We start from the raw sequence: 57,671 nt of genomic DNA on the forward strand, positions 1-57,671 counted from the left end.
GAAGCCGCGGATCCGCAGAAGCGACTGAACAGCGAGGAGCAGATCCTCGCCAGCCGCTTTGATGAAGCCGCGCAGATGCTGAAAAAAGCGCACTTCAGCAAGGCGGGCCAGGGCGCCCAGTGGACGCAGCGCTTCAGCACGCAATATCTCTATCAGCTGCCGTGGTACGTCATTATCGGCGCGCCGGGCTCCGGTAAAACCACGGCGCTGGTCAATTCCGGGCTGCAGTTCCCGCTGGCCGACCGTTTCGGTAAGACCGCGCTGCGGGGCATTGGCGGCACGCGTAACTGCGACTGGTGGTTCACCAATGAGGCGGTGCTGCTGGACACGGCGGGTCGCTATACCACCCAGGAAAGCGAGCAGGTGCAGGACGCCGGCGAATGGCTGGAGTTCATGGGGTTACTGCGTAAGTATCGCCGCCGCCAGCCGATCAACGGCGTCATCATCACCATCAGCATTTCTGACCTGCTCACCCAGTCCGCCGAGGCGTCCCGTCAGCAGGCGGTGAACCTGCGTCAGCGTCTGTCCGAGCTGCATGAACAGCTGGGTATCCGCTTCCCGGTGTACGTGATGGTGACCAAGGCCGACCTGCTTAAAGGCTTCCGCGCCTGGTTTGCCGACTACGACAAAGCGCAGCGCGAACAGATCTGGGGCTTTACCCTGCCGTGGGAGCAAACCAAACACGCCGATTACGACCTGATGGGCAACTTCCAGCAGGAGTTTTCTCTGCTCCAGCAGCGTCTCGATGCCGGGCTGCCGGAAACCATGCTGAAAGAGCATGACGCGAAAACCCGCGCGGAGGCGTATCTCTTCCCGCAGGAGTTCGCCGCGCTGCGTCCGCTGCTGGCGGACTACCTGAGCACGGTCTTTGCCCGCTCCAACTTCGAAACCGAGTTCTCTCCGCGCGGGATCTACTTCGCCAGCGGGACTCAGGAAGGCATGCCGTTCGACCGCGTGATGGGCGAACTGAACCGCGCGCTGTCGCTGCCGGAAGGGGGGGAGGCGGATAACTGGGATTCGGTCAGCAAAGAAGCGCCTATCCCGGGTGCTAAAGGTCAGAGTTTCTTCATTAAGAACCTGCTGCAAAACGTCATCTTCCAGGAAGCCGGGATCGCGGGCGAAAACCGCTGGTGGGAGCTGCGCAACCGGGCGGTGATCTGGTCCGGCTACGCGGCGCTGCTGGCCCTGCTGGCGATCCTCGGCGGTCTGTGGCTGACCAGCTATGCCAAAAACAAAACCTATCTGGCGGAGGTGGATGCGAAGGTGCCGCTGCTGGACCAGCAGAGCAAGGCGTTACAGAACCAGCCGCAGCGTGACCTGTTCGATCTGCTGCCGCTGCTGAATGGTCTGGTCGACCTGCCGAAAAGCGACGCGTTTGATGTCAACGATCCGCCAGTTTCCCGCCGTATGGGGCTCTATCGCGGGGATGACGTCAGCGATGCCGCGCAGTCTCTTTACCAGAAAGCGCTGGATCAGATGCTGTTGCCAGCCGTCGCCATGCACATCACTACTTGGCTTCGCAACGACAACGGCAGCGATGTGGAATACAGCTATGAAGCGCTGAAAGCCTATCAGATGCTGTATCAGCCGAAGCGCTATGATGGCAAATTCCTGCATTCGTGGGTGATGCTCAATCTGCAGCGAAATCTGCCGCAGAACGTCACGAAGGCGCAGCTGCAGCAGCTTGAATGGCACCTGACGCAGCTGCTGGAACCGAAAATTCAGGCCTCGCCGTACGCGCAGGATGAATCTCTGGTTGCCCGCGAAAGAGCGATGATCAATAAGCAGCCGCTCTCCACGCGCGTATACGGTCGTCTCAAACGCCTGCTGGAACATGATGACAACCTGAAGCCGGTCTCCCTTTCCGACCTTGGCGGACCGCAGAGCGAGCTGGTGTTTTCACGCAAAAGCGGCAAGCCGGTGAGCGAAGGCGTACCGGGTCTGTATACGCCGGACGGCTACTGGAAAAGCTTTAACGGCCAGATTGACAGCGTAACCACCGCCCTGCACGAGGACGACGCCTGGGTGCTGGGGGCCGCCACGGCGCAGGAGGATAAACAGCAGATCGATAACGCCGTGCGCCAGCTCTACATGCGCGACTTTATCGCTAACTGGGATCGCTTTCTCGCTGACATTCAGCTCAATAACAGCGCCGATCTTTCCCAGCGCATCAACACCGCGCGCCTGCTCTCCGGCGCAAACTCGCCGCTGCGCCGTCTGGTGCAGAACCTGAGCCAGGTCCTGACGCTGTCACGCAATGCGCCAGCGCCCGAAGATGCGGGTAAAGCGCAGGCGCAGAGCAACCGCGCCACCCGCACGCTGGAAGCCCTGTTCAGCAACAATGACGCTGCGCCGACCCAGGCCGCCGTGGTCACCCAGGCGCCGGAACAGCTGGTGACCGACCACTATGCGCCGATGATTGAGCTGGCGCAGCCGCTGGAGAAGGGCGGGAAAACCATCGTGTTTGATGATTTTCTCAAGCAGGTGGATGAGCTCTATCGCTACCTGACCGCCGTTCAGGACGCGGCCAACAGCGGTATGCCGGCACCGGGCGGCGAGGCGATCAGCCGTCTGCAGGCCAGCGCCGGTCGCCTGCCGGGCGGTCTGCAAACCATGTTCAGCAATATGGCGGTGGGCGCCAGCAGCGATACCCAGCGCCGTGACCTGGAAAACGTGCGTAAGCGGATTAACGTTGAGGTGGGTGGATTCTGCCGTCAGGCGATTGCCGGTCGCTACCCGCTGGTGCGCAGCGCCAGCACCGAGGTCACCCCTGACGATCTCGCGCGCATGTTTGCGCCGGGAACCGGGCTGATGGACGCTTTCTTCCGCGACAATCTGACCAATAAAGTGGATACCACGCAGGCAAACTGGCGCTTTATGCCGGGCATCGACGGTAAAACGCTGCCGGGAAGTGAAGGGCTGCTGAGGCCGTTCCAGCAGGCCCAGTCGATTCGCGACGCCTTCTTTGCTAATGGCGCCACGACGCCGTCCTTTAAAGTGACGGTTCGCACCGTGCGAATGGATAACACCATTCTGAACCTGACGCTGGACGTTGACGGCCAGCTGCTGCGCTACAGCCACGGTCCGCAGGCCGTGCAGATCATGAACTGGCCGGGGCCGGGCGGCACCAACCAGGTCCGCATGCAGCTGGGGCTGGCTAACGGCAGCACGGCGACGCTGGTCACCAACGGCGCCTGGGCGCTCAACCGCTTCTTCGATAAAGCGAGCACCAGCCCGGGCGCGGGTAGCCTGAGCCGTCAGGCCACCTTCAGCGTCGACGGACATCAGGTCACGCTGGAGTTTGCGCCTAACAGCATACGTAACCCGTTCCAGCTTCCCCGTTTCTCATGCCCATAACCGCAAGGACAGCCGTATGACGAATACCCCTGCGATGAACCGCTACAGCTGGTATGGCAAGTTACCCAGCGCCGGAGATTTTTTGCAGCGTCGCTTTCCTGACACTTTACAGCGCCAGTGGTCACACTGGTTCCAGGTCGGTCTGCTGGCCTGGCAGCAGGAAGAACAGCGCAGCGGCGAGCGCCAGTTCCAGAAAGCGCCAGTCTGGAATTATGTGGTACCGCCTATGCTGGGCAGCCAGATGATCCAGATGGGCTGTCTGCTGCCCGGCCGCGACAGCGTTGGCCGACAGTACCCGGTTTGCCTTCAGCAGAGCTTCGCTCCGTCAGAGTGGTCGACCAGCCTGCTCAGCCAGGCCGAAAGCTGGTACCAGCAGATTGGGCGCCTGGGGCTACACGCGGTGCGCAACAGTTTTTCCGCCTCGCAGCTGGATGAGATGCTGATGACCATTCCGGCACCGCAGCCCGTGGAGCCGCAAAAGCGTTCCGACATCCTTGATGTAATTGGCTATGACGAGGATGGCCAGAGCACGCTGGGCTGGCCTCAGGCGGCGGAGTGTTTTGATCCGCTCCGTCAGACCAGCTACTGGTGGACCAACCGCTGCGACGGTTACCCGCTCTACACCCACGTGCACAGCGGTAACTTTACCGGGCAGCTTTTCACCCTGCTGTTCGACCCGGCAGGGGGCGCCCGTCCGGGGCGTCACGGTCTTTATCCGCCCATGTTTGAATAAGCAGGGATCTTATGAATATCGAAGAATTTCTCGCGCCAATAAGCCCCGAAAAGCCCTGCGGCGAAAACCTGGAGTACGACGCCGACTTCCAGATCATGAATCAGGCAAGTCTTGGGAAAGCGGAACAGCAGTTTGGCGACACCATTATCCCGGCAGAGCCCGCTGACTGGAACACGGTAGAAAAATTCGCCACCAGCCTGCTGACCCGCACCAAAGATCTTCGCGTACTGCTGGCGTTAACCCATGCCTGGACGCGCCGCCGCGGGCTTGCGGGCTACGCGGACGGATTATTGCTGGTGCAGGAGGCGATCGCCCGTTACTGGGAGACGCTCTATCCGCTGCTGGAAGAGTATGGCGAAACCGATCCGTTCTATCGCATTAACGCCCTGGCAGGGCTGAGCGATAAATCCGACCTCACCGTCGCCGTGCGAAACGCCTCGCTTCTGCGTTCAAACGGCGATGAAATTTCGCTCCGGGATGCTCAGGCCCTGCTGGACGGCAGCAAGACGGAATGTCCGGACTATCCCGGCGGTCGTCCACGGCTGATTGACGAACTGGCCCGCGGCGACCAGCCGGGAACCGCCGCGGTTATCGTCATTAACGAACGTCTGCTGGCGATTCGCGAGCTGCTCACCGGGCATCTCGGTGAAAGCGGCGTGCCTGAGATGGAGCAGCTGCTGAAAACCGTCGGACTGGTCGCCAGCGCGTGTCAGGTGACCGACATCAGCAAGCTGCTGCCGAGCCGTGAGGCGCAGGCAGAACCACAGGCCGAGCAGCAGTCGGCGTCAGCGCAGCCCGCTCAGCCGGTCACCGACTGGCGCAGCGTGCAGGTCACCAGCCGCGCCGACGCGCAGCTGATGCTGGAAAAAGCGAAGCAGTATTTTGCGCAGTACGAACCGAGCCACCCCGCACCGCTGATGATTGAACGGGTGCAGCGGCTGTCAGAACTTAACTTTATGGACATTATTCGCGACCTGGCGCCAGACGGCGTTAACCAACTTGAAAACATCTTTGGGCGCCGCGAATAACGCGTCCAGGCATTATGACGACAGGCATGGAGCCTGCCGTTTCACCTTCACCGCGCATCTTTGATGGAGAACATCATGGCAATGAGTAACAGTGGGCAGAAATTCATCGCACGTAACCGTGCCCCCCGCGTGCAGATCGAGTACGACGTAGAGATCTACGGTGCAGAACGTAAGATTCAGCTGCCGTTTGTGATGGGCGTCATGGCCGATCTGGTCGGCAAACCGGTGGAAAATCTGCCGGCCGTCGACGAGCGTAAGTTCCTCGAAATCGACATCGACAACTTTGACGAACGCATGAAGGCGCTGAAGCCGCGCGTGGCGTTCCAGGTGGATAACACCCTGACCGGCGAAGGCAAGCTCAATGTTGATCTGACCTTCGACAGCATGGACGACTTCCTGCCGGATGCGGTGGCCCGCAAGGTTGAGCCGCTGAACAAGCTGCTGGAAGCACGTACCCAGCTCTCCAACCTGCTGACCTATATGGACGGCAAAAACGGTGCGGAAGAGCTGATCGCTAAAATTCTGCAGGATCCGACGCTGCTCAAATCCCTGAGCCAGTTGCCGAAAAATGACGAAAGCGCGAAAGGTAGCGAGGAATAATCGATGAGCAACCAGACTCAACAACATGAGCAGCAGGCGGGTCAGGCGTTCAGCCAGGATGAGTTCAGCGCGCTGCTGAACAAAGAGTTCCGCCCGAAAACCGATCAGGCCCGTTCAGCCGTAGAAAGCGCGGTCAAAACCCTGGCGCAGCAGGCGCTGGAAAATACCGTCACCTTCTCCAATGATACCTACCGCACCATTCAGAACCTGATTGCCGGTATCGACGAGCAGCTGTCGCAGCAGGTGAACCAGATCATTCACCACGACGAGTTTCAGAAGCTGGAGAGCGCCTGGCGCGGTCTGAGCTACCTGGTGAATAACACTGAAACCGACGAGATGCTGAAGATCCGCTTTATGAGCATCTCCAAGCAGGAGCTGGGCCGCACCCTGAAGCGGTTCAAGGGCGTGGGCTGGGACCAGAGCCCGATCTTCAAGAAAATCTACGAGCAGGAGTACGGTCAGTTCGGCGGCGAGCCGTTTGGCTGCATCGTGGGCGACTACTACTTCGACCACAGCCCGCAGGATGTTGAGCTGCTGGGCGAAATGGCGCGCATCGGCTCTGCGGCGCACTGTCCGTTTATCACCGGTACCGCACCGGGCGTGATGCAGATGGAGTCCTGGCAGGAGCTGGCTAACCCGCGCGACCTGACCAAGATCTTCCAGAACACCGAATACGCGGCCTGGCGTTCACTGCGTGAATCCGAAGATGCCCGCTATCTGGGCCTGGTGATGCCGCGCTTCCTGTCGCGCCTGCCGTACGGCATTCGCACCAACCCGGTCGACAGCTTTGATTTCGAAGAGCAGACCGACGGCGCGAACCACAACAGCTACTCCTGGGCGAACGCCGCGTACGCGATGGCCGCCAACATCAACCGCTCATTCAAAGAGTACGGCTGGTGCACCTCGATTCGCGGCGTGGAGTCCGGCGGGGCGGTGGAAAACCTGCCGTGCCACACCTTCCCGAGCGATGACGGCGGCGTGGACATGAAGTGCCCGACCGAGATCGCCATCAGCGACCGTCGTGAAGCCGAGCTGGCGAAAAACGGCTTTATGCCGCTGGTTCACCGCAAAAACTCCGACTTTGCCGCCTTCATCGGCGCGCAGTCGCTGCAGAAACCGGCTGAGTACCATGACCCGGATGCCACCGCTAACGCGCGTCTGGCCTCTCGTCTGCCGTACCTGTTCGCCTGCTGCCGCTTTGCCCACTACCTGAAGTGCATCGTGCGCGACAAAATCGGCTCCTTCCGCGAGCGCGAAGAGATGGAGCGCTGGCTGAACGACTGGGTAATGAACTACGTGGACGGTGACCCGGCGAACTCTTCTCAGGAGACCAAGTCCCGCAAACCGCTGGCGGCTGCGGAAGTGCAGGTGCAGGAAATTGAAGACAACCCGGGCTACTACGCCGCGAAGTTCTTCCTGCGTCCGCACTACCAGCTGGAAGGTCTGACCGTTTCCCTGCGTCTGGTTTCTAAACTGCCGTCGCTGAAGACGAAAGACGCGTAAAAGCGTCAGACTGCTGACAACGTGCGTTTAGTGAGTTTCGCCCGGCGGCGCTACGCTTGCACGGGCCTACGATGAAACGTGCAATCTATTGATATCGTTGCTCAATGTAGGCCGGGTAAGCACAGCGCCACCCGGCAAGAAAGACGGCTAAATTGTTAATGCTGTCCTTAACAGGTTCCAGAATAACGCACGGTAATAATGACTTCACATTCCTTCCGTTATTTCGAAGGAATGTAAGACTGTCAAATGACACGGGTCATTTGATGTGAGGCAGAGGTAAAATATGGACGGTTTTATTCAGCCCCATGCTTTCCTGTTTGCCATATAAGTGCTTTTTCGAAAGCAATATTGTTCATCCACGAAGAGTAGATATTATGGCTATTGATATGTTTCTGAAGGTCGAGGGTGTTACGGGCGAATCTAAAGATTCTAACCACACCGGCTGGACTGATATTACCTCCTTCTCCTGGGGCGCTTCCCAGCCAGGTAATATGAGCGTTGGCGGTGGCGGCGGTGCCGGTAAAGTTAACTTTAACGACCTGCACGTAAACGCGCTGATCGACAAATCCACCACAGCTGTCCTGAAACACTGCGCCAGCGGTAAACACCTGACTAAAGTTGAGCTGTCCGTCTGTAAAGCCGGCGGCCAGCAGGTGGAATACTCCCGCATTACGCTGGAAGATGTGCTGGTCACTTCTGTTCAGTACACCGGTGCAGACAACGGCGATACCGTTGGTGTGACCTATGCATTCCAGGCTGCGAAAGTGAAACAGCAGTACTGGGAGCAGACCACTTCTGGTGGTAAAGGTGCTGAAAGCAGCGCTGGCTGGAACATCAAAGAAAACAAAGAAGCATAATAATAGTGGGCCCGAAAGGGCTCACTTTATCCTGAGCTTCTTATCAAGGAGAAATGAGATGTCTCAAATGCGTCCTGCTTTTGGCGCCGCCTGGAACCGATTCAGAGAAGTGAACGTAAACGTAGAACAGGTTGGCAAGTTATTGGGTGGAAAAGTTCAGCATAATATCGACGCCGGTATTTTTAAAAATGCCTGCCCAATACGTATGAGCTACGTCTTGAATTATTGTGGCATTCCGATTCCTTCTAATAGCAAATATGCGACAGTGACCGGAAACGACAAAAAGCGCTATATGTTCCGCGTTAAAGATATGATTGCATTTCTACCCACGGTACTGGGCAATGCAGATATGTCAGTCTCTTCCCCAACGCCTGCCCAATTTGCTGGTAAGCAAGGTATTATCATCTTTACCGGTCACGGCTGGAGCGATGCAACCGGGCATGTAACACTCTGGAATGGAAATATTTGCTCTGATGACTGTCATTTCCTTGGTTCTCCAGGAAATGGTTCATTTATTCCTACCAACGCAACATTCTGGAGTCTGAAATGAAACGTCTACTGCTGCTCGTGTTGGCATTAAATGCCTCTGTTGCTTATGCCCAAACGCTGCCTGATATCAGCGCTTTTTCGCAGCAACAAATTTTTGAAAACTGGGTGCAAAACCGGTGTATCGGTAAGATTGCGGACAGCAAAGCCCTGAGAGCTGATGCAGAGGCCAGCGCCGCCGCCTGGCTCGAAGCAAGCGATTTGCCTGCTGAGAATTTTGAAAAAGCTGACAAGGTGATTGCTTCTCAACTGAAAGAGAAAGTGGGCGGTACTGAACCGGGTCATTATCAGGTTTTGAAGTGCAGCTTAATCGCCAATAGCGACGCGATTCGTCCGCTCAAAACGCCAGAATAGAACAGATGGAATCGGCCCCAAACGCCGCCGTTCTCGTCCCGAGAGCGGCAGCGTTTGAGCGCTAATCATACCAGCAGGAATACGCCATGCGATTCACGATTATTTCTACGAAACCCGGTCATCAGCCGCCGCAAAGCAGCTGTGATTTTTACGCCCCGGGCGGCACCATTGGGCGCGGTACGGATAACAATCTGGTGTTGCCGGACAATGACCGCACCATCTCTCGTCTGCAGGCGATTGTTCACGTGGACGCCCAGGGCGAATGCCGCGTGACCAACCGTGGTAGCGTCACCCGCGTGGTATTAAATGACATTCCGCTGGAGCGAGGGCGTCAGGTTGAACTGCAGGATGGCGACATTCTCGGTATTGATGACTACCGTATCGAAGTGACCGAACTGATCCACGATACCCAGCCCGTGAGCCGAATGGCGGCCAGCATGCATCAGCAGTCGCGTCCGACACCCGCACCCGCGACCGCTCCACAGCCGAAACCGGCGAGTGCCGCACCGCGCGGCAAGGCTGAGCCGACCGCCGTGCCAACGGAGATCTGGGATAGCCTGATGCAGGAGTTCTCCATCTCCGACAGCATCTCCAGCAACCGCACAAAACCGCAGCCTGCTGCATCGCACGATCCGTTCTCCCAGCCTGCGGCCCCGGAGCGTAACGCCGAAGATCCGCTGGCGATGTTCAACGACAGCGATCCAAAGCTCGAGCGTAAGAATGTCGACCCGGACACGCTGTTCAGCGACGAAGCGTTGTTCAAAAAAGAGAGTATTTTTGACGACGTCACCCCGTCAACGCTGGTGCCGCCGGGCGAGAATAGCCCCGTTAAGCCAGAAGAAGAGGCGACGGATGAGCTCGATCCGCTGGCCCTGTTTGGCGGTAAGGCCAGCGCGCCAGCCGCGCGTAATGACGACCCGCTCGGTCTGATGGGCGGGGCACCGTTAACCCATCCGGATGACATTGTTGACGAAAAGCCTGCGCCAGTGCCGGAACCTGCGCAGGAAGAGGACGTGCTGGCCGATTCTCCGCTGTTCGCCCCTGAGCCGCAGGAAGAACCGCGTGCTGAAGAAGAGCCCGCGCGACCGGATTACGCAGGATTCACCATGCCAACGCCACAGGCCGTTGCGCGCAGCAGCGCTCAGGCCCCGAAGGGACGCCTGCGCATAGACCCGGTCAATAACGCCGCCGCCCCAACCGCCACGGCGAACAGCGGTGAGAAGGGCGAAGTGCTGCAGGGCGAGCTGCTGGAGGCGCTGCTGGAAGGGATGGGGCTGAGCGAAATGCAGCCCGTCCCGCAGTTTGACCGTGAAAACATGCGTCAGCTGGGGCAGATCCTCGGCATGTTCTCTCAGGGAACCGTGGCGCTGCTTTCTTCGCGCTCCATTCTCAAGCGCGGCGTGAAAGCCGATATGACCATGGTGCTGGACGATGCCAACAACCCGTTCAAGCTGTTGCCGACCGGCAAAACCGTGCTGATCCAGATGTTCGGCACCCCGATGCCGGGCTTTATGCCGCCGACAAAATCCGTGCGCGACGCGCTGATCGATCTGCAGGCGCACCAGCTGGGCATGATCTCCGGTATCCGCGCCATTATTGCCGCGATGCTGCAGTCCTTTAACCCGGAACAGCTGGAAGAGCAGGCGAAGCAGAACGGGATGACCTCTCGTCTGGCGCTGCCGGGCAGCCGCAAAGCCGCCCTGTGGGACTATTTTGTACGCAGCTATGGCGAGACGGCTGGCGAGATTGAGGATGACTTCCACACCCTGTTCGGCGAGGCCTTCCTTCATGCGTACGACATGGAGGTAAATCAGTACAAAGACTCACAGAGCGGATCGGAAGACAAATGAATATCGCAACGGCTTCTCTCTCCCGCCAGGGGACGCGCGCCAGCAACCAGGATCAGACGGGAGAAACCATAGGGGAACGTTCAGCCTGCTTTGTCGTCTGCGACGGCATCGCGGGCCTGCCGGGCGGTGAGGTGGCTGCAGAGCTGGCCCGCAACAGCATCATCTCCCGCTTCGATGGCGACAAACATCTTAACGCGCAGCATATCCGCGACTACGTTCAGACGGCAAACCGCACTATCCTCAGCGAACAGCAGGCCGTGCAGGACTATCGCCGGATGGGCACGACGCTGGTCAGCCTGTTCATTGACCGTGACTACGGGCTGGCCTACTGGGCGCATGCCGGAGACAGCCGCCTGTACCTGTTTCGCCGGGGATGGCTGTGGCATGTGACCACCGACCACAGCCTGGTGCAGCAGATGAAAGATGCCGGGCACCAGACCGACAACCTGAACAGCAACCTGCTTTATCTGGCGCTGGGGATTGAAAACGGCGGGCCGGAAGCGAGCTACAGCGACGTGGTGCAGGTTGAAGACGGCGATGCCTTTTTACTGTGCACCGATGGGTTCTGGCACGGCGTCAGCGAAGAGCAAATGAAGCAGTCGCTGCATATGGTCAATACGCCGCAGGAGTGGCTGACCTTAATGAACCAAATCATTCAAAAGAATGGCGAACAGGAGGGGAATGCTCAGGATAACTATACTGCCCTGGCGGTATGGATGGGCAACCCTCAGGACACCACTTTGCTGCACACCCTCTCTGACGCAGCACAATTTCTTCCCTGCGGAACTGATTAGACACACAAGGAACGATATGAAACTTTGGCTATCGGGTTTAGCACTTCTGGCGGTCACCTCCACCGCGCAGGCTGAGAATTTCCGCATCGTGCAGTCTCCTGCGCAGAAGCTGGATATCTGGATCGACAACATTAAAGACAACACGCCGCAGAGCTGGTGTAAGCCTGAGGTGGCGCTGCGTATCGTGGCGAACGGCAAGAAAGACGTCTCCGTGCTGGAGAACTTTGTGCCGCGTCTTGGCGCACTGCTGGAACACCAGTGCAGCAAAGTGAATAAGCTTAGCTGGACGCTCAACGACCCGGCGGGTACCACGCTGGCGCAGGGCACGGCTGGCAAAGCGCAGGACTGGGCGCTGGTGGTGAAACAGGAGCAGGCCGTGCCTGCTGCGACCGTCACCGCAACCCCGGCCAGCGGCGCGTTACTGCCGCCAGACCAGAACGTGGCGTCCCGCACTGTCGCTGCTGACCGCACCCCATGGCAGGAATTTACCCTGCAGGACGGCTGCCACCTTCGGACCTTCTGGGAAGGAGGCGCGTCCGCTCCGGCGCTCTTTATTCCGGATTCTGACACCACCCGCTGCGGTAACGGCAGCTGGCTGAGCGGACACACCGTTGTTTCGCAGTCCCGCAACGGCGGACAGAAAGAGATGGCGGTGACCTACATCCATGGCTTCCCGGTGACGGGGCTGAATCAAAGCGCCGATCCTGAAAACGCGCTGATCACCTCCGTCAACAAAGAGCGCATGGTATTCAGCACGCCTAACAGTGACCAGAGCTGGATGATCCTGCCTTACGATAACACCCTGAACAGCTGGAAAAGCAACGGCACCGTAGCAGTGGAGATTTCACGTGAAATCGCCAGCGATGATGCAAAACTGCAGGCGCGCATCGCGGCGGTGAAAAAGACCTGGAGCGCCTGGGTCGCACCCGGCACGCCGCTGAATATCGTTCTGATTGACACCCTGCGTCCCCAGCTGCGCGATCCGGCCGTCGGCGCATGGCGCGCGGCGAATTAAGGAATGGCTATGAATACGCTCTATCAACGCCTGGCGGGCGAGTCGCTCAACGATGCGCTGACGCGCCTTGAGGCTGAAATCAAAGCCCGTCCGGCGGATGCCGACCTTCGCGCCGCGTTCGTGCAGTTTTTAACCCTCAGCGGCAACTGGACGCGTGCGCTGACCCAGCTGAAAAGCTGGCTGGCGCTAAAGCCTCAGGCGAAGCCTACCGTCACGCTGCTGGAGCAATCCATTCAGGGCGAGCTGCAGCGCGCGCAGGTGATGGCGGGACAGGCGCGTCCGGCCATGCCTGAAGCCCAGTGGCCGTGGCTGACTACCCTGGCCGCGGCGCTGAGCGAGGAGGGCGAACGCGCCAGGGCGCTGCGTCTGGAGGCCCTCGATCGGGCTCAGGCCACCCCCGGCCACATCACCCTCGAAAACGAGGAGACGCAGGCTTTCGAGTGGCTGATGGATGGCGACGCCCGTCTCGGCCCGGTCTGCGAAACCATCGTGAACGGCCGTTATTTCTGGCTGCCGTTTAGCGCTATCGCGGAGATCCGTTTCCAGGCGCCTGCCAGCGTGACCGATCTGGTCTGGCGTCACGCGCTGGTGCGCCTGACCGACGGTACGGAGCAGGTGTGTCAGATCCCGGCGCGTTATCCTTTTGCTGCCGATGCCACTGATGCGATCAAACTGGGCCGCACCACCGAATGGCAGCCGCTCGACGAAGACGGCACCCTTTACGAAGGGATGGGCCAGAAAGCCTGGCTGAGCGAGCAAAGCGAAAGCCCGCTGCTGTCCTTAAGCTTCGTGACGTTTGCGACGGATGGAGCCGATGAGTAATCCCGCTGGCGAAGGCGATCTGCTGCGCAGCGGCTGGCAAGCCCGCAGCAGGCAGGAGAAGGTGGGGGCGCGCGACAAAATGCAGCCCTCGCTGCTGGATCGCCTCACCGATAACGACCCGGAAAAAAAACGCGAGTCGGCCAATAGCAATCTGATCACCCACGCCGCCCTGCGCCGCAATGTGTTGCGCGATCTTCAGTGGCTGTTTAATACCATTAACCACGATGCCTCCGGCGATTTGAGCGCCTTGCCGCACGTGAACCGCTCGGTGGTCAACTTCGGCGTCGCGCCGCTGGCCGGAAAGAGAATGTCGGATATCGAATGGCACGATATCCAGCGCAAGCTCACCGAGGCCATCATCAATTTCGAACCGCGCATTTTGCCGCAGGGGCTGCAGGTCCGCTGCGTGTCGGATACCTCCTCGCTGGATCTGCACAACGTGCTCTCCATCGAGATCAAAGGGCGTCTGTGGTGCGTGCCGTACCCGCTGGAGTTTCTGTTTCGTACCGATGTCGATCTGGAAAACGGCCATTTTGAACTGAAAGATGCGGGGTAATCATGGAAAGTAAACTGCTCGAATACTACAACCGTGAGCTGGCCTACCTGCGCGAAATGGGAGCCGAGTTTGCCGAACGCTATCCTAAGGTCGCCGGGCGGCTGGGCATGCGCGGCATCGAAGTGGCGGACCCGTATACCGAACGTCTGATGGAGGGCTTCGCCTTCCTGACCTCCCGCGTGCAGATGAAAATGGACGCGGAGTTCCCGCGCTTCTCCCAGCGTTTGCTGGAGATGATTGCGCCTAACTATCTCGCGCCTACGCCGTCGATGGCGATCGCGGAGATTGAGCCCGACAGCAGCCGGGGCGACCTGAGCAAGGGCTTCATTGTGCCGCGCGGCACCATGATGGACAGCCTGGCGCTGAAAAAAACCGGCGTGACCTGCAGCTATACCACGGCGCACGAGGTCAACCTGCTGCCGCTGAAAATCGACAAGGTCGAGCTGGGCGGCGTGCCCGCCGATCTGCCGCTGGCGCAGCTGGGGCTGAGCCAGCAGGGGATCAACAGCGCCTTACGGATCCGCATCGCCTGCGACGGCCCGCAAAACCTCGGGCACCTGGATTTCGACCGCCTGGAATTTTTCCTCGGCGGTCCGGATATTGAGGCGCTGAAGCTGCTGGAGCTGGTGATGGAGCACCACGCCGGGATCGTTTGTCAGACGGTCAGCCCGCAGCCGCAGCGACAGCTGCTGGCGTCGGATGCGCTGCGCCAGGAGGGCTTTGAGCCTGACCAGGCGCTGCTTCCGGACGATCTGCGCAACTTTGACGGCTACCGCCTGCTGCAGGAGTATTTCGCCTTTCCGGCCCGTTTCCGCTTCATCAGCCTCAGCGGTCTGAGCAAGCTCATCCAGCGCTGTGAAGGCGAAAAAGCCTTCGACATCTTCATTCTGCTGGATAAGTCGGATGAACAGCTGGAGCGCGTGGTTGATGCCAGCCATCTGGCGCTGCACTGTACGCCGGTCATCAACCTGTTCCCCAAGGTCGCGGCGCGTCAGAAGCTGAATGAAGGCCAGCATGAATATCATCTGGTGGTCGATAACATCCGTCCGCTGGATTATGAAATTTACGCGGTCAAAAAAATCTATGGCAGCGCGGACGGCCAGCGTGATGACCAGACGTTTCGTCCTTTCTGGAGCACCTGGAGCGGCGACGCGGGCAACTATGGAGCCTATTTTTCTCTGCGCCGCGAACAGCGCGTGCTGTCCGAGCACGCCCTGCGCTACGGTACCCGCACCGGTTACATCGGTTCAGAGGTGTTTGTTTCGCTGGTGGATGAACAGCACGCCCCGTGGCAGGAAAACCTGCGCTATATCTCTGCCGAGGTGCTGTGCACCAGCCGCGACCTGCCGCTGATGCTGCAGCAGGAGCTCGGGCAGTTCATTATGGCCGATTCCATGCCGGTGAAATCCCTCACCCTGCGTAAAGGCCCGACGCCGCCGCGTCCGGCGCTGGCAGAAGGGTTCAGCACCTGGCGGCTCATCAGCCAGCTGCAGATGAACTATCTCAGCCTGATGGACAGCGAAAACGAAGAGGGTGCGGCCGCGCTGCGCCAGCTGTTAGGGCTGTACGCCAACCTGGCAGAAACGCCCGTTGCGCGTCAGGTGGAGGGGGTACGCCACTGCGTGCTGGAGCCGGTTCACCGCCGCGTGCCTGAACCCGGTCCGGTCGTTTTCGCCCGCGGGATCGGCATTACCCTGACGGTAGATGAGCGAGCCTTTTCCGGCGCCAGTCCGTGGCTCTTTGGCAGCGTGATGGAACGTCTCTTTGCCCGTCTGGTGTCTATCAACAGCTTTACGGAGTTCACCCTGAAGAGTCAGCAGCGCGGCGAGATTGGCTACTGGGCGCCGCGTATGGGTAAAAGGGCGCTGATATGAGTGACGCTGCCACCGCACCGCTGCGCGTGCATCGCCTGACCCGGCTGCCGGATGCGTTCTGGCACGGCGTCCGCGAGACGCCCTGGCGCTACGATCTGTTTCAGCTGCTAAGGCGCATTGATGCCCAGGGCGGCGAGCGCTACCCGCTGGGACGCGCGCCGCTGCCGAAATTTGAGCCGCTGCGCATCGGCCAGCAGCCGTCGATGAGTTTTGCGCCGTCGACGCTGGCTCAGGTACGTCAGCGGGAGGAAAGCGGGCTGCATGAGGTGTCTATCCTCAGCTTCGGCCTGTTTGGCCCGAACGGCCCGCTGCCGGTCCACATGACCGAATACGCCCGCGAGCGTATTTATCATCATCAGGACACCAGCCTCAGCGCGTTTGCCGATCTGTTCCATCACCGCCTTGCGCTGCTGTTTTACCGCGCCTGGGCGGATGCGCAGCCGGCCGTCTCTCTGGATCGCGCTGATAACAGGCGCTTTGAGGGCTACCTGGCGTCTCTGATTGGCATGGGGCAGCCGGGGCAGATGAACAAAGGCAGCCTGAGCTCGCATGCCCGCTTTACCCACGCCGGACACCTGACCCGCCACGGGCGGGACCCGGAGGGGCTGGAGAAGATCCTGCGCAACTATTTTAAAGCGCCGGTTAAGCTGGTGAGCAACGTGCCGCAGTGGATGCCGCTCTCCACGCGCGAGCAGGCGCAGCTTGGCGCAGGACGCCGCATGCCGCGCATGGGGGAATCCGCTTTTCTCGGCATTGCGGTGCGCGACGTGCAGCATAAGTTTCGCATCGACATTGGCCCGCTGAGCGCGGAGGAGTACAACCGCTTTCTGCCGGGTGAAGCGTGGGTCACCGAGCTGCGCGACTGGGTGCGTCAGTACGCCGGGGTGGAGTTTGAATGGGAAACGCGGGTGATCCTGCGTGAAGACGCGGTGCAGGGCACCACGCTCGGCAGCAATGGGCGATTAGGCTATAACACCTGGCTGGGCCTTCAGCCTCAGCCAATCCCGCGTGGCGATCTGGTGTATTGCGCAGAGCGATAATTTTTCTAACGCATTGTTATCAATGGAACCGAACATGTCAGAAATTAGCCGTGCCGTGCTTTTCGGCAAACTGGATACGCTGTTATTTACCTCTCTGGAAAGCGCCACTGCGTTCTGCAAGCTGCGCGGCAACCCCTATGTTGAGCTGGTGCACTGGCTGCATCAGCTGATGCAGCAGCAGGATGGCGATCTGCAGCAGGTCATCCGCCACTTTGCCCTTGATGAACAGCAGCTGACGCGCGATATCGTGGCGGCGCTGGATGTGCTTCCGCGCGGGGCGAGTTCCGTTTCCGATCTCTCCGAGCACATCGACAGCGCCGTGGAGCGCGCCTGGGTCTTCGGCTCGCTGAAGTTTGGCGTCAGCCGCATTCGCGGCGGCCATTTGCTGATCGGCATGCTCAAAACCTGGAACCTGGCGAACGTGCTGAAAAGCATCTCGTCACAGTTCACCCGCCTTAACGTCGAGGTGCTGATTGAGCAGTTCGACGCTATCTGCGCCAACAGCAAAGAGACGCAGCAGGCCGCTGCCGCCGTCGATGCACCGGCGGGTGCGGTTCCGGCTGCGCAGGGGACGCTGGCCCAGTACGGCCAGGACCTGACCGCCCGCGCCCGCGACGGGAAGATTGACCCGGTTGTCGGGCGCGACGAGGAGATCCGCCAGATGGTGGATATCCTGATGCGCCGCCGCCAGAACAACCCGCTGCTGACCGGGGAAGCCGGGGTCGGCAAAACGGCGGTGGTGGAAGGGCTGGCGCTGCGTATCGCCGACGGCGACGTCCCGGAGCCGCTGCAAAACATTCAGCTGTGGCTGCTGGATATCGGCATGCTGCAGGCAGGCGCAGGCATGAAAGGCGAGTTCGAGGCCCGTCTGCAGGCGTTAATCAATGAAGTGCAGTCCAGCGCCACGCCAATTATTCTGTTTATCGATGAGATCCACACCCTGATTGGCGCAGGCGGCCAGCAGGGGACCGGCGATGCGGCGAACCTGCTGAAGCCTGCCCTGGCGCGCGGACAGCTGCGCACCATCGGGGCCACCACATGGGCGGAATACAAAAAGTACATCGAGAAAGACCCGGCGCTGACCCGTCGTTTCCAGACGGTGCAGGTTCACGAGCCGGACGAAGCGAAAGCCATTCTGATGCTGCGCAGCACCGTGTCGCCGCTGGAGACGCACCATCAGGTGCTGCTGCTCGACGAAGCGGTCAGCGCGGCGGTGAAGCTGTCGCATCGCTACATCCCGGCGCGTCAGCTGCCGGATAAAGCCGTTGCGCTGCTCGACACCGCCTGCGCCCGCGTCGCGGTCAGCCAGAGCGCGCCCCCTGCGCAGCTCGAAGACTGCCTGCGCCACCTTGCCGCGCTGGACGTGGAAATTGAGATCGCTGAGCGCGAAGCGCGCGTGGGAGCCGGTGACGCCGAGCGCGTAACCGCTTTACTCGCCGAACGCGACGTGTATGAGACAAAACGCGAAGCCCTGGCCCAGCGCTGGGAAGAAGAGCGCAGCCTGGTGCAGGAGATTATTCGCCTGCGCGCCGCGCTGTTCGCGGCGGGCGAGGAAGATAGCGCCGAGCTGCGCGGCCAGCTGGCGGAACAGCAGCTGGCGCTGAACGCCCTGCAGGGTGATGAACCGCTGCTGTTTGCGGCGGTGGATGAAAACGTGGTTGCCGCGGTGGTCTCTGACTGGACCGGGATCCCGCTGGGCCGGATGGTGAAAAACGAGATCGACGCGGTACTCAACCTCGCCGACACGCTGAACCAGCGCGTTATCGGCCAGCGTCACGGTCTGGATCTTATTGCCCGCCGCGTGAAAACCTCGCGGGCGAAGCTCGACGATCCCAACAAACCGGTGGGTGTCTTTATGCTGTGCGGCCCGTCCGGCGTCGGTAAAACTGAAACCGCACTGGCGCTCGCCGAATCCCTCTACGGCGGCGAGCAGAACGTTATCACCATCAACATGAGCGAATTCCAGGAAGCGCACACCGTTTCCACCTTAAAAGGTGCGCCTCCGGGGTACGTAGGGTATGGTGAAGGCGGCGTGTTAACCGAGGCCGTGCGCCGCCGCCCGTACAGCGTGGTGCTGCTGGACGAAATTGAAAAAGCGCACCCGGACGTTCACGAAATCTTCTTCCAGGTCTTTGATAAAGGCTGGATGGAAGACGGCGAGGGGCGCCACATTGATTTCCGTAACACCATCATTATTCTGACCTCCAACGTTGGCACCGACCTGATTAGCGCCATGTGCGCCGATCCGGAGCTGATGCCGGAGCCTGAGGCGTTAAGCGGCGCCCTGCGCCAGCCGCTGCTGGAAGTATTCCCGCCGGCGCTGCTGGGCCGCCTGCTGGTGGTGCCGTACTACCCGCTCAGCGACGAGATGCTGGGGCAGATTGTTCGCCTGCAGCTCAAGCGCATTCAGCGTCGTCTGGAAGAGAATCACAGCATTATTTCTGAGTTTGACGACAGCGTGGTGGAACAGATTGTTCAGCGCTGTACCGAGGTGGAGTCCGGCGGCCGCATGGTGGACGCTATTCTGACCAACACCTTGCTGCCTCAGATGAGCCAGATATTACTTACCGCCAGCCGCAGCGACGAGCAGTACCGACGTCTGCACGTCACCTGCGATCAGGGCGAGTTTCACTGTCAGTTTGCCGCGTAATAATCATCAAGAGAACTGTAAAAGATGACGGATAATGATAACAATCGGACTGTCCCAAACGCGCTCCCGGTCGGGTACCGCTTCAACGAGTTTGAAATCAAAGAGGTGATCGGCGGCGGCGGTTTTGGCATCGTCTATCGCGCGTGGGATCACCAGCTCGAACGCACTATCGCTATCAAAGAATTTATGCCTTCCTCGCTCGCGGTGCGCGGCGACGACATGACCCTGGTGCTGCGCAGCGAGCGCTTTGGCAAAGCGTTTTCCGCAGGCCTGAACAGCTTCATTCAGGAAGCCCGTCTGCTGGCGCGCTTTAACCACCCGAACCTGCTGCACGTCCTGCGCTTCTGGGTGCAAAACGATACGGCCTACATGGGGACGCTGTTTTACAGCGGCACCACGCTTTCTCGCCTGCGCGAAGAAAAGCCGGAGCTGATCAACGAAGCCTGGATCCGCCGCACGCTGCCGATGCTGTTCGGTGCGATCAAGACCATCCACAACGAAGGCTACCTGCACCGCGACATCTCTCTGGATAACATCCAGATCCAGGATAATGGCCTGCCGGTGCTGCTTGATTTCGGCTCCGCGCGCCGCACCATCGGTAACCTCTCCGACGAAACGGAAACCATGCTGCGCCCGGGCTTTGCGCCGATTGAGCAGTACACCGACGATAACGAAAGCGAGCAGGGGCCGTGGACGGATATTTACGCCCTGGGCGCCGTGCTGCGTACCCTGATTGTGGGCTCTCCGCCGCCGGTCAGCGTGGTGCGCTCTATTCAGGATACCTGCAAACCGCTGGTGGAAATCATGCCGCAGGGCTATTCCATTCCGCTGCTGCAGGCCATCGACCGCGCGCTGGCGCTGCACATGGAGGACCGTCCGCAGTCAATCGACGAGTTCGCCGCGCTGATAGAGATGCCGGTCGCCGGGATCAACGACGTGCTGACGGCGAAAAAGCCCGGCACGATGCTGGTTCCGGTCGAAGACGAAAAACCGGCTTCGCTGCTCGACTGGCGCCGCTACAAGATCCCGGGCATGGTCGCCGCAGGCGTGCTGGTGGGTATTGTCGCCGGGGCGATGCTGTTCAGCGGCGGTAACGATGCACCTGAGCAGGCTGCACAGGCACCGGCAGAGACGCGCCCGGCTGAAACCGCCGCGAACACGCCAGACGTGAAGCCGGAAACGGCGAAGGTGAGCGAGCAGGCAACGGCCCAACAGACTCCACCGCCTGTCGACACCAGCCCGGTCGCGCTGGTTTATATCCGTATCCAGGACGGCGAAACGCTGAAAGTGAACGGCGAGCCAAAAGCACTGCGTCCGGCGACCAACGGCTATGCATCGCTCAAGCTGCCAGCCGGTGAAGTGAAGATTGAACTGCAGGGCAACGGAAGAACGCGTGGCCAGACGCTGGATATCACCAAGCCGGGCACCTGGCTGGTGAATCCTTAGAATTACGCTCAGTCACAGATGCGAACCTCTTTTCTGAATCGCATAAGCTAGATGGAATAAAGATTATGCTCAACCGAATTACCGTTCAGCTCCCGGTGGAGGGGCTTCTGTTCTGGAAACTGACGGGCCGCGAGGCGATGTCCGAGTCGTTCGCACTGACGCTGACCGTGCTCGGCACGGACGCGCGCATCGACCGCAGCAAGCTGCTGGGCCAGCCGGTCACGGTGACCATCCCGACGCAGAATCTGCTGACCTCCCGCTATGTTAACGGCAAGATTACCCGCGTGGCGGTCAGCGCCGTTGAGCTGACGGGCACCCGCTATGCGGTCTACCAGCTGACGGTGGAGCCGGACCTGTGGCCGATGAAGCGCGACCGTAACCTGCGTATTTTCCAGGGCCAGACGGTACCTCAGATTGTTAAAACCCTGCTCGGTGAGCATCAGGTCAACGTTGAGGACAAACTCACCGGCAGCTACCGGGTGTGGGACTACTGCGTGCAGTATCAGGAGTCCAGCCTGGACTTCATCAGCCGCCTGATGGAGCTGGAGGGGATTGCCTATCACTTCAGACATGAGGCGGATAAACACACCCTGGTTCTCACCGACGCTGCCACGCAGCATCAGCCGTTCAGCGGCTATGAGGTCATTCCTTACCACCAGACGCCGTCAGGCGGCAGCACGGATGAAGAGGGCATCAGCCAGTGGGCGCTGGAGGACAGCGTGACGCCGGGGATTTACAGCCTCGACGACTATGACTTCCGCAAGCCGAACGCGTGGCTGTTCCAGGCCCAGCAGAACCCGGCGTCGCCGAAGCCGGGCAGCATCGACGTGTACGACTGGCCGGGGCGCTTTGTGGATAAAGGGCACGGGGAGTTCTATGCCCGCATCCGTCAGGAGCGCTGGCAGGTTGAGCATCAGCAGATTCAGGCCACCGCGACGGCGGCGGGGATTGCGCCAGGGCACACCTTCACGTTAACCAACGCGCCGTTCTTCAGCGACAACGGCGAGTATCTGGTGACGGCAGCGGGTTACCACCTCGAAGAGAACCGCTACGCCAGCGGCGAGGGGGAGACCATTCACCGCACCGATTTCACGGTGATCCCGTCGGCAGTGGTGTACCGTCCGGCGCAGACCACGGCGTGGCCGCGCACCTACGGCCCCCAGACCGCGAAAGTCGTGGGCCCGAACGGCGAGAGTATCTGGACGGACAAATACGGTCGCGTGAAGGTGAAGTTCCACTGGGACCGCCTGGCGAAGGGCGATGACACCAGCTCCTGCTGGGTGCGCGTGTCGAGCGCGTGGGCGGGCCAGGGCTACGGCGGGGTGCAAATACCGCGCGTCGGCGACGAGGTGGTGGTGGACTTTATCAACGGCGACCCGGACCGGCCGATTATCACCGGGCGCGTGTACAACGACGCGAGCATGCCGCCGTGGGCGCTGCCTGCCGCGGCCACGCAGATGGGCTTTATGAGCCGCTCTAAGGGGGGCTCCGTGGACAACGCCAACGCCCTGCGTTTTGAGGACAAGGCGGGCGCAGAGCAGGTGTGGATCCAGGCCGAACGCAACATGGACACCAGCGTTAAAAATGATGAAACGCACAGCGTCGGCGGGGCGCGCAGCCATTACGTGAAGAAAAACGAGCTGCATCGCGTGGAAGCGAATCAGACCCAGGCGGTGAAAGGCGGGACCGAGATCCTGACGGGGAAAGGCAAGCTGGATGCAGCGGTGGAGCAGTATGTGATTGCTTCCGGGACGAAGCTGCGGCTGGTCTCCGGTGAAAGCGCGATTGAACTGAATGCTAACGGCAAGATTAACCTGATCGGCAAAGAGTTTAACTTCTTCGTGGAAGGGGATGGGTATATCACCACGGGCGGTAAGCTGCACCTGAATACCTCGGGAACCAAGCCGGGCACTACAGCACCGGGTTCTGAGCATAAAGGGGATATTGATGCGGCGGTGCAGGAGAAATTTGCGCCGGGAAAGGAGAGTAAGGCTGGTGTGGCTGCCAGCGCACCTGCCGAAACTTCTAAAAACGCTACGCCTCAAGCATCCAATGTTCCTTCAAGCGGATATGGAAAGGATGTTGATAGTCTTGTCGATAAATCACCTACTATGAAAAATGACATAGCTACGTTAAAGAAACGAGGCTGGACATTTGAAGAAGGTGAAGCAGGCAAGGGGACGTTTGCCAATCGTCAAAAGCGCGTTATTACCGTTGATAAAAATGAGCTCGGTAACCCGAATGCAGTCGTTCAGTCTCTGTCACATGAAAGTGGTCACGCTTTATATGAACCCAACATTGATTTTTCTTCGCGCGACGCCTATCTCAACAGCACACTCAGTGATGAAGGCGCTGCAACGTTGAACAATATCCGGGTCCAACGCGAAATCATAGCCAACAAGGGCGGGGATATCGGTATTGCAGGCAATCCAGCAAATCAGACACAATATAATCGTATCTATGATTCTCTCGAACGTGGGGCTATAAAGGAAAGTGAAGCGCGTACGCAGATAGGCCGTATCTTTGGCAAAGGCGAACAAACGTCTACCACAGGGCAATATTACGAAGATTATTATGGCGGTTGGTATGATAAAAATTATCCATAGTCTAAAAACGGGTGCGGTGCTTGCGGCTTTATTAACGACGGGAATGGCAGGTGGTAACATGCAGAAACAGGATCTTTGGCAGTTCATTTCAGAAATGAGCGCATCACTCAAAACGTTGTCCGTTAACAGTCTGGATAACGCTCCGTTATCATTCAAGCTAACGAAACAGAATGAATATATCAATTTCTACAATGCCGACGATATCAAACTGGCGGATGGAACGAACATTACTGCAATTGATTTACGTTTAAGTAAAGAAAGTGACGGTATGGCACCGTTACTGAATTTTTCACCGTCCGGCCAGTGCATCACTCTCGACACTGTTAAAAAACATTATCCGCAACTGACGTTAACTGATTATCCACGAGGCCGTTCGGAGAACGAAGTGACCAGTTATACAGCGGCAAAGGATATGAATGGACAAAAAGTAAGCTTCAGTTTCACGGTAAAAAAACCTGACTGCTTGGGTGGGGTCGCTATTAGCGCTGACTAAAATGCTTATTTCATTACTCACCGCTTTTTAAAGTGGTGAGTAGCATAATATTTATCCAGCAAATGACGATTAACGTGAAAAAACGCCTTTCTGTCTCTCTTTTTTTTACTCTCATGTCTACCTTTCTGAGCAGTTATGAAGTAGTGGCTCAGACTATGCCGCCCATTCTGGCTAAAGAGGATTTTTCTCTGCAGATAAAAGACCAGATTGTGGCACTGGGCGATAGATGGACTTCTGAGGTTGCGCGTAAAATTGCAGTTTCTGTGGAAGGTAGTTTTGTCGGTGAGGTTCTTTTTGACGGAACGAACTATAAATTCTACCAGCATCAGAAGACTGGTTTAAAAATATTCAGTTCCAATCTCTGGTGGGATAAAACCGAGCGAAGTGTTGATGAATATATTGTGGCGCAGATAACGCTAACTGCTCCGGAAGGCAAAACAGTTCGCGGGATCCATATTGGTTCAACAATAAATGAACTTGATAAAGCTTATGGTGGTGGCCATGTCGAAAATGACTCCGGGGAGCAGTGGGTTTCGTATGAATTGGGTAAGAAATTACTCTCTTTTGAGGTTAAGGACAGTAAGGTTGTAAAAATAACAATGAATTACGATAATGGTTCTTCAGAGTGACTTATGACCAAAAAATATCTTGCAGTCGTATTGTTCACCGCTTTATTGACAGGCGTCGTTGAAACGTCAACAGCGCTTGAATTATCGCAATACAATAAGCTTGATACGGTAAGTCGCATCGTTAACGATAGCGAAGTGAAAGACAATCTCAGGAAGACGCTGGGAAATCATTACCAGACCTTTATTGATAACTTTGATGTCTTCGGTGAACCGCATACCACCACAGGTGGAGGATTGTTTGTCGAAGGCTGGCTAAAGGATCTCTACCAGGAGAATGCGTCAGCGCTGGTCATCAATCCTGACGGCAAAATCTTTGCGGCCTGGGTGGTTCCGGAGTCGGACGTTATTCATTACCAGTCTTCTGATAATAGCCCGGTTATTCATGCCGATATACAGCAATGGGCCGCCAGATTCAATGCGATGCATTTTGCAACGAACAGCCAATCAGGCCTCGCGTTTGACGGAGAATGGGCTGGCGAATACGAGAACGACTCAACGTTAACCCTGCGGTTAGCTGAATCAGGCAACCGTATCACCGGGACTTATTGCTATATCACCCAGAGAGGAAACCGTATAGATTGCCCGGAAGATGATGAGCGTAATCTTAGCGGTACGATCGCAGGCAATCGTGCCAACGTTGAGTTCAACTCATCGTTTGGCGGCGTAGGCGGACGGGCTGTTCTGGAAATAAAGGGGAGTGAAATGGAATGGCGCTTAGTTACTCCTCCTCATAAAGGAAATTATTATGCTCCGCTGCGTTATACGTTACGTAAAGCCGCTTCGGTTCATAGCGCTGAAACCAGAAATCTCGACACCGAAAAGTTCTCTATTTCGCTGATAAATACGTGCGGTCATTTTGATAGCGAATGTAACCAGATGGCTTATCTCGGCGTGCGTAAAAGCGATAACAGTACGATCTCCTTAAGGGGAAAAACGTTGCACGACTCCGCAGGTAAAATAATCGGCTCAACGTACAAGAATGGCGAGACCGTTTACACCGTGACGTATGCACCCGCGAAATTGGTTGTCAGCAAAGGCAGCCATGTTTTAGTCGAACAGTCAGGCCAGTGGCTTAAATAATAAAAAAGCCAGCCAAAGGGCCAGCATGGATTGGCCTTCTTGTTTCTCACCATATTAATCATCCCGAGTTCACTTATGAAATACACCCTCCAGGAAGGTTCGTTTTCCCTTTTTCCTGCTGCCTGGCAGGATAACAGCATGAACATTATTCGCGATGACGAAAGCGGGCTGTCCGTGGTAGTCAGTCGCGGCGTTATCCCGGATGGCAGCAACTATGAACAAGAGTTTCACCGCCAGTGGGATGTGCTGCGTCCTCAGATGGGCGAAATTGCCCAGAGTGAATTCCGGAACGTAAAGGCCGGGCCTGACGGAAAAATTAACGGGCTGGAAGTTGAAACCACCTTTGACCGTAACGGCCAGCGCCTGTGGCAAAAACAGCTGGCCATTCAGACGCCGGGCAAACCGGTATTGATGATTTTTACCCTCTCGGCACTCAGAGCATTCACCGAAGAGGACGAGGTGCGCTGGAGCGCGCTTAAGCAGAGTCTGACGCTAAACGACAACCGGAATGTGTAAGGCATGAGCGATAACAACGCGGCCCGTAAGGGCGACGAGATTATTCACTCCAGCATTTTTGCTGACATCACCAGCATTGTTGCGGAAGGTGCCGCCTATGCGGTGATCGGCGCGGCGGTGGGCGCAGCAGCAACCGTAGCGGCGCCATTGCTGGGGGCGGGGGCAGCAGCTGCAGGCGTGGCAGCAATTGGATCCAGCTGTCTGTTAAGCGGCATCATTGGCGGCGTGCTGGCGAACGTGGCGGGGATCACCGACGATATCAGCAACGCCGCGGAAGGGTTAGGCAATGCGCTTTTCCCGCCGTCGCCTGCGGGTAAAATCACAACCGGTTCCAGCAATGTTCTCACCAACGCAATCCCCGCCGCGCGCGCGGCAGGCACGCTGACGCCCGCCGATACACCGTCCCCTGAGCCGCAGTCGCCGGGCAGCTTTGCCGATTACGCGGGCATGCTGCTTTCCGCCGCCGGACAGTTTGGCAGCGAAATGTGGCAGCCGAGCGTGGCCTCTGCCGCCGCGGGAACCTCGCCGCTGGAAGAAGACAAGGTGGCGTGCGAAAAGCACTCCGGGCCGCAGTATCTGGCGGAAGGCTCTAAAAGCGTCTTTATCAACGGGCAGCCCGCGGTGCGCGCGAAAGATCGCACTACCTGCGAAGGTACCGTTTCCGACGATGTCTCCCCGAACGTGATCATAGGCGGGGACACGCTCACGGTCCGCGATATCAAAAGCGGTAAAACGCCGGGTCTGGCGCTGGGGATGATTGCGCTCTCTCTGCTGCGCGGGCGTCCGGGCAAGATCCTGAAAAACATGCCCTGTGCACTGGCTTCAGCTGGCGGCGGGATGCTGGCCGATATGGCGGTAAATGCCGTGTTTGGCTCCTCGCACCCTGTTCACGCCGCCACCGGCGTGAAGGTGCTGAATGACGACGACGAACTCGATTTCTCGCTGCCGGGGCGCTTCCCGCTTCACTGGCAGCGCAGCTACAACAGCCTGACCACCCGCGAAGGGCTATTTGGTCTGGGCTGGGCAACCACCTTTGACAGCTATCTGGCGCTGGAAGAAAACAATGCCACCTGGTTCGATGAAACCGGGCGCGAGCTGAGCTTCGAGCTGCCGCCTGTCGACCGCGCGTTTTACAGCATCAGCGAAGGCATCATTATCCGCCGTAATGAGAACGGCGACGTGGCGATTGCCGACGATGACGGTGCGGTATGGCGTCTGTATAAACCGACCCGGGCGAATCCATCCATCCTGCGTCTGGCCTCCCTCAGCGATGAATACGGCAACGCGCTGCTGACGGAGTGGGACGAGCACGGCAGGCTGGTTGGTCTTCACGACGAGCCGCGGGCGATAGACGTCACCCTGCGCTATGAAGATGAACGATTCCCGCAGCGCGCTACCGCTGCCAGCCATTTCGACGGCAACCAGACATGGCCGCTGATGCAGTGGGGCTACGACGCGCGCGGCCAGCTGGCAAGCGCGACGGATGCCTCCGGCGTGGTGACGCGTGAATACCGCTATAACGACCACGGGCTGATGGTCTGGCACCGGATGCCGGGCGGCCTGGAGAGCGAATACCGCTGGAAAAAATTCGATCACTGGCGGGTGGTGGAAAACCGCACCAGCACCGGTGACGGATGCCGCTTTAGCTACGATTTAGCTGCCGGGTTAACGATCGTTGAGCACTATGATGGTCAGACGCGCCGCCACTACTGGAACGCGCAAAATCTGATTGTCCGCTACGTTGACGAGCGCGGTGAAAACTGGCGCTACGAGTGGGATGACAACGAGCTTCTGACGCGTCGCATCGATCCGCTCGGAAACGCCGTCACCTTCGTCTATGACGAGATGGGCAACCGGGTTCAGGAGACCGATGCCGACGGCAATACCCGCACCACCACCTGGCTGGAGCACCGCGCGCTTCCTGCGGCCATTATCGAAGCCGACGGCAGCGCCACCCGGTTCTGGTACGACGAACATCACGGGCTGAAGCGCGTGGTGGACCCGATGGGACAGACCACGCAACTGCGCCGGGACGCGTTCGGCCAGGTCGTCGAAGAGGTCGATGCCGCCGGAAACAGCCGCTACCAGGAGTACAACGAGGCCGGGCAGATCGTTCGTGCGACGGACTGTTCCGGGCGTATTACCCGCTACCGCTATCATCCGTTGGGCTGGCTGGTGGCTGAAGTTAGCGCCGACGGTGAAGAGACCCGTTATCGCTACGACGCCGCAGGGCGTCCGGTACAGCTCGATCGTCCGGAAGGCTGGACGGAATCGCTCAAATGGAACGAACGTGGCTTGCCGGTGAAGCATGCTGGCGCCGACGGTAAAGAAAGTGAGTTCAGATACGATGAGGCAGGGCGCTTAACCGCGACGCGCAATACCAAGGGCGAAGAGGTGCGTCGCCGCTGGGACAGCCGCGGGCGTCTGATTGCCCTGGAAAACGAAAACGGCGAAGCGTATCAGTTCCGCTGGGGCGCGGATTCGCTGCTGCTGGAAGAGGTAGGGCTCGATGGCGTAGCCTCGCAGTATCGCTACGACGCCTGCGGGCGCACGATAGCGCGCACGTTTGCCGCCGGTCATCCGGAGGCCATTACCCACGCCTTCGTCTGGAGCGCGAGCGGCCAGCTGGTCGCCCGTACCACGCCGGAAGGGCAGACACGCTACCGCTACACTCCGTCCGGGCTGTTAAGCCGGATAGGGCTGCATCCTGCGCTTTCAGCCGACGCATGGACCACCGAGGCAGAGCAGGAGCTCGCCTTTGACTATGACGCGCTTGGTCGCGTCACACGTGAAGCGGGCGAGCACGGCGAGCTGGCGTGGGAGTATGACGCGCTGGGCAACCGCACCTCCGTCACGCTTCCCGATGGCCGCGAGCTAAAGCAGTTCTACTACGGCAGTGGGCATCTGCTCAGCATTGCTCTCGATAAGCTGTCGGTCTCCGACTTTACCCGTGACGAACTCCACCGCGAGACCAGCCGCACTCAGGGGCTGCTGACCACCCGCAGCGAATACGACCGCCTTGGTCGGCTGCATCGCCGGGACGTCTTTACCGGCAATGCCCAGCGCCCGTCGCCGCGCCGCTGGTCCCGCCGCTGGGATTACGACTATCGCAATAACCTGGTGAGGGAAGAGCGGGACGATAACCCGTTCAGCTGGTACCGCTGGCAGTACGACAGCGCCGGGCGCCTGCTCGTTCAGGACGGGACGCTGCCCGGACAGGAGCAGTGGCGCTGGGACGCTGCCGGTAACCCGCTCGAAGGTTCTGCTGAGAAGGTCACGCACAACCGCCTGACGCAGATGAACGGCATTCGCTGGCGCTATGACATCCACGGCCGCACCGTGGAGAAAGATAACGGCCAGACCCGCTGGCACTACCGCTACGACGGTGAACATCGCCTGACGGAGGTTATCAGCCAGCCGCGGGACCGCAACAAGCCGCAGACGCAGGTCAGCTTCCGCTACGATCCGCTCGGGCGACGCATCAGCAAAACGCGACGCCAGATGCTGGGCGGACAGCCAACCGGCAAGCCGGTCACCACCCGATTTGTCTGGGAAGGGTTCCGCCTGCTGCAGGAGGTGCACGGGGATGTGCCGCTCACCTACGTTTACAGCGATCAGGACAGCTACGACCCGCTGGCGCGTATTGACGGCGTGGAAGCCCCGGAGATTTTCTGGTTCCACTGCCAGCCCAACGGCACGCCGGAGCGGATGACGGATATCGAAGGGCAGGTACGCTGGGAAGGGGTGAACAGCGCCTGGGGCAAGCTGCTGCGGGAAAGCGAGACGCAGGTATCAGGATATTCTCAGAACCTGCGCATGCAGGGGCAATACCTGGACCGTGAGACAGGGCTGCACTACAATCTGTTCCGGTATTATGACCCGGACTGCGGGCGGTTTACGCAGCAGGACCCGATAGGGTTGGCGGGGGGGATTAACCTTTACCAGTATGCGCCGAATGCGCTGGGATGGGTGGATCCGTGGGGGTTGAGTTGCCGTAAAAAATTTATGGGAAGAACCCCGGGAAAAAATAGTAAAACTGGACGTGAAGTAATCGCACGAATGCGAGGAGAAGGACGTATTCGTGGTACGGGCGATAGGATGCAATTTAAAAGCTCAACTGATGGTAAATGGTACCGTATTCAGGATGCGGACATGGCTCATTTAACAGATGCAGTTAAATACTGGAATCAGAAGGGTGGCTACTATGGTCCTAAATCTCGTGAGGTCAGAGCCTTTATGAGAGATTCCAGAAATTATGAGCTTGAATATTATGGCCACAATCGGTCTCAGGGAGCGCTGCTACCTGATAGATATAAAGATTCCGCTGATTTTATTGGCCCACAGGAAAAATCCCAATATTTCCAATGAAGGAGCATTGTTCCATGAAAGATCTTGAAGACCCAAAAATTGAATCCGAAATTAACTCCTTTGTTGAAAAAGGAAACGAGTTTCACGATGACAAAAAATACGCTGAGGCTTTAGAGCAATACCAAAAAGCATGGCAAGCTCTCCCTGAACCAAAGCTTGAATGGGAACTTGCCAACTGGATCTCTGCGTGCATGTACAGCGCATATTTTGATCTCGCCGATTACGATGAGGCGAAGAAATGGGGAGAGACGACGTTGCGCACACGTGGATCGGATATAGACACTGCACCATCAATCGACCTCGGTATGGTCTGTTACGAGTTGAATCAATTCGATGAAGCGTATAAATATTTCAACGATGCTTATAACTACGGCAAAGAGCGTGCGTTTCAGGATAGACCTAAAAAATACCTTGAGTTCTATCTGCGCAAGAGGGCGTAAAATCGGTAATTTATGAAAAAAAATCCACGCCTAAGCGTGGATTTTTTTCATTCAAAACAAATCAGACGTTAAACAAGAAGTTCATCACATCGCCATCTTTAACGATGTAATCTTTCCCTTCCGCACGCATTTTGCCTGCTTCTTTCGCACCTTGCTCACCCTTGTAGGTGATAAAGTCTTCAAACGCGATAGTCTGCGCACGAATAAAGCCTTTCTCGAAGTCGGTGTGGATCTTACCGGCAGCCTGAGGCGCAGTCGCACCCACAGGGATCGTCCACGCACGCACTTCCTTCACGCCAGCGGTGAAGTAGGTCTGCAGGTTCAGCAGCTCATAGCCCGCGCGAATGACGCGGTTCAGGCCCGGCTCTTCCAGACCCAGCTCGGCCATGAACTCTTCACGGTCGGCGTCGTCCAGCTCGGCGATGTCGGATTCAACTGCAGCGCAAACCGCCACAACCACAGAACCTTCAGCCGCTGCGATTTCGCGCACTTTATCCAGGTACGGGTTGTTCTCGAAACCGTCTTCGTTAACGTTGGCGATGTACATGGTTGGCTTCAGGGTCAGGAAGCTCAGGTATTTGATCGCCGCCTTGTCTTCTTCAGTCAGGTTTTTCAGCGCGCGCAGCATGCCCGCGTTTTCCAGCTGTGGCAGGCATTTTTCCAGCGCAGCCAGTTCCGCTTTCGCGTCCTTGTCGCCGCCTTTGGCTTTCTTCTGCACGCGGTGAATCGCGCGTTCGCAGGTGTCGAGATCAGAGAGCGCCAGCTCGGTGTTGATGACCTCGATGTCGTCAGCCGGATCCACTTTGTTGTTTACGTGGATGATATTGTCGTTCTCGAAGCAGCGCACAACGTGGCCGATCGCTTCGGTTTCACGAATGTTGGTCAGGAACTGGTTACCCAGGCCTTCACCTTTGGATGCGCCTTTTACCAGGCCCGCGATGTCCACGAATTCCATGGTGGTTGGCAGGATGCGCTGCGGCTTCACGATTTCCGCGAGCTGATCCAGACGCGGATCCGGCATTGGCACAACGCCGGTGTTAGGTTCGATGGTACAGAACGGGAAGTTCGCCGCTTCGATACCCGCTTTGGTAAGCGCGTTAAACAGGGTGGATTTGCCCACGTTTGGCAGACCGACGATACCGCATTTGAATCCCATTTCTAAATCACCTTAATAGCTTGATAATCAATCCGTTATCGTTAACTGACTGATGAAAAGTAAATAACTACGCCTATTATACACGTAACCCGCATGACGCGCGGTAAAAAAGCCGGATTGGGCGGATTATTGCGCTTTGAAAGCGTGCAAGCGGTTTGTCGCTTTGGTTAACCCATCTTTCAGCCAGATTTCGGTGCAGCGCGCCGCTTCGTCTACCGCCTCATCAATCAGTTTCTGCTCAGAAACCGGGGGCTTACCGAGTACGAAACCGACAACTTTGTTTTTATCGCCCGGATGACCGATTCCTACGCGCAAACGGTGAAAATTCGGGTTATTACCCAGCTTGCTGATGATGTCTTTAAGACCGTTATGGCCGCCGTGCCCGCCGCCCAGTTTGAATTTTGCCACGCCGGGCGGGAGATCCAGCTCATCGTGAGCCACCAGAATTTCATCCGGATTGATGCGATAAAACGTTGCCATTGCCGCCACGGCTTTACCGCTCAGGTTCATAAAGGTGGTGGGCACCAGTAAACGAACATCCGCACCAGCAAGGTTGATACGCGAGGTATACCCGAAGAATTTAGGTTCTTCACGCAGAGGAGCACGTAACCGCTCGGCCAGCAGATCGACGTACCATGCCCCGGCATTATGGCGTGTGGCCGCATATTCTGCGCCCGGGTTGGCGAGGCCGACAATCAGTTTAATCGTCACGATTCAATTCCTAATGGGTTCCAGATCTGGCGCGTAGTTTACTGTCTGGCGCGCCGCTTGACAAAATTCTGCGATCTTCTCAGCGAAATACGAATAATTTCTGATTTGAACAATTAGAATTTCAAGCTGTTCAAAGTCTTATTTGTAAACTTTTGTTTGGGAGTTATCTGTAATTGTGATCATTCACGCAACTCATAAAAGGGGCGTTGTCTATACTTTACACACAAGGATTAGGGGCTTTTCCCCTGACAACCCAAAGTTCCGGAGGTGACACATGAAACGCAAAAACGCTTCGTTACTCGGTAACGTGCTGATGGGATTGGGGCTGTTCGTGATGGTAGCCGGCGTGGGTTATTCAATTTTAAACCAGTTACCGCAGCTTGACCTCCCGCAATACTTTGCGCATGGCGCGATATTGAGCATCTTCGTTGGTGCGGTATTGTGGCTGGCAGGGGCTCGCGTGAGCGGCCATGAGGAAGTGTGTGACAAATACTGGTGGGTGCGCCACTACGATAAACGCTGTCGTCGCGACCAGCATAAGCACAGCTAGTGCTACGATAAAGAACACCGAAACGGCTCCCGAGGGAGTCGTTTTTTTTGCATCAAGGGTTGACCCTCACGTAACGTAAGGCTCCAGAGTGGCACCACTGGCAAAGAAAAAGGAGCAGCTATGTTGATTCAGGTGGGTGAGCTGGCGAAACGTGCCGGGATCACCGTGCGGACATTGCACCACTATGAGCAAACAGGGTTGTTGCTGCCTTCTGCCAGAAGCGCGGCAGGTTACCGGCTTTACAACCTGGCGGATGTTCAGCGTCTGCACATGATCCAGGCGCTGGCAAAAGCGGGGCTGGAACTTGCTGAAATCAGGGATTTCCTGGAACAGGAGTCGCTGTCGTTAACCGAGTTACTCGATGCGCAAATCACGCTGCTGGATAAACAGCTGCGCAGCATACATACGCTGCGCGACCGTCTGGTGGAGCTGCGGACCGGGCTTATCGACGATGCGACGCCGGATCTGGAATCCTGGCTACAGACTCTGGAGTTAATGAATATGTACGATCGCTGGTTTAGCAAAGAAGAGTTACAGCAGCTGCCGTTTGCGATGCAGAAGGATGCGCTGACGGCTATCTGGTCGGGGCTGGTTACAGAGGCCAAAACGCTTCTGGAGCAACATATACCCGTTACGGACGCGCGAGCCATGGATCTGGCGACGCGCTGGATGGAACGCCTGGAGCAGGACACGGCGGGCAAGCCGGAGTTTCTCACCCGGCTGAACGAGATGCACAGCGTTGAACCGCAGATGCAGGTGCAGACCGGTATCACGCCTGAGATGACGGATTACATCACGCGCGCGTTTGCGGAATCTAAGCTCAGCATATGGGAGAAGTATCTCACCGCCGAAGAGATGGCCTTTACCCGGGCACACTACTTTGACCGCATGATGGAGTGGCCGCCGCTGGTGGCGAAACTGCATCAGGCGCAGCGGGATAATATCGATCCTGCCTCGGAGGAGGCGCAAAAGCTGGCTGAAAACTGGCTGGCATTGTTCCAGTCTTACGCGGGCACCAACCCGGAAACTCAGCAAAAGTTTCGCGCTGCAATGCAGCAGGAGGCGCACCTGATGAAAGGAACATGGATGACGCCTGCCGTGCTTGCGTGGCTCCAGCAGGCGATCGGGGTGATGATGCAGAAACGTTTCTCTGCATCAGGTCACTCACAGATCCGCTAACGCGGCGTCACGGTTAGGGTAAAAGGAGAGTCGGCCAGGGATAGGCTGCACGCCCGCGCGCGCCATGGTGCGCAGCGGCTGAAACTCCAGGTTACTCACCCGCAGCTCACAGCCTTCCGGCAGACGTGCCACAAAGCGCTGGAAGGCATCCAGGCCGCCTGCATCCAGCACGGGTACGGCATCCCACTTCAGCACCACAACCCGTTTGCCCGCGATGCGGGACTCCAGATCGCTAAACAAACCTTCCGCCGCGGCGAAGAACAGCGGGCCAATCACGCGCAGCACCAGCACATCGTCAGGCACCTCGACGTTAACCGGGGAAAGGCGCGTCATCTGCGCGATGCGGCGCATAAACAGCAGGGACGCCAGCACGATCCCGACGCTGATGGCGATGACCATATCGAACAGCACGGTCAGCGACATGCAGATCAGCATCACGATGATGTCGTCTTTCGGCGCGCGACGCAGCAGGTTCACCACTTTATGCGCCTCACTCATGTTCCAGGCCACCATCAGCAGCAGGGCAGCCATGGCGGAAAGCGGCAGCCAGGAGAGCAGCGGGGCGAGGATCAGCAGGGCGAGGATCACCAGTACGGAGTGGATAACCGCCGAAACGGGTGAGGTTGCCCCCGCGCGCACGTTGGCAGCAGAGCGGGCGATGGCTGCCGTTGCGGTAATACCGCCGAAGAACGGCGCGACGAGGTTGCCTAATCCCTGACCAACCAGCTCGCTGTTGGCTTTGTGTTTGGTGCCGGTCATACCGTCCAGAACGACGGCACAGAGCAGGGATTCAATCGCCCCCAGCATCGCCATAGAGAACGCGGCGGGAAGCAGGGCACGGAGGGAATCCCAGCTTAGGGTGAAGCTGGAACCGGGCATGTCCCACGGGAGCACCAGCTGCGGCAACAGTTGCGGAATGCCGCTGCCCTGTGAACCGTCCGCCAGAACATAGTGAAACTGCGAGCCAATAGTCGCGACATGGCCACCGAACATATTGACGAGGGCCATCACCGCGCAGCCCAGCAGCAGAGCGGGTAAATGGCCCGGCAGACGGATCCCCAGACGTGGCCAGACGATCAGCGTACCCAGCGTTACAATCCCGATGGCGGCATCGCCCAGGTTGGCCGTCGGCAGCGCCATAAACAGCGCCCCCACTTTTTGCAGGTAGTGCTCCGGTACGTGGGACATCTGCAGGCCGAGAAAGTCCTTGATCTGCATGGTTCCGATGGTGATACCAATCCCCGAGGTGAATCCCAGCGTCACGGAAAGGGGGATGTACTCGATCAGCCGCCCAAAGCGTGCCAGGCCAAACAGAATCAAAAAGACGCCGGACATCAGGGTGGCGACCAGCAGGCCTGCCAGACCAAACTGCTGCGAAACTGGGTAGAGGATCACCACGAAGGCGGCGGTCGGGCCGGAGACGCTGAAGCGCGAGCCGCCCGTCAGGGCAATGACTATCCCGGCAACGGCCGAGGTGTACAGACCGTACTGTGGCGCAACGCCGCTGCCAATCGCCAGCGCCATCGCCAGCGGAATGGCGATAATGCCGACGGTGATCCCGGCAATCAGGTCACGGACAAAGCGTGACGAGGTGTACTTCTCTTTCCAGCAGGCGTCGATGAGGGCGCGAAAGGGCAGAACATGTGAGGAGGTTACGTTTTTCACAATTATCTATCATCCGTATGCGCATCATCTGTCATGTGAATGGCAGGTGAAGGAGGCATTAATCATACAAATAAAACCCAGAGACAAAAAAACCCGCCGCAGCGGGTTTTTCGGCCGTGTTCGATTAGTGTTCGAACATTGCTGAGATTGATTCTTCGTTGCTGATACGACGAATCGCTTCGGCCAGCATCCCGGACAGGGTCAAAGTACGCACGTTTGGCAGTGCTTTGATCTCGTCGCTCAGAGGGATGGTATCGCATACCACCACTTCGTCAATGACGGAGTTGCGCAGGTTGTTTACCGCGTTACCGGAGAAGATCGGGTGAGTCGCGTAAGCGAACACGCGCTTGGCACCACGCTCTTTCAGCGCTTCAGCGGCTTTACACAGCGTACCGCCGGTATCGATCATGTCGTCAACCAGCACGCAGTCACGGCCAGCAACGTCACCGATGATGTGCATCACCTGAGAAACGTTAGCGCGCGGACGGCGTTTGTCGATGATCGCCATGTCGGTATCGTTCAGCAGCTTAGCGATAGCACGGGCACGTACCACGCCGCCGATGTCCGGAGAAACCACGATTGGGTTATCCAGGTTCAGCTGCAGCATGTCTTCCAGCAGAATTGGGCTGCCGAATACGTTATCAACCGGGACGTCGAAGAAGCCCTGGATCTGCTCTGCGTGCAGGTCAACGGTCAGTACGCGGTCAACGCCGACGCTGGACAGGAAGTCAGCGACAACTTTAGCGGTGATTGGCACACGTGCGGAACGGACGCGACGGTCCTGACGGGCATAGCCGAAGTAAGGGATTACAGCAGTGATACGGCCTGCTGAAGCGCGACGCAGGGCGTCGACCATAACAACCAATTCCATCAGGTTGTCGTTTGTTGGAGCACAGGTGGACTGGATGATGAAAATATCACCACCGCGTACATTTTCGTTAATTTGTACGCTGACTTCGCCGTCGCTAAAGCGACCTACGGCGGCGTCGCCGAGGGAAGTGTACAGGCGGTTGGCAATACGTTGTGCTAGTTCCGGGGTGGCGTTACCAGCAAAAAGCTTCATATCAGGCACGAGAAGAACCTCAGGCATGCGTCCAGTGGTGGATAGCGTTCGCCGCAAACTGTGCGGGCCAGGCGAAGGCTATCCAGGCGGTGTATTAAAGAGCGCGATGCAACGTCTGGAACAGGGTGACGTTGTCACCGAAACTCAGTCTGCGCCAGAATGGCCTGCTGTAGGGGGGAGGTGTTCATCCCACGTGCTACAAAACCATGCAGCCAAACCGGCGCTTGCTCAAGCACCTGACGAGCGGCGGATTCGGTGTCAAATTCAGCAAAGACACAGGCCCCTGTACCAGTCAGGCGCGACGGCGCGTATTCTAACAGCCAGGAAAGCACCGCATCAACCTCGCGAAAACGTTTTCTTGCGATAACCTCGCAATCGTTGCTGAATTCACAATTTAATAACGTTTCTATTGACCGAACCGGGGTATTCCTTTTCAGGTCAGGATCTTTAAAGATGACCGGGGTCGGAATGCTCACGCCAGGGTGGGCAACCAGATACCATTTCTCCGGCGGTTCAGCCGGGGAGAGGATCTCACCCACGCCCTCAGCAAAGGCCGCATGACCGCGAACAAACACCGGGACATCAGCCCCCAGCGTCAGGCCCAAGGCTGCCAGTTCGTCCTTCGACAGCCCGCAGCCCCAGAGGTGGTTCAGCGCAACCAACACGGTGGCAGCGTTGGATGAGCCACCGCCCAGACCGCCGCCCATCGGCAGGCGCTTCTCGATACGGATATCCGCACCGCTTCCCGCAGGCAGACGGCCCGATTCCGCTGCGGCTTTCATCAGCAGGCGCGCGGCGCGCACGATCAGGTTGTCCTCATGCGCCACGCCGTCGACCGGCGTTAGCAGGCAAATCTGCCCGTCCTGGCGCAGTTCGATGGAGATCGTGTCGCCATAGTCAATAAACTGAAACAGCGTCTGCAGGGTGTGATAACCGTCAGCACGCTGGCCGGTGATGTATAAAAACAGGTTCAGCTTTGCCGGAGAGGGCCAGTGGGTCATCATTTAACGATCCAGTTGTCCATTTTCAGCTTGATACGCTGGCTGCCCTGAGTCAGTTCCATATTCGATGGCAGCGACGGTTTACTCTTACTGTCATAGGCGCTGTACACCACTTTCCAGGTTTTACCGTTCTGGGTGTAGTTCACCTGGCTCAGACGGTACTGGTCGTCAAGGCTGTAGTCAGTTGCCTCACCCGGCAGGCCCAGGATCCACTGGCGCAGGCTGTTGAGCGGGATAGGCATCCCGGTCAGCTTGCCAATCATCTCTTCGGCATCGGTCGCGGTATAGTGCTGGCCTTTGTTATCGGTGATCTGCGCTTCACCCGGTTTCGCGATAAGCTCCAGTTCGGTGCTGCCCAGCGGGTTCAGCAGCAACAGGCGATAGTTGTCCTGACCCGTCTGCTGCCAGAAGAAGCGGGCATAAACCTTTTGTTCGTCAGAGAGATAAGCGAAAGCGCCGCGGGTCTGGTACTGGTTCAAATTACGGACGTCCTGCTGGTGCTGACGCCACTGCGGTGAATCAGGGCTTTTGCCCGGGCCTTTTGGTTGAGTGACGGTACATGCGGTCAGAACCAGTGCTGCCAGCGGCAGCAGGCGAATCAGTCGGGTCATAATGAGGACAAATCCTTGAGATACGTTGCAGTTATAACTGTTAATGCTAGCGTCGAAGGGGGCTACCGTCTACGTTCAAATTATCTCAAAGGGTTGTATCTACCCTAAATAATTCAAGCTGCATGAAGGCGGCAAGAGAGTGAATCCCCATGAGCATAGATAACTATGTGATTGGGGTGAACGAGCGCAGCCAACGCGCATGCAGCTTGAAGTATGACGGGTATAAGCTATTACTCCGAAAGGGGGCAGTCCCTTTTATTGATCTCGCGCATCCTGTATGATGCGTTCTGCTAACCTTATTAACGCTGGTACTACTCCCGCTCAACATGACCCTATTAGCACTCGGCATCAACCACAAAACGGCTCCGGTTTCGCTGCGAGAACGCGTGACGTTTTCGCCGGATACGCTTGACCTGGCGCTGGACAGCCTGCTTGCACAGCCGATGGTGCAGGGTGGCGTGGTGCTCTCGACGTGCAACCGTACCGAGCTGTATTTAAGCGTGGAAGAGCAGGACAACCTGCATGAAGCGCTGATCCGCTGGTTATGCGACTACCACAATCTCAACGAAGACGAGCTGCGCAATAGCCTGTACTGGCATCAGGACAACGATGCCGTCAGCCACCTGATGCGCGTCGCCAGCGGGCTGGATTCGCTGGTACTGGGCGAGCCGCAGATCCTGGGTCAGGTGAAAAAAGCGTTTGCGGACTCGCAAAAAGGGCACCTGAAGGCCAGCGAGCTGGAGCGCATGTTCCAGAAGTCGTTCTCCGTGGCGAAGCGTGTGCGAACCGAAACCGACATTGGTGCCAGTGCGGTTTCTGTTGCTTTCGCGGCCTGCACCCTTGCACGCCAAATCTTTGAATCCCTGTCTACCGTCACCGTGATGCTGGTGGGTGCGGGCGAAACCATCGAACTTGTGGCGCGCCATCTGCGCGAGCATAAAGTGAAAAAGATGATTATCGCTAACCGCACCCGCGAACGCGCGCAGGTGCTGGCGGATGAAGTGGGCGCAGAGGTGGTTGCCCTGAGCGACATCGATGAACGCCTGAAAGAGGCGGACATTATTATCAGCTCTACCGCCAGCCCGCTGCCAATTATCGGAAAAGGGATGGTGGAGCGTGCGCTGAAGTCCCGTCGTAATCAGCCGATGCTGCTGGTGGATATCGCCGTCCCGCGCGATGTTGAGCCGGAAGTGGGCAAGCTGCCTAACGCCTATCTCTACAGCGTGGATGACCTGCAAAGCATCATTTCGCACAACCTCGCCCAGCGTAAAGCGGCGGCGGTGCAGGCGGAAACCATCGTTGAGCAGGAAACCAGTGAGTTTATGGCCTGGCTGCGCGCGCAAAGCGTCAGCGAGACCATCCGCGAGTATCGCGGGCAGGCGGAGCAGGTGCGTGATGACCTGACTGCCAAAGCGTTAGCGGCCCTTGAACAGGGCGGCGACGCAAATGCGATTATGCAGGACCTGGCGTGGAAACTGACCAACCGCCTGATCCATGCACCAACCAAATCTCTTCAGCAGGCCGCCCGTGACGGGGATGATGAGCGCCTGACTATTCTGCGCAACAGCCTCGGGCTGGAATAGCGCCCTATACCCATTTTCTAAGACAAGGTGCACTTACGCCTATGAAGCCTTCTATCGTCGCTAAACTGGAAGCTCTGCACGAGCGCCATGAAGAAGTACAGGCGCTCCTCGGGGATGCCGGGACCATCGCGGACCAGGAACGTTTTCGCGCGCTCTCGCGTGAATACGCGCAGTTAAGTGATGTTTCTAAATGCTTTACCGACTGGCGACAGGTTCAGGAAGATATTGAAACCGCGCAGATGATGCTCGACGATCCTGAAATGCGCGAGATGGCGCAGGAAGAGTTGCAGGACGCGAAAGCGCGTTCTGAAGAGATGGAGCAGCAGCTTCAGGTGCTTCTGCTGCCGAAGGATCCGGACGATGAGCGTAACGCGTTTGTAGAAGTGCGCGCCGGTACCGGCGGTGACGAAGCGGCCCTGTTTGCCGGGGATCTGTTCCGCATGTACAGCCGCTACGCCGAATCGCGTCGCTGGCGCGTGGAGATCATGAGCGCCAACGAAGGCGAACATGGTGGCTACAAAGAGGTTATCGCCAAGATCAGCGGCGACGGCGTGTACGGTCGTCTCAAGTTTGAATCCGGCGGTCACCGCGTACAGCGCGTACCGGCCACCGAATCTCAGGGACGCATTCACACCTCAGCCTGTACGGTAGCGGTGATGCCGGAGCTGCCGGAAGCAGAACTGCCGGACATCAATCCGGCGGACCTGCGTATTGATACCTTCCGCTCCTCTGGCGCGGGCGGTCAGCACGTCAACACCACCGATTCCGCCATCCGTATTACCCACCTGCCAACCGGCATCGTCGTCGAATGCCAGGACGAGCGTTCACAGCACAAAAACAAAGCCAAAGCGTTGTCCGTGCTGGGCGCGCGTATCCACGCAGCGGAAATGGCGAAACGCCAGCAGGCGGAAGCGTCTACGCGTCGTAACCTGCTGGGCAGCGGCGATCGCAGCGACCGTAACCGCACCTATAACTTCCCGCAGGGCCGCGTGACCGACCACCGCATCAACCTGACGCTGTACCGTCTGGACGAGGTGATGGAAGGGAAGCTGGATATGCTGATCGAGCCTATCGTGCAGGAATATCAGGCCGACCAGCTGGCGGCACTGTCCGAGCAGGACTAATGGATTTTCAGCGCTGGTTACGTGAGGCGGCCGGAGAGCTTTCAGAAAGCGAAAGCCCGAAACGCGATGCCGAAATTTTGCTTGAGCATGTGACGGGTAAAGCCCGTACGTATCTGCTGGCTTTTGGCGAAACCGAACTGACCGCTGAGCAGGAAGCGCAGCTCGCCGCGCTGCTTGCCCGTCGTAAAACCGGCGAGCCGGTGGCACACCTTGTCGGTGAACGTGAGTTCTGGTCGTTACCGCTGTACGTCTCGGCGGCGACGCTGATCCCGCGTCCGGACACCGAGTGTCTGGTTGAGCAGGCGCTTGCGCGTTTACCGGCGGCGGCCTGCAGCATTCTCGACCTTGGGACGGGGACAGGTGCTATCGCGCTGGCGCTGGCCACCGAGCGGCCCGACTGCGCGGTGACGGCGGTGGACGTAATGCCCGACGCGGTGGCGCTGGCGCAGCGTAACGTGGAACGTCTCGGGCTCCGCAACGTGACGGTGCTGCAAAGCAGCTGGTTTGCCGCGCTGGAGAATCGCTCATTTGCGATGATTGTCAGCAATCCTCCTTATATCGACGAACATGACCCGCACCTTGCGCAGGGAGATGTTCGCTTCGAACCGCTCACGGCGCTCGTGGCCGCCAACGCGGGATTAGCCGATCTTGATCACATAGTGACAACGTCACGGGAACATTTACTTCCCGGCGGCTGGCTGCTCGTGGAGCATGGCTGGACGCAGGGAGAAGCCGTGCGGACACTGTTTACGCAAGCAGGTTACGCCGCAGTCGAAACCTGCCGCGACTACGGCGGCAACGAACGCCTGACGCTGGGGCAGTGGCCATGAAAACAGGCTATCTGCCATTTACTGATAAAGGCGCATGGCTGACTGAAAAGCTGTTTGGCGTTATCATCTACATCGTTTTGAGTTTTATCGCGCCTGAGCGTCATTGTTCGCTTAGTCGTTACTGGGGTAAGTCATGAGGTCCTTAGCCGATTTCGAATTTAATAAAGTGCCGCTTTGCGATGGCATGATCCTGATTTCTGAGATGATTCGCGACGATTTTACGTCGCAGTTTGTCTACGATGAGCTGGAGAATCTGGTCAGCCTGGCGCGTGAAGAGATTAATCAGGCTCGCCCGCAAGACTGGCAATTAGAGAAGCTGCTGGAGCTTTTCTACGGCGAATGGGGTTTCTGCGACACGCGGGGCGTATATCGCCTGTCTGACGCGTTATGGCTGGACCAGGTCTTAAAAAATCGTCAGGGCAGCGCCGTGGCGCTGGGCTCTATTTTGCTGTGGGTCGCGCACCGTCTGGATATTCCGCTGGTCCCGGTCATTTTCCCGACGCAGATGATCCTGCGCGCGGAGTGGCTGGACGGCGAAATGTGGCTCATTAATCCCTTCAACGGCGACACGCTGGATGAACATACGCTGGACGTGTGGCTGAAAGGCAATATCAGCCCGGTGGCTGAGCTCTTCAATGAAGATCTCGATGAGGCGGATAACGCCGAGGTGATTCGCAAGCTGCTGGATACGCTGAAGTCCGCGTTGATGGAAGAGCGTCAGATGGAGCTGGCGTTGCGCGCCAGTGAAGTGCTGCTGCAGTTCAACCCGGAAGACCCGTACGAAATTCGCGATCGCGGGCTGATCTATGCGCAGCTCGACTGTGAGCACGTGGCGCTGAATGATTTGAATTATTTCGTCGAGCAGTGTCCGGAAGATCCCATTAGCGAAATGATTCGTGCGCAGATCAACGCGATCTCGCACAAACAAATTACACTGCATTAATCTTAATTCCGATTCACACCTGAATAAGGCGATCCTATGAAACAAAAAGTGGTTAGCATTGGTGATATCAAGGTAGCAAACGATCTGCCGTTCGTACTGTTTGGCGGCATGAACGTGCTGGAATCCCGCGATCTCGCCATGCGTATCTGCGAACACTACGTGACCGTGACCCAGAAGCTGGGCATCCCGTACGTGTTTAAGGCCTCTTTTGACAAAGCCAACCGCTCCTCCATCAACTCTTACCGTGGCCCGGGCCTGGAAGAAGGGATGAAGATTTTCCAGGAGCTGAAGCAGACCTTTGGCGTGAAAGTGATCACCGACGTGCATGAAGCCTCACAGGCGCAGCCGGTGGCAGACGTGGTGGACGTGATTCAGCTCCCGGCATTCCTGGCTCGCCAGACCGACCTGGTTGCGGCGATGGCGAAAACTGGTGCTGTTATCAACGTGAAGAAACCACAGTTCGTGAGCCCGGGGCAGATGGGTAACATCGTCGATAAGTTTATCGAAGGTGGCAACGACAAGGTGATCCTGTGTGACCGTGGCGCAAACTTCGGTTACGACAACCTGGTTGTCGACATGCTGGGCTTCAGCGTGATGAAAAATGTCTCCGGCCAGTCTCCGGTGATTTTCGACGTGACCCACGCCCTGCAGTGCCGCGACCCGTTTGGCGCCGCGTCCGGTGGCCGTCGTGCCCAGGTGACCGAGCTGGCGCGTGCCGGTATGGCGACCGGCCTGGCTGGTCTGTTTATTGAAGCGCACCCGGATCCGGCTAATGCGAAATGCGACGGCCCATCTGCGCTGCCTCTGGATAAGCTGGAGCCGTTCCTGAAACAGATCAAAGCGATTGACGATCTGGTGAAGAGCTTCGACGAGCTGGATACCAGCAACTAATAAAAAAACCCGCTTCGGCGGGTTTTTTTTATGGGGCATATTGCCGGGTGGCGCTGCGCTTACCCGGCCTACAAAACCCGTAGGCCCTGCAAGCGAAGCGCCGCTGGGCAAAAAACACTACGCAAAAATCGTCATCAAATAGGCAATAAACAACGCCATATGCGCCGCGCCGTTCAGCACGTTGGTGCGTCCGGTTGAGAATGAAATCTGGCACAGCAGTAACGAGGCGACCATCACAATCATCTCCGGCGCGCCCAGCGCAAACTGCAGCTCGTTGCCCGTCATAAAGGCAATCAGCGTCACTACCGGTACGGTAAGTGAAATCGTCGCCAGTACGGAGCCGAAGAACAGGTTCATTGCGCGCTGCACCTGATTATTCAACACCGCTTTCAGCGCCCCCAGCCCTTCAGGGGACAGGATCAGCAGGGCGACCAGGAAGCCGGTAAACGCTACCGGCGCGTTCAGCTCGGTTAACAGCGTTTCCAGCGGGTTGGCATTCATCTTGGTGACCGCAATCACCGCAATCAGATGCACGATCAGCCAAACCGTATGCCACGCGCTGCTGTGGGCCGACGGCTTGCCGTGGTGCGGGTCATCATCGTCGCCGTCATCTTCATGCTCGTACACAAACAGGCTCTGGTGCGTTTTGGTCTGAATCAACAGAAACACGCCGTACATGGCGGCGGAAATGAGCGCGACCAGCAGCGCCTGACCGGTGGAGAAGTTTGCACCCGGCAGCGCCATCGGGAAGACCAGCACAATAATGGCCAGCGGGAAGAGGGCAATCAGATACTGTTTAATGCCGAACAGGTTCATATACTGGGTCGCGAACTTGCGGCCGCCCAGCAGCAGAGAGAAGCCCACCAGGCCGCCCGTCACAATCATAATGATCGAGTAGAGCGTGTCGCGCATCAGCGTCGGCGCGGCATCGCCGGTCGCCATGAGCGCGGAAATCAGGCTAACTTCGAGGATAACGACGGAAAGGCTGAGAATTAACGATCCGTACGGCTCGCCCAGACGGTGGGCCAGGACGTCCGCATGGCGAACGACGCTAAATGCGCTAGTTAAGATGCCGACCAGGGCAAGAATATTGATACCAACCACCACTGGCAGTGACTGACTGCTTCCCCAGAAGAGCAGCACAGCCAGTGCCAGAACCGGGAAAATGAGTGACGTCTCCTTGTGGCGGGTCTTTACCGCCTCGTGTGTTGCTGTCATGTGCTTCTCCATCAATGCAGGTGCTTGTAATTATAGATAGAATTTTGAGGTCATTAAACTAACAGATCTCTGTTAAATACCCTTTATTTTTTACTTAATTTTACCCTTTGTCATGATTTTTCTGTTTGATGTCTATAATTCTCTGTCTTTATTTAATATTCATTAAATAACAACGAATTATAAATGGTATATATTCATAAATTATCGCGGGGTGGCACGCTGCCATATCGTCGTCCACACTTATCTCTTTAGCCAAAAGAGAGGTCAGTGATGCCCTATAAAACGAAACGCGAATTACCCGATAACGTGCAAAACGTGCTGCCCGCCCATGCGCAGGATATCTACAAAGAGGCGTTTAACAGCGCCTGGGATCAATACAAAGATAAGGACGATCGCCGGGATGATGCCAGCCGTGAAGAGACGGCGCACAAAGTCGCCTGGGCCGCCGTAAAACATGAATATGAGAAAGGAGACGACGATAAATGGCATAAAAAGAAATAGCCGTGAAATAATTCGCTGCCTTCATTTTGACTTTTCAGGCGGTTGAACTTCCGTTGTATTGCAACTGGTCCGCTAATTGCTTATCGTTATTTAACTGCTGGCAAAATGACCAGCACATAATGCCGGGAAGGCGAATTACAGATGTCGCAAGGAAGCATGCAGTGGCGGAGGTGGAAAGTGTTAACGCGTGATTTCTTAATGAAGGCAGATTGTAAGACGGCATTTGGTGCTATTGAGGAATCGCTTCTCTGGTCAGCTGAACAACGTGCGGCGTCACTCGCTGCCACGCTTGCCTGCCGCCCGGATGATGGCCCGGTATGGATTTTTGGCTACGGCTCCCTGATGTGGAACCCGGCTCTGGAATTTGTCGAATCGGCAACGGGCACGCTGCCTGGCTGGCACCGCGCATTTTGCCTGCGCCTGACGGCCGGACGCGGCAGCGCGTGCCAGCCGGGACGCATGCTTGCACTGAAAGAGGGCGGGCGCACCACGGGCGTGGCGTATCGCCTTCCGGATGCCACGCTGGAGGAGGAGCTCACGCTGCTCTGGAAGCGCGAGATGATCACCGGCTGCTATATGCCGAGCTGGTGCAAGCTGGAACTGGACGACGGTCGTACCGTCAATGCGCTGGTGTTTATTATGGACCCGCGCCATCCGCTGTATGAAGCGGATACCCGTACGCAGGTGATTGCCCCGCTGATTGCCGCCGCGAGCGGGCCGCTGGGCACCAACGCGCAGTATCTCTTCTCCCTCGATCAGGAGCTAACCCGCCTCGGCATGAAGGACGACTGTCTGAATGAGCTGGTGGCGAAGGTGAAGGCACTGCTGGAAGGGAACCCGCTCAACGGCACGCTGCGAGCAGGCTTTGCCTGATAATACGCCCGGCTCGCCGGGCGTTTAATCTTATGCCGCCACGTAGCTGACGGAATGCTCCAGCGACTGACTGTGGCTGTCGATCAGCACATCCCACGTGCCGGTATACGGCACGGTAAGCCAGGCCTTATCGTCCTGCACGGTCAGAATATCCGCCTGGGATTGTTTTTGTGCTTTCGCACTCATCAGATGAATACGGCAGCGCTCTGAGCAACGCACCACTACCGTATCCCCGCCAAACAGTTTCAAACTTGTTTTCACCAGTGCCATTTTTTACCCCGTCGATTTTGCCCATCCCGAGCGTGATATTGTTCACAAATTACTCATTGCATAACACCAAAGCGGGGGGCGAGGGATGATGATTTTGATCAAAAAATGGCATAACGTTTAAACAAAAATGACAAAATGCCTGAAAGCATTCAGCTGGCGCGGGTTTTACCCGAAAACCCGCGCCGGAATAAAATTAAATGCGGAAATGGCCGGCTGTTTCAGCAAGGTCGCCCGCCTGGCTCTGCAGGGCACCCGCGGCGGCGGCGGATTCCACCACCAGCTCGGCGTTCTGCTGCACCATGCGGTCGAGATGGGTCACCGCGTGGTTGATCTCGTGAATGCCTTTCATCTGCTCGCTGGTGGCGATGGAAATTTCGCGCATGATGCCGGAGACGCTGCCGATGCTGGAGCGGATCTCATCCATGCTTTCCCCTGCCAGATGCACGTAGCGGGAGCCGGTTGCCACGCTGTCGGTGGTGGAATCAATCAGCGATTTGATCTCTTTCGCCGCCTGAGCACTACGGCTTGCCAGGTTACGCACTTCGCCTGCGACGACGGCAAACCCGCGCCCCTGCTCACCGGCACGCGCCGCCTCGACGGAGGCGTTCAGCGCCAGAATGTTGGTCTGGAAAGCAATGCCGTCAATCACGCTGGTGATATCGCCAATTTTTGCCGACGCAACCTCAATGGACTGCATGGTGCTGATCGCCTGCGATACCACCTCGCCGCCGCGCGCCGCGGCCGCTGAGGCTTTGCTCGCCTGATCGTTGGCTTCTGCTGCCGATTCATTCGACTGGGTCACGGAGGCGGTGATCTGCTCCACGGCGCTGGCCGTCTCGCGCAGGCTGGATGCCGCCTGCTCGGTACGTCCGGAAAGATCCTGGTTACCCGCGGCAATCTCCTGCGCCGCGTTTTTCACCGATTCACTGGCATCCCGGAGCTGCACCATCACCACCGACAGCTTATCGCTGAAGGCGTTAAAGGCCTGGGCAATCTGCGCGACTTCGTCCTCGCCGCTGTCCGGCAGGCGCTGGGACAGATCGTTAGTCCCGTTGGCAATGTTGTGCATCGCGTCGCGAATGTCGGACAGACGCTTCAGCAGGCGGGCAATCAGGAAGTGAACAATGGCCGCGCTCAGGAGTGCCAGGAACACCAGCGAAATCGCCGATGCTTTAAGCAGGGAACGCATGCCGGAGGTGGCGTCACCGTTGTCCAGCGCGACGACTAACAGCCAGTTAGTGCCCGGTACGGCTGTCGCCACGAAGGTTTTTTCAGCGTCGTTCAGCGTTCCGTCGACGAGGTTACCGCTTTTCAACGCAGCAAAATCAATGCCTTTGATCGTCTCAGCAAAGGGTTTGAGCGTCAGGGCCGGATCGTTAGCGGCAATCACGCTGCCGTCACTGTTCAGAAGCAACCCGCTGCTGGCCGGAGTTGGATGGATCCCGCGCACGTTTGCCACCACGCTGTCCATCGCCACATCGCCCGCCACCACCGCTTTAAGGGTGCCATTTTCTTTTACCGGCACGGCGAAGGTCACCACCAGCTTACCGGTCCCCGCGTCAACGTAGGGCGCGGTGACAACCGGACCGTCCGTGCTGACTACCTGCTGATACCACGGGCGAATGGTCGGGTCATAGTCCGCCGGGACGCCCGCCGGCTCAGAGAATTTCGCCGTTTTGCTGGCGTAGCCAACATAGACGTTGGTAAAACCACCCGCCTGCGCAAGCTGTTTAAACACCGGAACCGGATCGTCATTCAGCGCAACGGTCTGCGCAGAGGCAATCACCGTCATCTTGCTTTTGACCCAGTCGGCAATCGCCATGTTATGGCTGGCGCTGGTGCTGGTCAGGATATCGCGCTGAGACTGCTGGTTATCCTGACGTGTTACCTGAAAGTTAATGACGGTATTGAGGAGAAGGGCGACGACCAGACAGCCTGCCGTCGCAGCGATGATGCGTGCACGAATCGATCTGAACATAAGTGAAATACCTGCTGTGTTGTTTCCATGCCTATCGGCAACCCCGCAGGTAAACTTGATGCTGAAACCGCGTCCATAAGAAAATAATATTTTTACGAGTTTATTATTAAAAAGTTAATACTTTATCTGCGGACAGCGTCCACTCGGCCAGCTCAACCAGCGTACCAATTTCTACCCCCTCAATCAGCGGCAGTCCGGTAATGCCGCGGCCGTCGGTGCAGGTCTTGCACAGCTTCACCGGTACGTTTTGCGCGGTCAGGATCTCCAGCATCTGCTGAATGTTATAGCCCTCTGCCGGTTTTTGACCCTTCAGCCCCGCGGTGACCGCATCCGACATTAAAAAGAGCCGTAACGCCAGGTCGCTCTCTTTTTCACGCAGCGCAATCGCCAGGCGCAGGCTGTTAAAAAGAGATTCGCTGCCGTAGGCCGCACCGTTGGCGACGATCACAATCTTCTGCATGTTGACTCCTGTTCTTATAAAGGCACGAATATTGCTTAATTCTTCCGAGTTTCGCTGTCCGGGAGAGTAAGCATGACATTAATGGCTGGCATTTCGCCAGGCGCTGCAGAATGGCTCACGCGCGCAAAAATGATGCGTCAGGAGCAGTTCAGCAAGCTGGCACAGCTGGGCGTACTTGTGCACGGCATTAGCCAACTGGTGCACATGTTACAGTGCGAGCGCGGGGCGTCCAACGTCTGGCTCTGCTCACAGGGTAAGCTGTACGCCCCCGAATGCAAAGCCAGCCGGGCGCTGGTGGATGAAAATCTCGCAGCCCTTTACGGCATTCTTGAAACACAGTCGCCGATCCCGGGAAGTACCGTCTGTGAACGCATCGGCGGCGCGCTCCTGAGTCTGGATACGCTTCCCGCGCTGCGTGACGGTGTGATTCAGCAAACGGTAACGGCACCGCAGGCGATGGAACACTACTCCCGCATGCTTCGCCATCTGCTCAGTATCGTGCCGCAACTCAATGACAGCATTGACGATCCGCAAATCGCAGGACGTTTTGTCGCGCTTTATAGCCTGATGCAGGGCAAAGAGCTGGCGGGACAGGAGCGAGCGCTGGGGGCGATTGGCTTCACGCAGGGCTTTTTCGATGAGGTGACCCGCCAGAGGCTGGTTGACCGTATTGACGGGCAGCAGGCCTGCTTTGAGATCTTTCTCTCACACAGCGCCGCTGACGTTCAGGCCACCTTTTCAATGCACTGTCAGCCCGATCGTGAAACGGAGCAGCTCCGGCGCGTGGCCTGTACCCGCCAGCCTGCCGCAGATGATGGCCTTACCGCGCTGAACTGGTTTGCTCTGCAAACCGCGCGCCTTGAGCATCTGCGCACGCTGGAGGAGACGATCATCGCCGATCTGATGGTCGCGGTGGACGAATGCATTCACCGTGACGATGAGTACGCGCTCACCGCCGATGAACAGGATGACCCGCCGATCCGTTATCCGGAAAAACCGTTGCTCACCCTGGTTCGCCAGCAGGCACGCGAGATAGAGCAGCTCTCACGTCAGCTTGCGTCGCTGCGCGATACGCTTGAAGAGCGCAAAATCATTGATAAAGCGAAAAGCGTGCTGATGACGCATCAGAATATGAGTGAGGAACAGGCCTGGACCGCGCTGCGCAAAATGGCGATGGACAAGAACCAAAGGATGGTGGATATCGCCCGCGCGCTGCTCATGGTGAAGAATTTGTGGCAGGTAACACCAAAGGAGTAACTGCACGGTCAGTGGGCATTTTCTGCATGATTGCGGTGCGTAAAGTCGAGGGAATACGGTAAGCGCTGCAAAAAACAGTGCGTTAAAACCTGGCATTTACTTTGCATTATCAGATTAACCATTTTTGACGATGCGCCAACGGCGGTGCATGCGTCTTCGGGATAAAGGCGTCCAGCGGTGCTCCGGCACGGTGGGCGCTTTTTTTTGGCTTTTTTTCAGGAGCGGTTATGGCGGATTTGTCGAGACGGCGATTTTTGCAGGCCAGCATGCTGGCGGGTGGCGCAATGCTGTTACCGGGTGTCATGCAGGCCACGTGGGCGGCAGGCTCGGATAAACCGGAGCAGGAAACGGTGCGTATCGGGTTTATCCCGCTGACCGACTGTGCCCCTGTGGTTATCGCGGCGCTGAAAGGGTTTGATAAAAAATACGGCATTACCATCGTGCCCACCAAAGAGGCGAGCTGGGCGGCGGTGCGCGACAAGCTGGTGGCGGGCGAACTCGATGCCGCACACATTCTCTACGGCCTGCTGTACGGACTGGAGCTGGGCATCGCCGGTAAGCCACAGCAGATGGCTAACCTGATGACCCTCAACCAGAACGGTCAGGCCATTACGCTCTCCAGCGATCTGGCAGAGAAGGGCGTTCGCGATCTCGATGGGCTGAAAAAGCTGATTGGGCAGCAGGCGCCCGGCACTTATACCTTCGCGCACACCTTCCCGACCGGGACGCACGCCATGTGGCTCTACTACTGGCTGGCCAGCGCGGGCATTAACCCCTTTGATGACGTGCGCACGGTAGTAGTGCCGCCACCGCAGATGGTGATGAACATGCGCATTGGCAACATGGTCGGCTTTTGCGTCGGCGAGCCGTGGAACGCGCGAGCCATCAACGACCGCATCGGTTTTACCGCCGCCACGTCACAGTCTATCTGGGCCGACCATCCGGAAAAAATTCTCGGTACGCGTCGCGACTGGGTGGAGAAAAACCCGCACACCGCGCGGGCGCTGGTGAGCGCGGTGCTGGAGGCGGCGCGCTGGATTGAGGCGTCCCCGGAAAACAAACGCGAAACCGCGCAGATCCTCTCCCGCCGGGCGTGGCTCAACTGCAAGGAACAGTATCTCACCGGACGCATGCTCGGCGAGTACGACAACGGTCTGGGACAGCGCTGGCAGGATGCGCACCCGATCCGCTTTTTCAACGAAGGGGCCGTCAGCTACCCGTATCACTCCGACGGCATGTGGTTCTTAACCCAGTTCCGCCGCTGGGGCTTGCTCAAAGCCGCGCCGGACTATGCGGGCATCGCACAGCGCATTAACCAGACCGCGGTCTGGCAGGATGCCGCCACGGCGGTGGGGGGCATTACCACACCGACTTCACCACTGCGCAGTAGCACATTGATGGACGGCACCGTCTGGAACGGTACCGACCCGGAAGGATACGCCAACCGTTTCGCCATTCATCGTAAAGGGGCCTGATTATGCCGCATCTGCAAAAGACGACATCACAAGAGACACCGGTGAGTGGGGAAGTCATCCCCCTGCCACCCGTGCAGGTTCGCCGCCGTACGCCGACGTTTGCGCGTCGGATCAACGCGGTCCTTCAGCGCATCATTCCGGCGTTTCTGGGGCTGGGACTGCTGGTCGTGCTCTGGCAGTTGGCGGCGATTAACAGCAAAGGCTTCCCGACGCCGCTCAGCACGCTCGATTCCGCCATTACCCTGTTCGCCGATCCGTTTTATCGCGACGGGCCAAACGACATGGGTATCGGCTGGAACGTGCTCGCCTCATTACAGCGTGTGGCGGTGGGCTTTGGCCTGGCCGCGTTCGCCGGGATCCCGCTCGGCTTCCTAATTGGCCGCTTCACCTTTTTTTCGCGCATGTTCGGCCCGCTGATCGCGCTGTTACGCCCGGTTAGCCCGCTGGCCTGGCTGCCCATCGGCCTGCTGCTGTTCCAGAAAGCGGAACCGGCTTCCAGCTGGACCATTTTTATCTGCTCCATCTGGCCGATGGTGATCAACACCGCCGAAGGGGTTCGCCGCATTCCGCAGGACTACCTTAACGTCGCACGGGTGCTGCAGCTTTCCGAGTGGACCATCATGCGCCGCATTCTCTTCCCGGCGGTGCTGCCCGCGGTGCTGACCGGGGTGCGCCTCTCCATCGGCATCGCCTGGCTGGTGATTGTCGCCGCCGAGATGCTGACCGGCGGTTTAGGGATCGGCTTCTGGATCTGGAACGAGTGGAACAACCTCAACGTCGAAAACATTCTCATCGCCATCGTCATCATTGGCGTGGTCGGGTTGCTGCTGGAGCAGGGGCTGATGCTGATCGCCCGCCGCTTTAGCTGGCAGGAAAAATAAGGAGCGAACATGAAACCATTAATTCAGGTCCAGGCCGTGAGCCAGCGTTTTTCCACCGCCAGCGGCGAGTTTCTTGCGCTGCAAAACGTCTCTTTTGATATCCACGAGGGCGAAACCGTCAGTCTGATTGGGCACTCCGGCTGCGGCAAATCGACGCTGCTGAACCTTATCGCTGGGATCACGCTGCCGACGGAAGGCGGGCTGATTTGCGACAACCGCGAAATCGCCGGGCCGGGTCCGGAGCGCGCGGTGGTGTTCCAGAACCATTCCCTGCTGCCGTGGCTCACCTGCTTCGACAACGTGGCCCTGGCGGTCGATCACGTGTTTCGCCACAGCATGAGCAAGGTGGAACGCAGAGAGTGGATTGAGCACAACCTCGACCGCGTGCAGATGGGGCACGCCCTGTATAAGCGCCCGGGGGAGATTTCCGGCGGCATGAAGCAGCGCGTCGGGATTGCCCGCGCGCTGGCGATGAAGCCGAAAGTCTTGCTGATGGATGAACCCTTCGGCGCGCTCGACGCCCTGACGCGCGCCCATCTGCAGGACTCGGTGATGCAGATCCAGCAGGCGCTGAACACCACCATCGTGCTCATTACCCACGACGTGGACGAGGCGGTGCTGCTCTCCGATCGGGTGTTGATGATGACCAACGGCCCGGCGGCCACCGTCGGGGAGATCCTGCGCGTGGACCTGCCGCGCCCACGTAACCGGGTGCAGCTGGCCGATGACAGTCGCTATCACCACATGCGTCAGCAGATCCTGCATTTCCTCTACGAAAAGCAGCCGAAAGCGGCGTAGCGAGGGGGCTTTGATGCGACTGGTCATTATCGGCAATGGCATGGCGGCTACGCGGCTGATTGCCGCGCTCACCGGGCGTGCCCCCGATCGTTTCGCTATCACCGTCATCGGTGACGAGCCGGAGCATGCCTATAACCGTATCCAGCTCTCGCCGGTGCTGGGCGGTGAAAAAGCGGCGGCGGGTATCTGTCTTCAGGATGACGACTGGTACCAGGCGCGCGGCGTGACGGTGCTGCGGGGCGAAAAGGCGATCGCCATGAACGTGGACACGCGCGAAGTGCAAACCACCGCCCGCACGCTGGGTTGGGATGCGCTGGTGTTCGCCATCGGGTCAACGCCCTTTATTCCGCCAATTCCCGGCTGCGATGCACCGCATGTCTTCACGTTCCGCACCCTGGAGGATACCCGGGCCATTCAGGCGATCGCCGGTCCGGCGGTGGTGCTGGGCGGCGGCGTGCTCGGGGTTGAGACGGCGGCAGCCCTGGCGCGTTCAGGTGACAACGTCACGCTTGTTCATCGCGGTCCGTGGCTGATGGAGCAGCAGCTGGACCAGCAGGCGGGCATGCTGCTCGAAGAGGCGCTGGCGGCGCGGGGCGTGCGCTGTGAGTTCGCCTCTGGCATTACAGCGATAAGCGAAAATAGCGTGACGCTGCTCAACGGGCGCAGCGTCGCCGCCGCTCGCGTGGTGCTGGCGACCGGCGTGCAGCCTAACGCTGCGCTGGCGCAGGCCAGCGGCATTCGCTGCGCGCGCGGCATCGTGGTGGATCACCAGATGCAAACCTCCGTGCCGGACGTCTACGCCATTGGCGAGTGCTGCGAAATTGACGGCCAGACGTTTGGCCTCGTCGCCCCCTGTCTGGCGCATGCGGATATCCTCGCCGCGCGGCTGGCCGGGGACGTCACCGCGCCGTTTGTCCTGACCGACAGCGGCGTGCGCCTCAAGGTGACCGGCGTGGCGCTGTTCAGCCTCGGTCGCGCGGCAGAGCAGGAGGGCGACGTGGTCTGGAGCGCATGGGATCCGCTGACCCGCCACTATCGTCGTTTACTGATCCATCAGGGGGCGCTGGCTGGCGTGCTGCTGATGGGGGACTGCCGCAGCGCGGCAACATTTACCGATTTACTGGCAACGGCTGCGCCCGCCCACGCGGACTGGCTGTTCGATCGTTTCACTACGCAACCGCAGGTTGCAGGACAGAACGCTATGACAAAACCTACTCTGGTGGTGGTTGGACACGGTATGGTCGGCCATCATTTCCTCGAAGACTGCGTTAACCGCAATCTGCATCAGCAGTATCAGATCGTTGTCTTTGGCGAGGAGCGCTATGCCGCCTACGACCGCGTGCATCTGTCGGAATATTTTGGCGGGCGCAGCGCGGAGTCTCTCTCGCTGGTGGACGGCGATTTCTTTGCCGACAACGGCATTGAGCTGCGCCTGTCGCAGCAGATTGTCGCAATCGATCGCGATGCGCATGTGGTACGTACCGCAAGCGGGCATGAAACCCACTGGGACAAGCTGGTGCTGGCGACCGGCTCATATCCGTTTGTCCCACCGGTGTCGGGCAACGATCTGCCGGGCTGTTTTGTTTACCGCACCCTTGACGATCTGGACAAGATTGCGGCGCATGCGGAGGGCTCACGCCGCGGCGTAGTGATTGGCGGCGGCCTGCTGGGGCTCGAGGCGGCGAATGCCCTGAAACAGCTCGGGCTGGAAACTCACGTAGTGGAGTTTGCGCCTAATCTGATGGCGGTCCAGCTCGACAACGACGGCGCGGCGATGCTGCGCAAGAAAATCGAGGCGCTGGGCGTCGGCGTCCACACCAGTAAAGCGACGACGGAGATCGCCACCGCGGACGGCGGGCTGGTGCTGCGCTTCGCCGATGGCGAACAGCTGGAAACGGACATGGTGGTCTTTTCTGCCGGCATTCGTCCGCAGGACGCATTGGCGCGCAGCAGCGGGCTGGCTGTCGGCGAACGCGGCGGGATCTGCATTGACGACGGCTGTCACACCTCCGATTCGGACGTGCTGGCCATTGGCGAGTGCGCCCTGTGGGAAGGGAAAATTTTCGGTCTGGTCGCGCCGGGTTATCAGATGGCGCGGGTGGCCGCCGCCGCGCTGGCGGGTGAGGAGAAAACCTTCACCGGGGCAGATATGAGCACCAAGCTCAAGCTGCTCGGCGTGGACGTGGCGTCCTTTGGCGATGCTCACGGGCGCACGCCGGGGGCGCTGAGCTACCAGTGGACGCACGGTCCGCAGCAAATCTACAAGAAAATCGTGGTCAGCCACGACGGTAAAACGCTTCTCGGCGGCGTGCTGGTGGGCGACGCCAGCGAATACGCCACGCTGGTGCAGATGATGCTTAACGGGATAGCTCTGCCAAAAGAGCCGGAAACGCTGATCTTACCTGCTTCGTCAGGCAGTGCGCCGAAAGCGCTCGGCGTGGCGGCGCTGCCGGAAAAGGCACAGATCTGTTCGTGCCATAACGTCAGCAAAGGCGATATCTGCCAGGCGGTGAGCGCGGGCGCTACGGATATCGGTGCCGTTAAGCAGTGCACTAAAGCGGCGACCGGCTGCGGGGGCTGCAGCGCGCTGGTGAAGCAGGTCATGGAGTTCCAGCTGGCGGCGCAGGGCGTGGAGGTGAAAAAGGACATCTGCGAGCACTTCCCGTACTCGCGCCAGGAGATTTACCACCTCGTGCGCGTCAACCATATCCGCACCTTTGACCAGCTCATCAGCCGCTACGGTCAGGGGCACGGGTGCGAAATTTGTAAGCCGCTGGTGGGGTCGGTGCTTGCCTCCTGCTGGAACGAGTATCTGCTGAAACCGGCACACCTGCCGCTGCAGGACACCAATGACCGCTACTTCGCCAATATCCAGAAGGACGGTACCTACTCCATCGTGCCGCGCATGCCCGCGGGGGAAGTGACCGCCGATGGGCTGATCGCCATCGGCCAGATTGCGAAACGCTACAGCCTGTACAGCAAAATCACCGGCGGCCAGCGTATCGACCTCTTCGGCGCCACCCTCGAACAGCTGCCGGAGATCTGGCAGGCGCTGGTGGAAGCTGGGTTTGAAACCGGGCACGCCTACGGGAAATCCCTGCGTACGGTGAAATCCTGCGTCGGGTCGACCTGGTGTCGCTACGGCGTGCAGGACTCCACCGGCCTCGCGGTCAGGCTCGAGCACCGCTACAAAGGCCTGCGAGCGCCGCACAAGATCAAAATGGCGGTCTCCGGCTGTACCCGCGAATGCGCCGAGGCGCAGAGTAAAGACGTGGGAGTCATCGCCACGGACAAAGGCTGGAATCTCTACCTGTGCGGCAACGGCGGGATGAAGCCGCGCCACGCGGACCTTTTCGCCAGCGATCTGGACGATGAAACGCTGATCCGAACCGTTGACCGTTTCCTGATGTTCTACATTCGTACGGCGGATCGCCTGCAGCGCACCAGCACCTGGATGGACAACCTGGAAGGCGGTCTCGACTATCTGCGGGAGGTG

Annotated in this window: 48 protein-coding genes and 1 pseudogene (2 of these 49 cut by a window edge); 39 read left to right on the top strand and 10 right to left on the bottom strand. The window is 58.3% G+C overall.

Annotation, left to right across the window (positions count from 1 at the left end; all coding sequences use genetic code 11):
• The 24 genes from tssM to NQ230_RS09855 all read left to right on the top strand — a co-directional run.
• Positions 1–3,357, top strand: the 3' portion of a protein-coding gene (gene tssM, locus NQ230_RS09740; protein WP_257260947.1) for a type VI secretion system membrane subunit TssM. It extends 264 nt beyond the left edge of the window; 3,357 of the gene's 3,621 nt are visible here — the last part of the coding sequence; its start codon lies beyond the left edge, outside the window; it ends in the stop codon at positions 3,355–3,357.
• A 16-nt stretch (positions 3,358–3,373) separates the two neighbouring features.
• Positions 3,374–4,090, top strand: coding sequence for a type VI secretion system-associated protein TagF (tagF, locus tag NQ230_RS09745; RefSeq protein ID WP_257260949.1), 717 nt, complete (start codon positions 3,374–3,376; stop codon positions 4,088–4,090).
• 11 nt (positions 4,091–4,101) lie between these two features.
• Positions 4,102–5,118, top strand: a complete 1,017-nt coding sequence (gene tssA, locus NQ230_RS09750; RefSeq protein ID WP_121424102.1) for a type VI secretion system protein TssA — start codon at positions 4,102–4,104, stop codon at positions 5,116–5,118.
• Between the two features lie 75 nt (positions 5,119–5,193).
• Entirely contained in the window at positions 5,194–5,718 is a 525-nt protein-coding gene (gene tssB / locus NQ230_RS09755; protein ID WP_008502644.1) for a type VI secretion system contractile sheath small subunit, read from the top strand.
• A gap of 3 nt (positions 5,719–5,721) precedes the next feature.
• The gene (tssC, locus tag NQ230_RS09760; RefSeq protein WP_023336028.1) at positions 5,722–7,221 is read left to right on the top strand and encodes a type VI secretion system contractile sheath large subunit; all 1,500 of its coding nucleotides are present in this window, start codon (positions 5,722–5,724) and stop codon (positions 7,219–7,221) included.
• Between the two features lie 374 nt (positions 7,222–7,595).
• Complete coding sequence (locus NQ230_RS09765; RefSeq protein WP_063143858.1) at positions 7,596–8,078, top strand: Hcp family type VI secretion system effector; 483 nt, start codon at positions 7,596–7,598, stop codon at positions 8,076–8,078.
• Between the two features lie 58 nt (positions 8,079–8,136).
• On the top strand, positions 8,137–8,628 hold the full coding sequence (locus NQ230_RS09770; RefSeq protein WP_121424099.1) for a type VI secretion system amidase effector protein Tae4: 492 nt from the start codon (positions 8,137–8,139) through the stop codon (positions 8,626–8,628).
• On the top strand, positions 8,625–8,978 hold the full coding sequence (locus NQ230_RS09775) for a T6SS amidase immunity protein Tai4 family protein (protein WP_257260951.1): 354 nt from the start codon (positions 8,625–8,627) through the stop codon (positions 8,976–8,978). Before NQ230_RS09770 ends, NQ230_RS09775 begins: the two co-directional genes overlap by 4 nt.
• Before the next feature lie 86 nt (positions 8,979–9,064).
• Complete coding sequence (gene tagH / locus NQ230_RS09780) at positions 9,065–10,828, top strand: type VI secretion system-associated FHA domain protein TagH (protein WP_257260952.1); 1,764 nt, start codon at positions 9,065–9,067, stop codon at positions 10,826–10,828.
• Positions 10,825–11,622 carry a PP2C family protein-serine/threonine phosphatase gene (locus NQ230_RS09785; RefSeq protein ID WP_014884226.1) on the top strand — a complete coding sequence of 266 codons (798 nt, stop codon included), beginning with the start codon at positions 10,825–10,827 and terminating at the stop codon, positions 11,620–11,622. The genes tagH and NQ230_RS09785 overlap by 4 nt, the downstream gene beginning before the upstream one ends.
• 16 nt (positions 11,623–11,638) lie before the next feature.
• A complete protein-coding gene (locus tag NQ230_RS09790) occupies positions 11,639–12,637 on the top strand; it encodes a hypothetical protein (protein ID WP_257260954.1) in 999 nt (332 codons plus the stop codon).
• A gap of 9 nt (positions 12,638–12,646) precedes the next feature.
• Complete coding sequence (locus NQ230_RS09795; protein ID WP_257260955.1) at positions 12,647–13,459, top strand: type VI secretion system accessory protein TagJ; 813 nt, start codon at positions 12,647–12,649, stop codon at positions 13,457–13,459.
• On the top strand, positions 13,452–14,015 hold the full coding sequence (gene tssE, locus NQ230_RS09800) for a type VI secretion system baseplate subunit TssE (RefSeq protein ID WP_063143864.1): 564 nt from the start codon (positions 13,452–13,454) through the stop codon (positions 14,013–14,015). The genes NQ230_RS09795 and tssE overlap by 8 nt, the downstream gene beginning before the upstream one ends.
• 2 nt (positions 14,016–14,017) lie before the next feature.
• Positions 14,018–15,889 (top strand): type VI secretion system baseplate subunit TssF, encoded by a 1,872-nt coding sequence (gene tssF / locus NQ230_RS09805; protein WP_193940711.1) that lies wholly within the window; start codon positions 14,018–14,020, stop codon positions 15,887–15,889.
• Positions 15,886–16,929, top strand: a complete 1,044-nt coding sequence (tssG, locus tag NQ230_RS09810; protein WP_121424085.1) for a type VI secretion system baseplate subunit TssG — start codon at positions 15,886–15,888, stop codon at positions 16,927–16,929. The genes tssF and tssG overlap by 4 nt, the downstream gene beginning before the upstream one ends.
• 34 nt (positions 16,930–16,963) lie before the next feature.
• Positions 16,964–19,579 (top strand): type VI secretion system ATPase TssH, encoded by a 2,616-nt coding sequence (gene tssH / locus NQ230_RS09815; RefSeq protein WP_257260957.1) that lies wholly within the window; start codon positions 16,964–16,966, stop codon positions 19,577–19,579.
• A 24-nt stretch (positions 19,580–19,603) separates the two neighbouring features.
• On the top strand, positions 19,604–21,025 hold the full coding sequence (locus NQ230_RS09820) for a serine/threonine protein kinase (RefSeq protein ID WP_159514389.1): 1,422 nt from the start codon (positions 19,604–19,606) through the stop codon (positions 21,023–21,025).
• A 65-nt stretch (positions 21,026–21,090) separates the two neighbouring features.
• Entirely contained in the window at positions 21,091–23,631 is a 2,541-nt protein-coding gene (locus NQ230_RS09825; protein WP_159514388.1) for a type VI secretion system Vgr family protein, read from the top strand.
• Positions 23,600–24,124, top strand: coding sequence for a hypothetical protein (locus tag NQ230_RS09830; RefSeq protein WP_257260959.1), 525 nt, complete (start codon positions 23,600–23,602; stop codon positions 24,122–24,124). The genes NQ230_RS09825 and NQ230_RS09830 overlap by 32 nt, the downstream gene beginning before the upstream one ends.
• A 74-nt stretch (positions 24,125–24,198) precedes the next feature.
• The gene (locus NQ230_RS09835) at positions 24,199–24,753 is read left to right on the top strand and encodes a hypothetical protein (RefSeq protein ID WP_257260960.1); all 555 of its coding nucleotides are present in this window, start codon (positions 24,199–24,201) and stop codon (positions 24,751–24,753) included.
• Positions 24,754–24,756: 3 nt separating this feature from the next.
• Positions 24,757–25,833, top strand: coding sequence for an Ivy family c-type lysozyme inhibitor (locus NQ230_RS09840; protein WP_252030214.1), 1,077 nt, complete (start codon positions 24,757–24,759; stop codon positions 25,831–25,833).
• A gap of 75 nt (positions 25,834–25,908) precedes the next feature.
• A complete protein-coding gene (locus NQ230_RS09845) occupies positions 25,909–26,349 on the top strand; it encodes a DcrB-related protein (RefSeq protein WP_159514385.1) in 441 nt (146 codons plus the stop codon).
• A 3-nt stretch (positions 26,350–26,352) separates the two neighbouring features.
• Positions 26,353–30,717 (top strand): RHS repeat-associated core domain-containing protein, encoded by a 4,365-nt coding sequence (locus NQ230_RS09850; RefSeq protein ID WP_257260963.1) that lies wholly within the window; start codon positions 26,353–26,355, stop codon positions 30,715–30,717.
• 14 nt (positions 30,718–30,731) lie between these two features.
• On the top strand, positions 30,732–31,157 hold the full coding sequence (locus tag NQ230_RS09855; RefSeq protein WP_023336006.1) for a hypothetical protein: 426 nt from the start codon (positions 30,732–30,734) through the stop codon (positions 31,155–31,157).
• 61 nt (positions 31,158–31,218) lie between these two features.
• On the opposite strand, the gene ychF is transcribed toward NQ230_RS09855, so the two are convergent.
• Complete coding sequence (gene ychF / locus NQ230_RS09860) at positions 31,219–32,313, bottom strand: redox-regulated ATPase YchF (protein ID WP_023312134.1); 1,095 nt, start codon at positions 32,311–32,313, stop codon at positions 31,219–31,221.
• A 126-nt stretch (positions 32,314–32,439) separates the two neighbouring features.
• On the bottom strand, positions 32,440–33,024 hold the full coding sequence (gene pth / locus NQ230_RS09865; RefSeq protein WP_023336005.1) for an aminoacyl-tRNA hydrolase: 585 nt from the start codon (positions 33,022–33,024) through the stop codon (positions 32,440–32,442).
• A gap of 274 nt (positions 33,025–33,298) precedes the next feature.
• Between pth and ychH the strand changes: the two genes are divergently transcribed.
• Together ychH and NQ230_RS09875 are read left to right on the top strand one after the other, a co-directional pair.
• The gene (gene ychH / locus NQ230_RS09870) at positions 33,299–33,574 is read left to right on the top strand and encodes a stress-induced protein YchH (RefSeq protein ID WP_032656663.1); all 276 of its coding nucleotides are present in this window, start codon (positions 33,299–33,301) and stop codon (positions 33,572–33,574) included.
• A 120-nt stretch (positions 33,575–33,694) separates the two neighbouring features.
• On the top strand, positions 33,695–34,753 hold the full coding sequence (locus tag NQ230_RS09875; RefSeq protein WP_257260968.1) for a MerR family transcriptional regulator: 1,059 nt from the start codon (positions 33,695–33,697) through the stop codon (positions 34,751–34,753).
• Here the strand turns inward: NQ230_RS09875 and dauA are convergent.
• From dauA to lolB, 4 genes are all read right to left on the bottom strand, one after another.
• Entirely contained in the window at positions 34,739–36,418 is a 1,680-nt protein-coding gene (dauA, locus tag NQ230_RS09880) for a C4-dicarboxylic acid transporter DauA (protein ID WP_213822532.1), read from the bottom strand. The two genes, NQ230_RS09875 and dauA, sit on opposite strands and share 15 nt — an antisense overlap.
• Positions 36,419–36,542: 124 nt before the next feature.
• A complete protein-coding gene (gene prs, locus NQ230_RS09885; RefSeq protein ID WP_003856663.1) occupies positions 36,543–37,490 on the bottom strand; it encodes a ribose-phosphate diphosphokinase in 948 nt (315 codons plus the stop codon).
• 125 nt (positions 37,491–37,615) lie between these two features.
• On the bottom strand, positions 37,616–38,485 hold the full coding sequence (gene ispE / locus NQ230_RS09890; RefSeq protein ID WP_121424066.1) for a 4-(cytidine 5'-diphospho)-2-C-methyl-D-erythritol kinase: 870 nt from the start codon (positions 38,483–38,485) through the stop codon (positions 37,616–37,618).
• Entirely contained in the window at positions 38,482–39,093 is a 612-nt protein-coding gene (gene lolB, locus NQ230_RS09895; protein WP_023336000.1) for a lipoprotein insertase outer membrane protein LolB, read from the bottom strand. The genes ispE and lolB overlap by 4 nt, the downstream gene beginning before the upstream one ends.
• A gap of 326 nt (positions 39,094–39,419) precedes the next feature.
• On the opposite strand from lolB, the gene hemA reads away from it, so the two are divergent.
• From hemA to kdsA, 6 genes and pseudogenes are all read left to right on the top strand, one after another.
• Entirely contained in the window at positions 39,420–40,676 is a 1,257-nt protein-coding gene (hemA, locus tag NQ230_RS09900; RefSeq protein WP_023335999.1) for a glutamyl-tRNA reductase, read from the top strand.
• A 41-nt stretch (positions 40,677–40,717) separates the two neighbouring features.
• Complete coding sequence (prfA, locus tag NQ230_RS09905; RefSeq protein WP_023335998.1) at positions 40,718–41,800, top strand: peptide chain release factor 1; 1,083 nt, start codon at positions 40,718–40,720, stop codon at positions 41,798–41,800.
• Positions 41,800–42,630 (top strand): peptide chain release factor N(5)-glutamine methyltransferase, encoded by an 831-nt coding sequence (gene prmC, locus NQ230_RS09910; protein ID WP_257260973.1) that lies wholly within the window; start codon positions 41,800–41,802, stop codon positions 42,628–42,630. Before prfA ends, prmC begins: the two co-directional genes overlap by 1 nt.
• Positions 42,631–42,632: 2 nt before the next feature.
• Positions 42,633–42,722 (top strand): annotated as a pseudogene (locus NQ230_RS09915) (siroheme synthase); the annotation flags it as partial.
• Positions 42,723–42,763: 41 nt separating this feature from the next.
• A complete protein-coding gene (sirB1, locus tag NQ230_RS09920; protein ID WP_023312124.1) occupies positions 42,764–43,573 on the top strand; it encodes an invasion regulator SirB1 in 810 nt (269 codons plus the stop codon).
• Between the two features lie 36 nt (positions 43,574–43,609).
• A complete protein-coding gene (kdsA, locus tag NQ230_RS09925; RefSeq protein ID WP_029741601.1) occupies positions 43,610–44,464 on the top strand; it encodes a 3-deoxy-8-phosphooctulonate synthase in 855 nt (284 codons plus the stop codon).
• Between the two features lie 117 nt (positions 44,465–44,581).
• Here the strand turns inward: kdsA and chaA are convergent, their stop codons facing one another.
• Positions 44,582–45,682 carry a sodium-potassium/proton antiporter ChaA gene (gene chaA, locus NQ230_RS09930; RefSeq protein ID WP_023312122.1) on the bottom strand — a complete coding sequence of 367 codons (1,101 nt, stop codon included), beginning with the start codon at positions 45,680–45,682 and terminating at the stop codon, positions 44,582–44,584.
• A 270-nt stretch (positions 45,683–45,952) separates the two neighbouring features.
• Between chaA and chaB the strand changes: the two genes are divergently transcribed.
• Together chaB and NQ230_RS09940 are read left to right on the top strand one after the other, a co-directional pair.
• The gene (chaB, locus tag NQ230_RS09935) at positions 45,953–46,183 is read left to right on the top strand and encodes a putative cation transport regulator ChaB (protein ID WP_008499518.1); all 231 of its coding nucleotides are present in this window, start codon (positions 45,953–45,955) and stop codon (positions 46,181–46,183) included.
• A gap of 177 nt (positions 46,184–46,360) precedes the next feature.
• Positions 46,361–47,056, top strand: a complete 696-nt coding sequence (locus NQ230_RS09940) for a gamma-glutamylcyclotransferase (protein WP_257260979.1) — start codon at positions 46,361–46,363, stop codon at positions 47,054–47,056.
• 30 nt (positions 47,057–47,086) lie between these two features.
• On the opposite strand, the gene NQ230_RS09945 is transcribed toward NQ230_RS09940, so the two are convergent.
• The 3 genes from NQ230_RS09945 to NQ230_RS09955 all read right to left on the bottom strand — a co-directional run bounded on the left by NQ230_RS09945 (position 47,087) and on the right by NQ230_RS09955 (position 49,764).
• Positions 47,087–47,326: a DUF1883 domain-containing protein gene (locus tag NQ230_RS09945; protein ID WP_013096243.1), complete on the bottom strand. Its 240-nt coding sequence runs from the start codon at positions 47,324–47,326 to the stop codon at positions 47,087–47,089.
• Positions 47,327–47,519: 193 nt separating this feature from the next.
• Positions 47,520–49,304, bottom strand: a complete 1,785-nt coding sequence (locus NQ230_RS09950) for a methyl-accepting chemotaxis protein (protein ID WP_257260981.1) — start codon at positions 49,302–49,304, stop codon at positions 47,520–47,522.
• Positions 49,305–49,410: 106 nt separating this feature from the next.
• On the bottom strand, positions 49,411–49,764 hold the full coding sequence (locus NQ230_RS09955) for a DsrE/DsrF/TusD sulfur relay family protein (protein WP_257260983.1): 354 nt from the start codon (positions 49,762–49,764) through the stop codon (positions 49,411–49,413).
• A 72-nt stretch (positions 49,765–49,836) separates the two neighbouring features.
• Between NQ230_RS09955 and nasR the strand changes: the two genes are divergently transcribed.
• The 5 genes from nasR to nirB all read left to right on the top strand — a co-directional run.
• Entirely contained in the window at positions 49,837–51,021 is a 1,185-nt protein-coding gene (gene nasR / locus NQ230_RS09960) for a nitrate regulatory protein NasR (RefSeq protein WP_257260985.1), read from the top strand.
• Positions 51,022–51,248: 227 nt separating this feature from the next.
• The gene (locus tag NQ230_RS09965) at positions 51,249–52,496 is read left to right on the top strand and encodes a CmpA/NrtA family ABC transporter substrate-binding protein (RefSeq protein WP_121424054.1); all 1,248 of its coding nucleotides are present in this window, start codon (positions 51,249–51,251) and stop codon (positions 52,494–52,496) included.
• Between the two features lie 2 nt (positions 52,497–52,498).
• On the top strand, positions 52,499–53,377 hold the full coding sequence (ntrB, locus tag NQ230_RS09970) for a nitrate ABC transporter permease (protein ID WP_121424052.1): 879 nt from the start codon (positions 52,499–52,501) through the stop codon (positions 53,375–53,377).
• Between the two features lie 9 nt (positions 53,378–53,386).
• Complete coding sequence (locus NQ230_RS09975) at positions 53,387–54,175, top strand: ABC transporter ATP-binding protein (RefSeq protein WP_257260989.1); 789 nt, start codon at positions 53,387–53,389, stop codon at positions 54,173–54,175.
• A 13-nt stretch (positions 54,176–54,188) separates the two neighbouring features.
• On the top strand, positions 54,189–57,671 hold the 5' portion of the coding sequence (gene nirB, locus NQ230_RS09980; protein WP_257260990.1) for a nitrite reductase large subunit NirB. It continues 504 nt past the right edge of the window; 3,483 of the gene's 3,987 nt are visible here — the first part of the coding sequence; it begins with the start codon at positions 54,189–54,191; its stop codon lies beyond the right edge, outside the window.

The sequence above is a fragment of the Enterobacter asburiae genome, assembly GCF_024599655.1.
Lineage (GTDB): Bacteria > Pseudomonadota > Gammaproteobacteria > Enterobacterales > Enterobacteriaceae > Enterobacter > Enterobacter asburiae_D.

Coding starts and splice junctions, on each gene's coding strand:
- NQ230_RS09945 (WP_013096243.1), bottom strand. CDS start 47,326: ATGGCACTGGTGAAAACAAGTTTGAAACTGTTTGGCGGGGATACGGTA.
- NQ230_RS09795 (WP_257260955.1), top strand. CDS start 12,647: ATGAATACGCTCTATCAACGCCTGGCGGGCGAGTCGCTCAACGATGCG.
- tssH (WP_257260957.1), top strand. CDS start 16,964: ATGTCAGAAATTAGCCGTGCCGTGCTTTTCGGCAAACTGGATACGCTG.
- ychF (WP_023312134.1), bottom strand. CDS start 32,313: ATGGGATTCAAATGCGGTATCGTCGGTCTGCCAAACGTGGGCAAATCC.
- ychH (WP_032656663.1), top strand. CDS start 33,299: ATGAAACGCAAAAACGCTTCGTTACTCGGTAACGTGCTGATGGGATTG.
- hemA (WP_023335999.1), top strand. CDS start 39,420: ATGACCCTATTAGCACTCGGCATCAACCACAAAACGGCTCCGGTTTCG.
- lolB (WP_023336000.1), bottom strand. CDS start 39,093: ATGACCCGACTGATTCGCCTGCTGCCGCTGGCAGCACTGGTTCTGACC.
- tagH (WP_257260952.1), top strand. CDS start 9,065: ATGCGATTCACGATTATTTCTACGAAACCCGGTCATCAGCCGCCGCAA.
- tssC (WP_023336028.1), top strand. CDS start 5,722: ATGAGCAACCAGACTCAACAACATGAGCAGCAGGCGGGTCAGGCGTTC.
- nasR (WP_257260985.1), top strand. CDS start 49,837: ATGACATTAATGGCTGGCATTTCGCCAGGCGCTGCAGAATGGCTCACG.
- kdsA (WP_029741601.1), top strand. CDS start 43,610: ATGAAACAAAAAGTGGTTAGCATTGGTGATATCAAGGTAGCAAACGAT.
- tagF (WP_257260949.1), top strand. CDS start 3,374: ATGACGAATACCCCTGCGATGAACCGCTACAGCTGGTATGGCAAGTTA.
- NQ230_RS09950 (WP_257260981.1), bottom strand. CDS start 49,304: ATGTTCAGATCGATTCGTGCACGCATCATCGCTGCGACGGCAGGCTGT.
- NQ230_RS09785 (WP_014884226.1), top strand. CDS start 10,825: ATGAATATCGCAACGGCTTCTCTCTCCCGCCAGGGGACGCGCGCCAGC.
- NQ230_RS09820 (WP_159514389.1), top strand. CDS start 19,604: ATGACGGATAATGATAACAATCGGACTGTCCCAAACGCGCTCCCGGTC.
- NQ230_RS09775 (WP_257260951.1), top strand. CDS start 8,625: ATGAAACGTCTACTGCTGCTCGTGTTGGCATTAAATGCCTCTGTTGCT.
- tssG (WP_121424085.1), top strand. CDS start 15,886: ATGAGTGACGCTGCCACCGCACCGCTGCGCGTGCATCGCCTGACCCGG.
- NQ230_RS09765 (WP_063143858.1), top strand. CDS start 7,596: ATGGCTATTGATATGTTTCTGAAGGTCGAGGGTGTTACGGGCGAATCT.
- ntrB (WP_121424052.1), top strand. CDS start 52,499: ATGCCGCATCTGCAAAAGACGACATCACAAGAGACACCGGTGAGTGGG.
- NQ230_RS09875 (WP_257260968.1), top strand. CDS start 33,695: ATGTTGATTCAGGTGGGTGAGCTGGCGAAACGTGCCGGGATCACCGTG.
- chaB (WP_008499518.1), top strand. CDS start 45,953: ATGCCCTATAAAACGAAACGCGAATTACCCGATAACGTGCAAAACGTG.
- prfA (WP_023335998.1), top strand. CDS start 40,718: ATGAAGCCTTCTATCGTCGCTAAACTGGAAGCTCTGCACGAGCGCCAT.
- NQ230_RS09855 (WP_023336006.1), top strand. CDS start 30,732: ATGAAAGATCTTGAAGACCCAAAAATTGAATCCGAAATTAACTCCTTT.
- NQ230_RS09850 (WP_257260963.1), top strand. CDS start 26,353: ATGAGCGATAACAACGCGGCCCGTAAGGGCGACGAGATTATTCACTCC.
- chaA (WP_023312122.1), bottom strand. CDS start 45,682: ATGACAGCAACACACGAGGCGGTAAAGACCCGCCACAAGGAGACGTCA.
- sirB1 (WP_023312124.1), top strand. CDS start 42,764: ATGAGGTCCTTAGCCGATTTCGAATTTAATAAAGTGCCGCTTTGCGAT.
- tssB (WP_008502644.1), top strand. CDS start 5,194: ATGGCAATGAGTAACAGTGGGCAGAAATTCATCGCACGTAACCGTGCC.
- NQ230_RS09830 (WP_257260959.1), top strand. CDS start 23,600: ATGGCGGTTGGTATGATAAAAATTATCCATAGTCTAAAAACGGGTGCG.
- NQ230_RS09975 (WP_257260989.1), top strand. CDS start 53,387: ATGAAACCATTAATTCAGGTCCAGGCCGTGAGCCAGCGTTTTTCCACC.
- tssA (WP_121424102.1), top strand. CDS start 4,102: ATGAATATCGAAGAATTTCTCGCGCCAATAAGCCCCGAAAAGCCCTGC.
- NQ230_RS09840 (WP_252030214.1), top strand. CDS start 24,757: ATGACCAAAAAATATCTTGCAGTCGTATTGTTCACCGCTTTATTGACA.
- NQ230_RS09845 (WP_159514385.1), top strand. CDS start 25,909: ATGAAATACACCCTCCAGGAAGGTTCGTTTTCCCTTTTTCCTGCTGCC.
- NQ230_RS09770 (WP_121424099.1), top strand. CDS start 8,137: ATGTCTCAAATGCGTCCTGCTTTTGGCGCCGCCTGGAACCGATTCAGA.
- tssE (WP_063143864.1), top strand. CDS start 13,452: ATGAGTAATCCCGCTGGCGAAGGCGATCTGCTGCGCAGCGGCTGGCAA.
- ispE (WP_121424066.1), bottom strand. CDS start 38,485: ATGATGACCCACTGGCCCTCTCCGGCAAAGCTGAACCTGTTTTTATAC.
- NQ230_RS09825 (WP_159514388.1), top strand. CDS start 21,091: ATGCTCAACCGAATTACCGTTCAGCTCCCGGTGGAGGGGCTTCTGTTC.
- NQ230_RS09790 (WP_257260954.1), top strand. CDS start 11,639: ATGAAACTTTGGCTATCGGGTTTAGCACTTCTGGCGGTCACCTCCACC.
- NQ230_RS09965 (WP_121424054.1), top strand. CDS start 51,249: ATGGCGGATTTGTCGAGACGGCGATTTTTGCAGGCCAGCATGCTGGCG.
- tssF (WP_193940711.1), top strand. CDS start 14,018: ATGGAAAGTAAACTGCTCGAATACTACAACCGTGAGCTGGCCTACCTG.
- NQ230_RS09955 (WP_257260983.1), bottom strand. CDS start 49,764: ATGCAGAAGATTGTGATCGTCGCCAACGGTGCGGCCTACGGCAGCGAA.
- prmC (WP_257260973.1), top strand. CDS start 41,800: ATGGATTTTCAGCGCTGGTTACGTGAGGCGGCCGGAGAGCTTTCAGAA.